Below are 53,089 nucleotides of genomic sequence, written 5' to 3' on the forward strand. Positions count from 1 at the left end.
GCTAGTCTTAGCAAAAACCCAAGGGCTGCTAAAGTCTTCGTGCCAAATTCAAAATTGCGTCTGTTGGTGACTTTCAATTAAACGCTTTTCAATTTGCTTAAGGCTGACGCGCGTAACCGGGTCTAAAAAATTACCTTCCGCTTTTGCCTCGGAGGCCAAAGCAAGTTTCTCAGACTCACCTTTAGAGTTAGTCACCCAAGTCGCCGTTAAAGCAGCGGTTCCCAAAAAAGTCGCGGTCAAAGGAAACTTTCACCAAAAAGTTTTCTGTCTCAACTTAATTCAGTTTCAAACTTTTTTCATCATACTTTTTTTAATAAAAACATTGTACTACAATTTATTAAAAAAAATACTAAATATCCGAAAAACTGCCGAGTCTTTCTGAACAAAAAAACTGCTAATCACTAATTAGCATAAGAAGATTAAGTTGGTTAGAAAGAAGGATGTCCGTTTCTATTTACGGAGCGAAAGTTGTTTGATAGTTGACTGGTAAAGATTTAAATCGGTCCTTTTCAAGTAAGCAAGCATTTTTTTGCGTTGTTCAATCTTAGCTAAAAAACCGCGTTTAGAGTGAATGTCTTTCGGATTAGTTTTGAAATGCTCTTTTAAAGATTCGATTTGACTAGTTAAAAGCGCAATTTGAACAGCGGGCGCACCGGTGTTATCAGCACGCTGACCAAACTTTTTAACTAAGTCTGCTTTTGCTACTTTCGTGACCATAAAATTTTTACCTCGCAAACTTTCTTATGAGCAAAATTATACAGAACCGGATTTATTTTCTTAAATATTCCTCAATTTTCTCACGCGCTTGAACAAAGTCTGATTTTTTAACAACTTGATCGTTTTCGTTATTAAAAAACCTTAGACTAGCCAAAATTTCCGCTCTGCAAGTTTGCCTGCCTAACTCAAACTGGTAATCGGGCACAACCAGCTGACAATCTTGGTCCGTGATTCGACAAAACCCTCAGTAACGAATCGCATTAATAAAAACTCAAACCGCGTAAATTCCCGGCAAAGGTTTAACGATGGGCGGATAGTCAAAACGTCCTTTTTGATCAACTTGAACTTGAAAAGTGAACGGAAAAAGTGCCCGCTCATTAACTAAAGCGACTTCACCCAGGGTAATTAACTGTTTAAGTTCCCGCGTTGAAAGTTTGACCGACTGACTTTTGAGATGTTTGATAACTAACGTGGATGGGAATCACTTCTTTAAGTCTTCAACACTAGCTTGACGATTTTGACCAAAACGAAACTTTTCGCCCACAACTAACGTCTGGGCGTTTGTCAAATGAACGATTTGCTTAACAAAACTAACTCCGTCTAAATCTTTAACTTGGGCAAAATCAACTAGGTAAGCAAATTTAAATCCGAGCGCAGCTAATTGCTGCAATCGAACCGCTAACTGGTTATAAGACCGGTCGTGACTCTTGCTGGGAATTTGACTAGGATCGCTAAAAAGCAAGACGCCGAGCGGTTTTTTTAACTTGCGAGCTTTTTCAAAAAGAAGGGCGTGTCCGCGGTGCAAAGACTCAAAAGCACCCAACACTAAAACCGTTTGGTTTGGCTTGACTTGGCCGGGGTAGCGGTAAACGTCCATGGTTAAACTTGTTTGATGGTCACTCAAGGTGGTATGGTGCGCAAGAAGGGAGTTGAACCCTTACTCCGTTAGGAACTAGTGCCTAAAACTAGCGTGTCTGCCAATTCCACCACTTGCGCTTGGTGCGCCCTAAAAGATTCGAACTTTTAACCAAAAGCTTAAAAGACTTCTGCTCTACCATTGAGCTAAGGGCGCTGGTGCTGGTTATAGGACTTGAACCTACAACCTACGGTTTACAAGACCGTTGCTCTCCCAATTGAGCTAAACCAGCCAATGGTGCAAGATGAGGGGCTCGAACCCCCGACCCTCTCCTTGTAAGGGAGATGCTCTCCCAGCTGAGCTAATCTTGCGTATTGGTGACCCATGCGGGAGTCGAACCCGCTCGTGTATGGATGAAAACCATATGTGTTAACCGTTTCACCAATGGGCCTTGGCGCCGAATACAAGATTTGAACTTGTGACCAACTGGTTAACAGCCAGCTGCTCTACCACTGAGCTAATTCGGCCAGCGTAAGAATGCCCACCCATTATACAAAAATTTAATTCGGCTAACCGATATTTACGTCCTCTTCAACGTAAGAATAATGCTTGGCTGTGCTGTTGCGACGACCCCACAACAAAATCGTGGAAGAAACGCCTAACTGACCAATGAACATGATGAGAATCATTGAAGACTTAGTTGAGGCTGACAGTCCGCTCGTTAAGCCGGTGGAGAGTCCAGTTGTTCCAAAAGCCGAGGAAACTTCAAACAAGAGTTCTAGGAAGGTAAATTTATCGTCGCGACGGGCTAGCACGCTGCCCGCGTCAATGGGCGTGTATTTTTGGTCGTTAAGTAGACCGCCGTAATCGTTAAACGAGGTGTTGCCGATCGCGTTAACTAAAAAAACCAGGGCAATTGAAGTCGCAAAAACTACGTAAGCACGCTCGACTGTTTGACCCGGAATTACCCGTCGGAAAACACGCACTTGCTCACGACCGCGAATTCGGTTTCAAATCCCCATGATAATAATTGCCAAGGTGGTAGTTCGAATCCCTCCAGCCGTTGAAGAAGGAGCCGATCCGATGAACATGAGAATGATGTAGACAAACAAAGAGTAGCGTGACAAATCGTACATACTAATTGTCGAAAAACCGGCGTTTCGGGTTGACATTGTGTTAAAAATCAGCGCCATTACCCGGTCTCCCGCGTTACCAAAGACAGCGTCGGAAGACTTTCAAAACGAACGCTCGTTTTTAATTGTCATCTCAAAAACAACTACAAGAGCGATACCGACCAGTGCAACGATTACGTAAGTCACCATCGATAACTTACTGAAAAGCGACCAGCGGAAAGGTTGCTTAGTAAATTTTGATTTGAAGTAGAGGTAACAGTCGTAAATGACTGGGTAGCCGATTCCGCCAATGATAAAAAGCAACATGAACATTAACTGCAAACCAAACTGGAAGTAGTAAGGCGCTAAAGACTGGGGCCCCACGATGTCAAAGCCGGAGTTATTGAGCGCAGAAATGGTGTGAAAAACGCCAAAACGAAATGCATCCGACCAACTACCATAGGGTGAAATTCCGAGCTTACCCTCGTTGCTTAACCCCGGTTTAGAGGGGTCCATGTCAACGGGAACAAAGTAGAAGTAAAGCGTTAAAATGAACGAGAAAACGAGAATGAAACAGAAAAGAATCGTCACCGAAATTTTGATAATTCGCGGCGAACCACCGACTTTGTTGCTACCCCGCTCGGTGGAAAGTGTCATGTTAGTGTTATAAGAAATTGGACGTCTGAGCAAAATGTTAAAGAAGTAAACTTTGAGCGAGAAAAGCCCGATTCCGCCCGTCAAAATCAAGACGGCAATTACCGCTTGACCAAAGTAACTCCAAGTGCTGTAAGTAGGGACTGTCACTAAACCTGTGTCCGAGAAAGCCGAAGCAGCCACAAAAAGCGCGTCTAAGAAAGTCACCTCCACTTTCTCTTGCTGGGAAATTGGCATGTAAAGAATCAATGCGCCGATCAACGTAGTTAAAAGGTAAAAAATTAGAATGTGTTTAAAAACCGACAAAGTTCGAAAGCGGTAAATGCGGCGCGCAATCCGGTCTTTGAACGTAATTGGTTGACCCTTTTGATCGGGGATTTTTTTCATAACCAAAATTATACTTCAAGACTTACGCAGTATAATTATGGGAGTTTTCCCGGGAGGTAGCAATGAGCAAAAATGTCAACGATATTTGTGTAATTGGCATCGGCCGGTTTGGTCTAACGGTCGTCAAGCAACTAATTGAACTGCGCAAATACGTTTTAGCGATTGACCGCAACAAAGAAAATCTCAAAGAAGTTTCTCGTAACACCAACACGGTTGTGGTTGACGGAACTGACATTGAAGGTCTCAGAGCGGTCGGAATTAACCTTTTTGAAACGGTCATCGTCGCCACGAGCGACAACATTGAAATCGTCGCTTCCTTAATTGAATTGGGAGCCAAAAACATCATTGCTAAAGCAAAAAGCGCGACCCACGAACGGGTGCTCAAACACATTGGCGTTGACATTATTATTCGTCCCGAGTACGAAGCAGGGATTCGAGCCGCTTTAATCGCAACTAGCACCAACTTCATTAAGTACTCTAAGTCACTCCAAGAAATTGGCGACGGTTACGCGATTGGTTCAACTGCGCTCAGAAACCGCGACTGAATTAACCGTCCGCTCAAAAACCTTAAGTTCAACAAACTAGGCGTTTCGGTCGTGTCAATCAAACGCGGTCCTAAAGTCCACTTGCCCTCGGGTAATGTGACACTAGGGGCTGATGACCTAATTACGGTGGTTGGCAAAATTTCTAACATCGTTAACGCCTTTGGCGAACTTAACGCCGAGCATGACCCGAGTCCGAGCGCAGCTTTACCAAGCAGTCGTATTCCGGACGTCAAAATTAAAGTTTAACCACTTAGCGAGTGACGATGATCGCGCCGAAATTACCAGTTTCAAACTTTCATTCGTAACCCTCTTTTTCTAAGTAATCAATCACAACTTGGCGCACAATTTGTCCTTGTCCGACTATTAACTTAATTTGTTGGTAGTGCTGGTTGTTATCTAATTCAAGCAGCGCCAAAGTAATTTTGCTAGCGGCTTGGTTAACATCTAGTCCGTGAAAATCGTAAGTTTTTAAAATCATGGGTTTACCTCGTTAAGTTTGTTTAGGTCCAATAAAATTACTCAAATTTAATCGCTCGTTCGCGGTCGGTGTGAAAGTAGGACGAACCGATTTTCTTACGCAGTTTGAAAATAATTTGGTCAACCACTCGGGTCGTGTCGCCACCCCGGACATATTTTCAAACTTGGTTAAAAATTTCGCTTTTACTAACGTGTTGACGCCGGCGTTCTAAAAGAAGTTTTAAAACTAAAAACTCTTTGCGAGTTAAAGAGATTTCGTTGCCGTTGAGGGAAACATAACTGTCAATAAAATCGGCGATAATACCCCGGTAAATAACAGTTGTGGGTTTGGAGTAAATTTCCCAGTAACGCCGCAGCAAAGCGATCGTTTTCCACTTGACTTGCTCAAAACCATGGCTAAGGTGAATAATGTCATCGGCCAGCAGTTTAAACACCTGGGTGTCTTGGTGGTCGGGAGCATCTTTAAGAACTACGTAACTAAAAGACTGGTTGACCTTTTTAAAAGCGTCTTTGTAGTTTAATTCAAACCCGCTGATAGCTCCGCCATCTAAAAACAAAAAATCAACGTGCTGGTTTAAGTAAGAGGCTAGTTGATCCGGGCGATCCACCGTGTGATCCACGTTGAAATACTTTTCCCAAGCGTTGGCAACTTGGTGCCAATCTTTAGTTAGTTCGCTCCGAATTAATGAAACGATTTTAAGTTTGGAAAGACTAGCGCTTGACATCGCTTACCCATTATAAGCAACTTGCTCCTCTTTATCAACTAAATTGGCCGCCTGAGCCAAAGCAACCGAGAAGAAACTAGTCACGCCGCGCTTTTGCATAGTGGCTCCAAAAAGTTTGTCCACTTTAGCCATCGTGCCAACTCGGTGAGTAACGACGATAAACTGGGTCTTATCTTTGAGTTCTTGGAGATAATCGGCAAAACGGAGCACGTTAGCTTCGTCTAGGGCTGCTTCAACTTCGTCTAAAATGCAGAGCGGTAGCGGCTGAGCTTTTAAAATCGCAAACAGAAGCGAAATGGCGATCAACGCTTTTTCTCCGCCGGAAAATAAATTCAAGTTGCGAATTGTTTTGCCTGGCGGTTGGGCGATCACTTCAATGCCTGTCTCAAGCAAATTACTCGGATCGCTGTACTTAACTTGGGCGTGCCCGCCGCCGAACATAATTTTAAAAATTCCGTCCATTTCGCGGTTGACGGCGCTGACTGTTTCATCAAGGCGAGTAATAATCACTTGATCCATCTGGCTAATCGCATTCATGATTAACTCTTGGGCCGAACTGAGCTCTTCCTCGTTTTGCTTAATTTTTTCAAACCGGCCGTTAATTTCTTCGTAATCAGCGATCGCATCTAAGTTAACTGGGCCAAGTTCTTTCAGTTGACCTTTGATTTCTTTGACGATTTCACGCGCTTTTTCGGGCTCAATCGTCAATTTTTCAACTTCTAAAGCGGCTTCAAAAGTCATTTCGTATTCCTCGGCTAAACGTTGGCGAGCGTTTTCCAAAATGAACTCGGCTTGGTTTTTGGCATTAAGTTGTTGACTGGACTTATCCAGCAGTTCGCGCAACTCGCGTTCCAGGTCGTTTTTAGTGGTAGTTAAGCGACCTAGTTCGTGGTTTAAAGCAATTGCGGTTTCGCGCTTAGCCTTGATAAGCGCTAGCAAAGAAGCGCGCTGAGACTCAAGTTGAATTAGGTCTTCTTCAATTTGACCGCTTCCCTCTTTGGCGACAAACTGCCGACTAGTCAATGTTTCGTACTGGGTTTTGAGTAAGTTGTACTGCGACTGTTGGATCGAAATTTTTTCGCCTAATTTAGCCAGTTCTAAGTGGTTAGAAGCAATTAAACTTTGTTCCTCCTGCTGACGGTCTTGCAAAAGACTAATTTCGCTTCTTAACTTGTTAATGTCTTTTTCAAGCGAAGGCACTTGACTCTCAAAGTGGTCAATTTGTTGGTCTAGACCTAACAGGTTTAAAGAGCGCTCTTGGTGACCGCCGGTCATCGATCCGCCCGGGCGAATGATGTTACCATCAAGCGTTACAATCGGGTAAGTTTGGAAAAGGCGGTAAAGCTCGCTGGCACTTTCGATCGTGTCAGCCACCAAAATGTGACCGAGTAAATACTCAACTAAATTAGCGTACTTGGGGTCAGCCTGGACGAGCGAACTTCCCAGCGCCACAAAACCAGCTTGTTGACTAGCGATTTGCTGGTGTTCGGATCGAATGCTCTTAGGTTTAATCACTTTGAGCGGCACAAACGAAGCTCGACCCGCTCGGTTTTCCTTGAGAAAATTAATCGCTTTAATTGCGTCTTGCGAATCGTCCACAACTAGGTGTTGGAGTGCGTTTTGCAAAACTGTTTCAATCGCAGTGCGGTGTTCGGGTAAAACATCGATCAAGTCGCAAACCATTCCGTGAAGTCCGCTAAAAATTTGACGGTTTTGAAGAATTGTTTTAACCCCTTTAAAAAGGTTAGACTTGTGATCGCGCTGGTCTTTTAAAATCGCCACTTTTGACTTTAAAGTTAAAAGTTCGGTTTGATTTTGGTCAACTTGCACTTGGTTGGCGTAAACATCGGCTTGAATTTCGCGAATAATTCGGCGACGATCTTCAACCGTTTCCCGGTGTTTAGCTTCCAAACGCTGGAAATTTTGGATCGTCTGAGCGATTTGGTTAAGTTCTTCGTCCAGGGCGCTAATTTGTTCTTCCCGGGGCGCCTCAATTTGGCCGCCGATCATTAGTTGCCGACGTTGACTAGCGAGCGAATCGCGAACTGTCACTTTCTCAAGTTTTTCTAGAAGAGCTTGGTTTTCGGTTTCAAGCGCATGAATTTCGTTGTCTAGTTCCAACTTACGTTGGGTTTTGTAACTTAAGTCTTCTTCGCTCACTTGCAGACGAGTTTGTAAGTCAGAGCGACTTGTTTCAACGCCGCTTAAGTGGGCATTCAGCTCAATTAACTTACTTTGGTAAAAAGCGATGTCCTGGGCTAAAAGAGCAATTTCAACGGACTTTAACTCTTGGCGTTTAGCAAGGTAAAGACGAGCTTTTTCCGCTTGGCGTTTGAGGGGCCTTAGTTGCCGCTCTAACTCCTGAGCTACCGCGCGAACTTTGTCGAGCGCTTCGGTGGTTTTCTCCAGTTTACGTAAAGCTTCTAATTTGCGGGCTTTGTACTTAGCAATTCCAGCCGCTTGCTCAAAGAAAAGTCGCCTTTTCTCGTTGCTAGCTTGGGCAATATCTTGAACCGTTCCCTGGGAAATAATCGCCAAGGAAGATTTAGCCATCCCTGATTCAAGCGCTATTTCGCGAATGTCGCGTAAACGAGCGCTTTCTCCGTTAATAAAATACTCGCTCGTTTGTCCCCGCTTGAGCGAACGGGTAATCGTAAACTGCTCGTGGGGAATTGAGACACGTTTTTCGCGGTTATCAAAAGTGAGCGAAACGTAAGCTTTGTCAAGCGCGGGCACAGTTTTGGAACCGGAAAAAATCACATCCTCCATTGAATCGCCGCGCAGCGATTTAGCCGACATTTCGCCGAGCACCCATTTGATCGCGTCATTAATGTTGGATTTACCCGACCCGTTGGGTCCGACCACTCCGACCACTCCGCCGTCAAAAGTCAAAACAACTTTATCGGCAAACGACTTAAAACCTTGCGTTTCAACTTTGATTAATCGCACGTTAGTCCTCTGTTTCCCGGCTTAAACGTTCCAGCGCTTGGCGAGCAGCTTCGACTTCGGACTGTTGCCGAGTTTTGCCTTTGCCGCGACCGAGCACTTTGCCATCACATACAATTCTAGTGTAAAAAACTGCTTTTCGTGCCGTGGTAGCGTAATGTCAATCCCGAGCTTGTTGGCGTTGCAAAAGTTCCTGGAGCAAAGTTTTAGGGTTTTTTAATTCTTGACCTTGGAGTTCAGCAATTTGAGTGCTCAAGACCCGGTCAAGAAAGTGGTTGCTAGGCCGACTACCCTTGTCTAAGTAAAGCGCGCCGATGAAAGCTTCAAAAACATCGGAAAGAATTTTTTCGTTTTGTTGAAGGTCTTGGGCCTTAGGAGCAAAGCGAATTTGGGTTTGAAAATTAAGTTTCCGAGCTAAGGCGCCTAAGTTAGTCCAGCTGACTACCGAAGCTTTTAAAATGGACATTTTGCCTTCGCTGAGCGGCGGAGTGAGACGGAAAACGCGTCGCGCCACGTAAAGACTGATGATGGCATCGCCTAAAAATTCCAGTCGTTGGTAGTTTTGGGTTTGACCTTTTTTGTTAGTAAATGAAGGATGGGTAAAAGCTTGCTCGTAAAAAAGCATTTCCCGCGGTTTAATCCCTAACTTGCCTAAGAAATCGCGTAAATTCATTAAGCCAGCACTTTCTTAAATTTAGTTAGGTAATTCTCTTCTAGCGCACGGGCTAAACGGTTGAGCGCGCTTAAATAAGCTTGTTTATCGGAATTGCCATGAGTTTTAACCGCTAGGCCGTTAATACCAATCACCCAAGCCGATCCCACGTTGCGGTAATCAAACTTTTGCTCCACCTTTTTAAAAGCCTTCTTAACTAGCAGCCCTCCGATCTTGTAACTAAGACGAGTGCGCATTTCGTTTTTCAAAACCTTTTTAAAAGCGAGCGCGGTTCCTTCCATCGCTTTTAAAACTAAGTTGCCTCCGTAGCCATCGCAAACAACAACGTCCACGTCTCCGTTTAAAATGTCGCGCGGCTCAACGAATCCTACGTAGTTAAGACGGGGCATTTTTCGAAGACTCTGGTGCACCGCCTGGTGAAGTTCGGTGCCCTTAGTTGCCTCTGTCCCGATGTTTAGCACCGCTACCCGCGGGTCTGCAATTCCTAAAATGCTTTGGGCAAAAACGGTCCCCATTTTAGCTCACTGCTCAAGCATTTCGCTCGTCGCGACGCTGTTAGCGCCCACGTCCAACATAACAAAAAACTGATCCGGGTTAACAGTCGGAATAATCGGCATAAAAGCGGGTCTTTTGACGCCCGGGATTCTTTTGAGGGTGAGCGTTAAAGAACTGAGGTACACGCCCGAGTTGCCGGGTGAAATTACTCCGTCCGCTTGTCCGTTTTTAACCAAATCAATCGCTTGTTGCATGGAAGTTTTTTGCCGGCGCACTTGGCGAACGTTAGCCTCAGAACTAACGCTAAGCGGCGCATCAACGATTTTAATCCGTTCGTTATCTTTAACGTACTTATCAATGTGTTTGCGGTCGCCTATTAGGTAAAAGTAGTAGTCTAAGTTGTTTTTAACAAACTCAACGACGGCTTCCACAGCTGGTCTAACGCCGTGGTCGTTGCCCATCACATCAAAAGCTATTTTGCGCATTTTTCTCCTTGCTTACTCAAAAGAAATTAAAAAGTCGTAAATGCGTTGGCCGCCCTTTTTAATTTCCACCACTGCGTTGTACTTGCTTTCCACGTAAACAGACACTTCCTGGGCGTCGGCTTCAGTGGCATCAGCTCCGTACCAGATGGTAATAATTTCCGTGTCATCGCTGACTAGTTTGTCAACTACCCGGCAAGCCGCTTCCACTTTGGACTTAACCGACGCGACAACTTTGCGCTCGGCGATCGCTAGGTACTGACCTTTTTTAATCGTGACTTTGTTAAGTTTACTGTCTTTAATCGCGATGCTAACTTGACCAGTTAAAACTTCTTCCACGCCCTCAAGCATTAACTCCTGGTTTTCCTCTAATGTGTTAGTTTTGTCAAAGTTAATCATGGCGGTAATGCCTTCCATTTGCGTTTTGGTCGGAATGATGATAATTTTTTTGTCGCGAATCGTTTGAATAACTTGTTGAGCAACCAAAATAATGTTGGAATTGTTAGGCAAAATAATGATGTTTTGGGCTTTGATTTGGTCAATTGCAGCCAGAAAATCACGGGTGCTGGGATTGTTAGTTTGACCGCCCTCAATCACGTGAGCGCCCAAATTTTTCATCTCGGCAATGATGCCGTGCCCATCGTTACAAGAAATAACTTCAATCGCTTGATGAGCCGGCAATTCTTCCTGGGCTAGTTGACTGGGCGCGTGGCTCTTTTGACCTTGGGATAAGTTAGCTTGGAGCGTCATGTTTTCGGACTTAAGTCTTAAAAATTCACCTCAGCGCTGAGCGTAGTTAAAAACGTTGCCCGGCGTAGGAGTGTGAACGTGTACTTTAACGATTTCTTCGTCGTGAACCACCACGATCGAATCGCCTAGTTTACCTAGTCCGTTTTCAAAAGCCCGTTTGTCAAAGTTTTCGGGTTTTTCCAGTTCAATGACGCACTCGGTGCAGTAACCAAACTCGCCTTCGTAAACTTGGTTAGCCCCGTGTAAAAATTCGTTGCTCGTAGTTGCTTGGTCCCAATTTTTACTTTGTAGCGCGACCGGTTTACCTTCCAAAGCGCGCAAAATACCAGTCAAGATTAAAACCAGTCCTTCGCCGCCCGAATCAGTTACGCCAACTTCTTTTAAAATCGCTAAGAGGTTGGGAGTTAAGTCACAAGCACGGCGCGCTTCTTGGACTGCGCTCTGGAAAATTTGAACGAAATTGTGCGAGTGGGTGACAGTTTTTTCCAGGTGTTCGGCCACCATTCGAATAATTGTCAACATCGTTCCTTCAACCGGTTTCATGACCGATTTGTAAGCGTGTTTTTGCGCTTGGATAAAAGCTTCAACGATTTGGAAATTCGTAGCGCTTTCCACTCCGTCTAGAGCCACGGAGATCCCCTTAAAAATTTGCGAAAGAATTACGCCTGAGTTGCCGCGGGCGCCGAGCAAAGCACCCCGAGCAAAACGTTTAGTTAATTCACCGATTGATTTAAAGTCTTGGTTTTCAATTTCGCCAAGACCCGATTTAATTGTCCCAGCCATGTTAGAACCCGTATCGCCGTCGGGCACGGGAAAAACGTTTAACGCATCAATTTTGTCGCGGGAATTAATTAGAGCGCTTGCTCCGGAAATGAGCGCTTTTTTAAACTGGGCGGCGCTAAGTTGACTCATTAACTAACCCCTCGGATGTAAATATCAATTTTGTCACAGTTAATTTTGTTAGTCTTAAAAAGACTAACAAGTTGGCCGACAAGTTCTTTGCAAATCGTTTTAACACGGGTGTTACGCATCACAATGATGGCTAATTCAAAGTGGTTCTGGTCAACAATTTTGCGAAAGGCAAACCCCTTAGTGTAACTGCGGAGCGGTAAATCAATTTCCCGGGCGGCAAAATCTAAGTTAGCAAAAGTTGCTATGCCAGGGACACTCGTAATTACTTTGTAAATATCAAGGTTAAGTTTAGTCATTATAACTGTGCAACAAGCAAATTATACCCAATCTTGGCAACTCATTTGGTATAATAACCTCACCTTTAAAACCGGCTCAGACTGGTTAAGAACCACTAGATAAGGACGCGAGAATGGCAAGAAAAGACGCAATTACCGGCAAAGGAGCAATGTCAGGCAACTTACGTTCGCACGCGATGAACGCTTCGCGACGTAAGTTTGAACTCAACCTCCAAAAAGTTACCGTTGTGGAAGACGGGCGAAAAAAGACTTTGCGCGTCAGTGCCAAAACTGCGAAAACTTTGAAAAAACAAGGACGCGTCGCTTAATTTTTTACGTCTAAAAACTTAGTAATCGCTTGGTAATCTGGTGCAACTTTTAAATCTTGGTTAACGCTTAAAGCGACCACTCGCTGGTCAGCATCAATTAGCATTAGTCCTCTTAAGAGCATCGATCCGTCCGCTGTTAATAGCCCAGTTTGGCTGGCAAAATCACGCATTTTCGCGTCCGAAAGCAAAGTTAAGTTTTTAACTTGGTGAACTTGCAGTCACTCCTTGCCCACGCTAATTGGATCAAGCGAAATCGCCACGAACTTTTCGGCAGGATAACGGTTAACTAACTCGCTAATTTTTAAAGTTTGTAAGTCGCAAACTTTGGTATTTAACTTCGGAAAAAACGAAACGACTAAGCGCTGGTTAATTTGGCGCGAATCAAAAACTCCCTCGGGAACTTTTTCGGCTTTAAAACTAAAGTGGTTGCCGACTTTTAAATTTGTCTTAGTCATGGAACTAATCTCCTTCTCAAAACTTTCACTGTTTGCTTTGATTATACTTTTTGACCCGCATAACTAGTTAACTTGCTAGCTGCGGCCCGGTCAAGCAACACGGTTACATCCGGGTGTCTTTGCAAAACTGAGGCCGGTACTTTTGGACTGACTGGTCCTTCCAAACTAGCTTTAATTGCGCTCGCTTTGTTAGACCCAGTCGCGACTAACAAAATTTTTCGCGCTCGCAAAATCGTGCTAATTCCCATGCTGATCGCTTGACGCGGCACATCGGCACGGGTCGGGAAATACCGCGCGTTAGCTTTGATAGTTGAGGCTGCTAAATCAACCACGCGGGTTTTGCTTTCAAAAGAACTGCCCGGCTCGTTAAAACCAATGTGAGCGTTTTGGCCAATTCCGAGCAGTTGATAATCTAGCCCCTTTTCGAGCGCCTTTTCGTAAGTGGCGCTGTTTTTAACCGGATCGCCGGTTGGATCTGGCAAATGCGTTTTGTTAGGACTTAAGTTAACGTGTTCAAACAAATTTTCGCGCATGTAATGGTGGTACGAAAAAGCGTGCTCGGGACTGAGACCCAAGTACTCGTCCAAGTTAAACGTTTCAACCTGGGACCAATCGGTTTTGTGCAGTTCGTGCAGTTTAACTAACCGCGCGTAAATGCCTAGCGGAGTTTGACCCGTGGCTAAACCAAGCCGGGCCCTTGGGTTGTGGCGGATAAACTGATCCAGCAAATTAGCGCCGTAATGATCGACTGCGCTCGCAGTCGGTAAAACAATTACTTCCATAGAGCCTCCCTCTTGCTCTGATCTAGCGCCCAAAAAGCGGCTCCGAGCATTCCGGCGTCGTTTTCGGTTTGAGCCAGCAGTATTTGGGTAGACCGGTTAATAAAATCAAGCTGGTTTTGCTTAACCAAATTAGCTAAAAGCGCTCGGAACGGTTCACCGAGCGCCGAAGCGCCGCCGCCGATAATAATTGCCTCGGGATTGAGCGCGGTTTCCATGGTGGCAATGTGATGGGCCAGCGGTGTTAAAGACGCGCTAAGAACCGCGTCAACTTGAGGGTTTTGACCGACTAACTTTTTAATTTCCCGTAAGCTGCCCAGCAAGTTCGCGGTGCGCAAAGCCCGTTCCATTCCCTGGGCTGAGGAAACTGGTTCAATGCAGTGCTTAAGACCGCAAGTGCAATCAACCTGGTTTTGAAAATTACCGCCGTGACCCAGTTCGCCCGCGTAACCTTGGTGACCGTAAACTAGTTGGCCGTTAATGACGATACCGCCGCCAATTCCCGTCCCAATCGTGTAAAAAATGATCGAATCGTAGTTAGCTCCAGCTCCACGTCAAAATTCGCCTAACGTAGCCGCGTTAGCATCGTTTAAAACGTAAACTTTGCCTGAGTAAGGAGCGGCTGCGCGGAAATGTTTGACTACGTCGTAGTTTTTTAGACGCAAGTTGCCCGACCAAGTTACGATCGCTTTTTGGTGGTCAATAAACCCGGGAATTGAGATGCCGACTAAATCCACTTTTTTCCAGAGCTGACGGGGCAGTTTTTGAACAAGTGGCTTAAAAAGGTTGGCGCAATCGGTTTTAACTTCGTAACGCTCAGTAATTTGACCATTCTCTACCAGACCAACTTTGGTGTAAGTTCCGCCCACATCAATCCCTAAGACGCGCATAGTTTGCCTCGCTTGTAAACCGCCTGAATGCTAAGGTCACGTTTTAAAACGACTAAATCCGCGTAGTAGCCGACAGCGATTTGGCCAACCTTGGCAATTTTGTGCGCCTGAGCGCTGGAATAAGAACTCATTGCGACTGCATCTTGCCAAGAGTAACCTAACTGGATTAAGTTAACAAAACTATCGTGGAGACTAATTGCTGACCCGGCAATCGTATCGCTACCAGCTAAAGTAATCCGGTTAGCCTGCTTTTGAATGGCAAGGTGACCAGAAAGACTTGGTCCGTCGGTTAGACCAGCGGGACGAATGGCGTCAGAAACTAACATAATCCGGCTAGGCCGCTTGGCTAAAATGCTTAAACGAAGCGTAATCGGATCCACGTGCTGAAGGTCGGCAATTACTTCGGCGTACACATTGGGATTAACTAACGCGGCGCTAACTAAACCAGGTTGACGGTTAACCACGCCCGACATGGCGTTTCAAAGGTGAGTCACTTGGTTAACACCAAGATCAAAAGCTTTTTGAGCTAACTCGGCCTCGGCATTAGAATGGCCAAGAGCGGGCAAAATGTCGCTTTTTAAAAGCGTTTTCACCACCGCATTTAAATCGCCGACCACTTCGGGAGCAAAAGTAATTTTACGAACCATGCCGCGACTTATTTTGTCTAACTCAGCAATTTTTTCAACCGTTGGTTTGAGTAAATACTGGGGATTGTGGGCCCCCTTCTTAAGCGGACTAATGAAGGGTCCTTCCCAGTGAATTCCAAGGCAAGAAGACGATTTTTGGGCGTAAGACCGAATTCGCTTGACAATTTCAACTAGTTCATCCCAAGGTTGGCTAATCACGCTTGCTAGTCAACTAGTCGTGCCGCGCGAAATTAAACTCTTGTCAATTTCAGCTAGAGCTTTGGTTGAATCGCTCACGTCATAACCACCTCAACCGTGAACGTGGGTATCAACAAAACCGGGCACAACCACGAACTGACCTTGGCCTGGTCGGGGAATGATTTCGCTAATTAAACCTTCACGCAAAACTAAGTCGGCGTTTTCAATTTGAGCATCGTGGTTGACGATACAAACGTTAGTCAGACGGGTGATGAGCAGCCTCCCAACTTGGCAAACGAGCTGCCATTCAACGAACTCGTTTTTGAACTACGTTAATAAAAGTATTAATTAGAGTGATTTGGTCGTGAATCCGAATCACGTAAGTAGTTGAGTGACCCGCCAAACCAAACTGAAGGCCATAAGTCTCAAAACTTAAGCGGGTCAGTTGGCGGTAAGAAAAACTGAGGTGAGTTTGGGCGCTTGCGATGATAAAGCGGCGGCTCGTAATTAAAAGTTCACCTTTGAGCAAAATGACTAGACGGCCTGCTTTTTTGACTTGGTAAAGCTCGCCGCTTAAAAAGCGCGCTGCGGCGAACTCTTTTTTGTAAAAGGGGAAGTTGACATCCAAAACTTTAATGTGGCGGAAAGTTGAAAAAACCCGTTCCTCAATTAAGTTTAAGTTGTGCTGCTCAAGTTCGTTAAGACTTAATCCGAGCTTGCGGATTAAACGTTTTAGTTGAGTTAGAAACGTTTCGCTGTTTTGGTTTTGGCGTTTGATTCACTGCTTGAGCACTTGGTGGAGATACAAATTAACTAACCGCGGTGATTCGCGACGGAAAATTCTCCAAAGCTCAAACCGACTTAAAACTTCGATCGTTCGCCAGTTAACTCTTTGACCGTACTCAATCGTTCAAAGTCTTTGACTCACTTGACCGAGTTGTTGTTCTACCATGGTTACTCGCTGACGTTTTTACCTAAGTTGTGAAAAACTTGCTCACCTTCGTAACGAGCCGCCGGACCCAACATCTCTTCAATCGCTAAAAGGCGGTTATATTTAGCTACCCGGTCCGTTCGGGAGAGTGAACCAGTCTTAATTTGACCGGTGTTAAGCGCCACGGCTAAGTCGGCAATGGTGGTGTCCTCGGTTTCGCCCGAGCGATGCGAGATGACCGCGCTCATGTTAGCTTTGTGGGCAATCTCAATCGCTTGGATCGTTTCGGTTACCGTTCCGATTTGGTTAAGTTTAATCAAAATGGAGTTAATCGCGCGGTTGCGAACAGCCTTTTTCAAAATGTGAGGGTTGGTAACAGTTAAGTCATCGCCCACAATTTGAATCAGTTGACCAAGTTCGCTGGTAAAGTGTTCAAACCCGGCTCAATCGTTTTCCGCCAAGCCGTCTTCGATTGAAATGATCGGAAATTTTGCGACTAGTCTTTTCCAATAGTTAACCATTTCGCCCGAAGTGAAGCGGGTTTTTGTGCCTGACAGTCGCTTTTTTTCAAAACCAGGTTGGCGGTTGCGAATTGCTTCCTCAATTTTTTTAAACCGGTAGTGGTGGCCGTCGTAAAATTCCGAGGCGGCCGCGTCAAGAGCGATCGCGATCGCTTTGGGTCCGCGGCGACTTGGCTTGTAACCGGCCTCGCGAATGGCGCGAACTAAAAACTCAAGCGCTTGCTCGTGCGAGTCCAGGTTGGGCGCAAAACCGCCTTCATCACCAACCAGTGTTCCGTAGCCTTCTTGTTTAAGCAGTTTGGCCAAAAAGTGAAAAACTTGGTTAGCCATTTGCATCGCTTCACGAAACGTCTTTGCTCCGATGGGCATAATCATAAATTCTTGGATATCAAGCGTATTAGAGGCGTGTGCTCCGCCGTTAATCACGTTAAGCATCGGCACGGGCAAAAGGCTGGCGTTAACTCCGCCCACATACTGGTAAAGTGGCAAACCCCGTTCGTCAGCGCTCGCTTTTAAATTAGCTAAAGATGCGCCCAAAAGAGCGTTTGCGCCCAGTTTAGATTTGTTAACGCTGCCGTCTAAACCGATCAGCGTTTCGTCAATGAGAATTTGGTGAGAAGATTCCAGCCCGATTAAACGCGGCGCAATGACGCGGTTCACATTTTCAACCGCCACGCCAACTCCTTTACCTCCGAACCACTGTTTGCTTAAGCGACGACCTTGGGCCGTTTTGACCATCGCATCTCTTAACTCAACTGCCTCCAGCTGACCCGTCGAAGCTCCCGAGGGAACCATCGCCGAACCATAACCACCAGCCTCAGTTCAAATTTCAACTTGCAAAGTCGGGTTACCTCGTGAATCGAGCACTTCGCGAGCGTGGACTTGCTTAATTGCCGACATTTTCGCTCTCCTTGCCTTAAAAAGTTAAGTTCATTATAGCATTTGTCAAGTTGACGATCCGGCGTCGGAAACAAACTAAAAGAGTCTAGCATGGGCTAGACTCTCAAAGTTTAAAACGAGTTAAGTGTCAATTTGACGGGAAACAAATTTTTGACCCTCTTCGGTTTGAAGAGCCACGTCAACTTGAGCTTCGGCCAGTTTGTCACGGCGGTTAAGAATCAGCACAAACGGCGTGTAAATGATCATGGCCACTAATAGGTTGATAAGCGCCAGTAAAACGGCTCAGAGCGAACCACCCGTGGCAATAAAGGCGCCAGCTCCGATTGGCATAGTTCAAGGAATGAGAACTTTGACCGGAGCAACTAGTTTGAGCACTCCGATTCCAACCCACGTTGTCACAACCAAAATTGGCATGGTGATGAAAAGCGGAATGATCAGGTACATGTTCAAAACAAGCGGGTAGCCAAAAGTCACTGGCTCGTTAATTTGAAAAATACCCGGTGCAACCGAAAGACGGGAAATTTGGTGTTGCGAAGAGTTTTTGCGTCCGAAGATTAACGTTGCTAGAATTAGCGCTAACGTTGCTCCCGATCCGCCGATAAAAATGAAGGCGTCAAAAGTTCCTTGCACAAAAACGTGCTGCTGAATTCCGCTCACATTTTGGGCGTAGAGAAGTAGTCAAATCGGATTGAAAACCCCGTTGGCAATGTTGGCTCCGTGGAGACCAAAAAATCAGAAAAACGAGATGATGAAAACGTAAAGAATCGCTAAACCAAGCGCTGCCCCAGCTCGGGAAGCAATTTCTAAAAACGGCGCCACAACTATCGCGTAAATAAACGAAGTTAAAGTCACGTCCCCTGTCAGTGGTTTAGTACCTAGAGACGTGCTATAGTCCCCTTTTTCAAAAACTTCAATCGCGTGACCCATTTGGTCGCCCTGCGGATCAACGGCGGTAAAGCCTTGGAAGGGGTGATCGGCGATCAACTCACTAAAGGTGGCTTGATCCGGCGCAGAGATCAACTGGTTCCAAAGCGCCTGGTCTACGTTAGTAAAGTGTTCCGGACCTAGTCCTAACCCCACTAAGGTGTCAAACTGACTTTTAGTTAAAACTAGATCGCTTTTAAACTTAACTTGCAAAGAAGCGCCTTCTTTGAGCTCAACTCCTGTGAAGTAAAAAGGCACCCAAACAATTAAGTTAATGGTGGCCGCTAAAACAATTGTCAAGATGACCGGAAACAGTTTAGCAAAGGCGCGCGAAATAGCTGGCGGTACGCCCTGGGGCATTTTGATTGATAACCGGTCGTTCTTGGAAAGAAAACAGAAAAACTCGGCGCAAATCATGCTGATAATAATCGCGGTTAGCAGTCCGCGGGCACCGAGTCAATACATTCCGCTTTCCCAGGAGCCGCTAATCATCATGGAAGTAACGCTTAAAAAGCAAGCTAGCGTGGTCAAACCACAAATGGTTGGCGTGCTGTTGTTTTTAGCTTGCGCTAAAAAGTAACCAACTCCAAAAGCAATGTAAAGCGACATGACATTAATCGTGCCAACTTGCACATAGAGCATTCAGTAACTCATGACAGTCAAAAACTTGTAGTAAATACCTTGTTGACTAATCGTAAAGTTTTGGAAGTGAAGTCACCAACCCGAAACTGCTCCTTGTCCGCCAGCTGGTGAAAAAATGACCGAGCGTCATAAAACGGCCATCGCTCCGGCGATAATTACGGGCGTAAAAATCGCAAAAGCATCGCGAATCGTAGCGAGGTGGCGCTGGTTACCTAAACGGGCCATGGAAGGTAAAAAGCGGTCTTGAAATCAACTTTTTTTCATGTTTAAACGGTTTTAAGCGGTGTTCATGATGAACACGGCAACGATTACAAGCGCGATTAAACCTACACCAATCACAAGTTTGTAAAGGTAGAAAAAAGTAAAACCGGTCGGCTCCTCCCTTCAGCTAGCGAGACGCCCATTAAAATGTGTAACGATTGCAACCAATATTTGGATACCAATCAAGGCAAAACCGCTGATCCAAATCGTTCAACCCAAAACGTGGTAGTTCAGTCCTGGTTCTAGACTGTAAGCGGCCCCGGCCAAAAAGGCTAAAACCAGACCCAAGATGAATAAACTCGTTACTAATCCACTCGTCTTTTGCAAAAACCGAGGAATTAATGGCATCTTATCCTTTCTCAAATTCAACTTAAAATTTGCGTAGTTTGATCACAACTACACCACCATTATAAACGAACCGATTTTGACATTTTTAAACTGAGTTTGTTTTCTAGAACAAACTTCTATGGTCCGTTTAACTAGATGGCGACAGACGGTTAAAAGTGCCTAATCTGTCTGAAAAGGTTTGATTTGGAAACAGCCAACTTAAGACAAAGCGCTTTCCTATGCAAAGCATGCACAACTTGGCTAGTCTATAATTAGTTTGATTTACAATGGAATTTGCCACTAATTTTTTTCTAGTTATTTCGGGTTTAGCAGTCGCGATTTGACTAATGTTTTGAACGATGATTCGTTGGAAAAGACGCATCTACAACCAAAACCAAACTTGGTATTCCCCGGTTTGGTGAACTTTGTTAAGTTTGAGTCTGGCTAGCTTTCTAATTGCGGTAACTTTGTTTTACCTACGTTAGAATCGTCTTGACAAACGCGGTTAAGATACTTAATCATAGCGCGGGTTTGGTTGCGGTGTTCACGTCTAAAACGAAACTGTCCCAGTTTGCCATTTAAACCGGTCACCGTGTGCTCGTTTTTGATTGTGTGAATAAAAGTTACTTTGGTGTAGTCGGGGCTAATCGCTTTAAAACGTCAGTAGTGGCTGTGAAACTTGGGACCTTTTTGAAAAACTAACTCAAATTTTTGCGGAGCGCGGTACTGTTCCACGAAAGCGATGTTACCTTGGCGAGTAATAATTTTTTTTCCTTGGTAAAGTTGGCCGCGGTGAGTGGTATTTTTTAAAACGGCGGCCAAGACGGCTTTGAAAACTTTCTCGCACACGCCAGCTACGATACCAGAGTGGCTTTTGCTAACTAAACGCTTAAACTCATCGTAAGTTGAGACGTAAATTTTTTTGTTGAACTCGATTTTAAACTGTTGGTAATTTGCGGACATGGCAAATTCATTATAGACCGAAATAATTACTTTGCAGGGGTGATCAGACGGTAAAGATCGACCATCTCTTGAGCGAGCAAAATCACGGTTTGGCTCGCCAAAAGTTGGTCTTCGGCGTGAATAAACAAGACGCGGTACTCTAGTTTTTGCCCGTTGGCCTCGGCTTTAATCACGTCAAAATGCCACCTGCTAGCGTCGGCAGAAGATTTATGTGCTTGGTCCAGTTTAGTTTTAGCTAAGTCAAAATCGCCTTTTTTAGCCGCTCCGATCGCCTCCATCGCCAAACTTTTGGCTAGTCCGGCGTCGGTAATTATTCCCAAAGCGACTTTTTCCCAGTCAACCTCGTGTTTTTTATCAGTTTTCACTGCTTTGTTAGACATCAAAACCTCCTTCCTTAATAATTTTTTGGTACCAAAAAGCCGACTGTTTCAGTCGCCGGGTTTGGGTCGGTAAATCAATCTCGATTAAACCGTAACGGTTTTTGTAAGCGTTTAACCACGATCAGCAGTCAAAAATCGACCAGAGCGTGAAACCAAAGCAGGGCGCGCCTTGTGCCAGCGCTTTCTGAATCCAAACTAAGTGAGACTTTAAAAAGTCAATCCGGTAAAAGTCCGCGATCTTGCCCGACTTGTCCCGAAAAAGGTTTTCGTTAGCGACGCCCATTCCGTTTTCAGAAATGTAAAAGGGCAGGCCGGGAAATTCCCGACTAATTCGCATCATTACCCGGTAAATTCCCCGGGGATAAATTTCTCAGCCGCGCGACCTATTGTACCGGGCGCTCGGTTTTTTCCACGTTTCAAACAAAGTTGACAAACCGCTTTTGGACTTGGCTCTAACGGGCTCCCGGACGCGAGTTGGAAAGTAGTAGTTAACCCCCAAGTAATCGCACTTAACTTGAGCGATCGTCTGGAGGTTTTGGGAGGTCAGTTCTAGACGAGCGCCCAACTTGGCAAAAAGTTTTCGGATCGGCTGACCGATTTTGCCCGCTACCATGCCTTCTAACATTCACCGGTTGTGAAGCGTTTCGTAAGCGCGGGCTGCTTTTCGGTCGCCTGCGTGGTCTCTCCGGCGCGGATAAACGGGTGATAAATTGAGCACTACGCCAATCTTAGCGTGGCGCGGACGGGACTTAAAGAGACTAACGGTTTGGGCGTGAAGCAAAATTAAACCGTTGCCGACGTTAAAAGCGAGCTGGTAATTTTCGGCCAAAGGTCAGTGACATTTTTGACCCATGTAACCGCAAATCGTTTCCACGATTGGTTCACAAAAAGTCGCGAAAGCCTCGGTTTTGGCGTCGTACTCGCGAAAAATTAAACTGGCGTAATTTAAAAAAGCTGCTCTAACCTCCGGATTAGATCAACCGCCAACTTGAACGGCTCAAGCAGGTAAATCAAAGTGCGATAAAGTCATCAGAGCTTTAATTTTGTGCTCTGCCAACTCGTCCAGCACATCGTGGTAAAACTTGACAGCGGACTGGGAAGGTTTTTGGCCGTCGGGAAAAAGACGCGCTCACGAGAAACTGAGTCTGACTGCCTTGATTCCGATTTGAGCTCACAAAGCAATGTCTTGGACGTAGCGCCTAGCAAAGTCGGAAGTAATTTCCGGACCAACCTTTTCAAAAAAATGGTTTGGATCGCTCTGGAAATGTAAATCCCACTTAGTTAATCCTTTGCCAGTTTGGCCACGACCTTCGCACTGCTCAGCACTCGTAGCAGCACCCCAGAGAAAATGGTTCGGAAATTTAATTTTTGGCATAGATTTTAAACTTACGTCCTCCGACAATCGCTTGGAGCTGATATAAATCGTCAACGATTACTCGACCGACTAAGTTCCGAATTTTTGAACGCCGGTCATCAATCGGGCGGAGCAAAATGTGGACTTCCCCTTTGTAGCGACCAATGTTGTCGTTGAGAACCACTACATCGCCGGGCTGGAGCATTTTGCCAGTTCTAGCCGGCTTAATCGACTCGCTCTTATAAAGCACGCGGGTTAAAGTCGAGCGGATAAAGTAACTAGAGTAGTCGGGACGGTTAAGATGGTAAGCACCAAAAGAGTGGGCGTAACTTTTAAACTCGGGCTGGGCTAACTTAGCCGGCAATTTACGAGCTAAAACGATTTCCTTCTCTAGGTCGCTGACTTTGCTCACCCACTCAATTTCCACGTTAACCACTTTTTGGGCGCTCAACTTGTTTCAATTTTGCACGAGCTGACCCAGCATCTTAAATTCCTGGCTCGTTAAACCTTGCTGGGAAACAATAATTTGGTCGCTTAAACCGATTGATAAAAGGTGCGCAACTTGCTGAACAAGTGGTCAATCGCGGTGTTCTTCTAAAGTGGGCATGCCTTGGTTAACTCCCCAAGGACCAATCGCCCGACGCGACGGCTCCTGAGTGACAAAAGCCGCGACAGGAACGCCGAGTTGTTTAATTCGCGCACTGAGCTCAATAAAACGCTCGTACTTTAAACCAGTGTAACGGAGCGGATAAAAATTGTGGCAAGCGATCAAATTGCTTGGTTTACCACCGCTAGCTAAAATTTTTTCCAGTGTTTGTACGCCGGCCGAAGCGTTTATTTCCACTTTAAAATTAAGACGGTTTTGGCTGATTTTAGCTTCCACTTCTCCGCCAAAATCTTGGTCCATTCGCACACCACTAGCGCCGAGTTGACGGAAAAAATTGATTTCATCAGGCGGTAAATTCAGTGTCTTGTAAACGTGCTCGTCAACGTCAATGATCGGAACTAAACCCAAGTTTTGGGCAGCACCAAGTAAGTTGGTTAACATTTTCAGACGCTCGGGATCATCGGATGTTTCAAGCAAGTTAACAAAAACGCGTTTAAAACCGGCCTGGGCAGCTTTTTTTAAGTAAGCAAGCGTTGGTTTTTCGCCAGCTTTTTCCGGGTAAATCGCAATGCCTAACTCAGCCATTTTAACTACTTAGTTAGCAAAGTCCGCACCTGGTTCACTAAAGCCTCTCCGTTAGCAGTTGCGTACACCATCGGTTCAATTACGGCAACCGGTTTATCGGGTGCCATTCGCTGAAATTGATCGAGCATAAAGCGAATTTGTGGTCCGAGTAAAACTACGTCAAAATCGGCTAATTTTTCGCGGGCCTGGTCTGAACTAAGCGCCAAGGCGTGACCTTCAATCTTGGCCTCTTTCAAGTAGTCGTTGACAGCTTTCTCAAGCAGCGAAGTTGACATTCCGGCTGAACATGCAAGTAATATTCTCATAACTTCTCTTTCGTGACCAGTTCTAGTTTGGTTCATTAAATTATAAGCGCAAAACTAATTGATTAAAAACTGGGGCATCTTTTCCAAATTTAAAAAATCCGCCCGAGAGGACGGATTTACTGAACTTGGTTTTGGTTTTTGACCAGCTCAACTAATTGCTGGAACGTGGCTGGGTGATGAATGGCCAGTTCGGATAGCATTTTCCGGTTTAAGCCAATCTCTGCTTGCTTAAGACCGTTAATGAACCGTGAATAAGTTAGTCCTTCGGCACGCACAGCGGCGTTAATGCGAGCGATCCAAAGTTTGCGAAAATCGCGCTTAACCCGTTTGCGGTCGCGAAAGGCGTACGTTCACGACTTGACAACTTGTTGTTTAGCGACTTTAAAACCGATCGACTTATGCCCGAAGTAACCTTGGGCTTCCTTGAGTCATTTTTTACGACGACGTCGGGTGACTGTTCCACCTTTAACACGCATATCGTCCTCCTAAATTAATTGCTTAAAACGTTTCACATCCGAAGGATCCATCAAGTGGGGTTGACGTGATTGACGTTTTTGCTTAGTGGTTTTGTTTTGGGCTAAGTGGGATCGAAAAGCTCCCCCACGTTTTACTTTTTGGTTAGCCGTGACTTTAATTCTTTTTTGGAGCGCTTTTTTGGTTTTCATTTTCGGCATTGGGCGACTCCTCCTTCTTGCTTTTTGAGACTTTAGTGGCGACAAGGTACATGTCCAGAAAACGACCGTTTGCTAAAGCTGGTGGTTTTTGAATTTGGGCAACGTCGGCCACCTTTTGAAAAAACTGGTCCAGTTTGGCGTGACCAAGCTCTTGACGCACGATTTCGCGGCCGCGGAATTTGAGCGACACTTTGACGCGGTCACCGGCCAATAAAAACTGGCGGGCTTTTTTTGCTTTAACGTCTAAATCGTGTTCACCAATCATCACCGTCAAACGAACTTCGCGGTTATTGGTGAAAGATTGCTTAGCCTTGACTTCCTTGCGTTTTTTGCTGCGGTTGTACTTATAACGACCGTAATCAAGCAGTTTAGCGACTGGTTGGTCGGGATTGGCCGAAATAATTACTAGATCCAACCGTTTTTCGGACGCAAGCTCTAAAGCTTGGTAACGTTCAAGTACTCCTAGCTTAGTTCCGTCAGCGTCAATCACGAACATTTTCTTAAAGGGAATGTCGCGGTTGACAAGGTGTTCTTTCTTAGGTGGTTTTTTGCGACTTGGATGCACAGACACTTTCTCGTCTCAAACTAGAGACATTGAATGGTAAAAGAGCTATACCAGAGCATCAAATTAAATTTTACTTTGATGTTGGAGCATGGACCCCTGGATTAACCAGCAGGTGAGATAAAAATCTGCTTTCTGCAACATGTGAAGTTGCAAAGGTAATTTTATCACGTTTTAAGTCGCTAAATGTACAATGTGGTTATGTCCAAAATCATCGAAGTTAATTTAGAAATTCCCCGTCATTCAAACATTAAATACGAATACGATCGTAAAAGCGGTCAAATTGTGGTTGACCGAATTTTACGCGAACCGTTTGTTTACCCGACTAACTACGGTTACGTTGACAAAACGCTTGACTGGGACGGCGACGAATTAGACGTTTTAATTTACTCGCCCGAACAATTTTTACCTGGCGCAGTTTTGCGTGCACGAATTGTCGGTGCCATGCGCATGGTTGACGATGGCGAAATTGACACCAAACTAATCGCTATTCACGCTGACGACTACCGATTAGGCCACATTCAAAAACTAGACGATTTACCGAGCGAGTTTTTGAACGAAATCGAAATCTTTTTCTCAACTTACAAAAACTGAAAACGCCCTAACATCACGAGCGTTGAAGGGTTTGAAAACGAAATTTGGGCGCTGGGCGAACTGGCGGCTTGTCAAAAACTTTTCAAAGACTACGGCGACTTGCCTAAATCAGAGTTTATTGCTCAAATGCGGAAAAAACACCCAACCAAGTATCCCAAAGAAAAAACCGCTTAATTACTTGGTTTGGGAACTTTTACGGGCAGAAAACCACCGCTTTTTGGCTTGGCTAGGGTCGTTTTCGGCGTGTTTACACTCCGGGTAGCGTGAGCAACCAAAAAATCTTTCCCGGGTACGGCGGTTAGTTTTCACTACTAGCGGAGATCCGCACTTCGGACAATCTTTGCCAGCTAGGACGGGTAAAAGCTCGGTAATTGCGAGCTCGCTAGTCGCGTTAGTCAAATCATCGCTAAAGTGGGACCAAAAACTATCAAGCAGTTTTTTGCGATCCATCTTACCGTCAGCGATCATGTCTAATTCTTTCTCAACTTCGGCAGTGTAGCTCTCGTTCATAATGCGCGGGAAGCCGTGAATAAGTTTGTCGTAGACCACTTTAGCAAATTCAGTCGGACGAAGGGCGCGGTTTTCGACACTCACGTAATGGCGGTCTTTGAGAATCGTCACGGTCGAAGAAAAAGTTGATGGGCGACCCACCCCGATGTTATCCAAAGCTTCAATCAGCGTTCCGTCTTTGTAACGGCCTGGACCCTTAGTTTCGTGCTCTTTTTTCTGATAATCGCGCACTTCAAAAGTTTGACCAATTGTTCAAGTCGGTGCCACTTGGTCAGACTTTTCGGGTTTAACAACTAAGTAGCCAACAAAAGTGACTTTGCTAGTCGAATGACGAAATTTGTGTTTAAAAACTGGGTCAACTAGTTCATAGCGGGTAATTTGGCGCTCGGGTGGCCGCATTAACGTTTGCAAGGTGTGCTCGTAAATCAGTTGGTAAAGTTTGCTTTCGGAACTGCTTAGTTCAAAACGACTCGTCGCCTGTTCAGGAGTTAAACGAATGTCTGTCGGTCTAATCGCTTCGTGGGCATCTTGGTTACCCGAAAAGCCTTTGACTCCGGAGGCAACTAGTTGAGCGCCGTACTTTTGCGTAATGTAAAGTTTGGCGTTTTCCACGAAATAGTTAGCCATGCGAGTTGAGTCTGTGCGAGGGTAAGTAATTAAACCGCCGTCACCATAACCTTCGTAAAGTCGCTGGGCACTGCGCTGAGCGACTTTGGAAGACATGCCCAATTGCGCATCTGCTCTTTTGTAAAGAGTGGCTTGCTTAAGCGGCGTTAATTGCACATCTTTTTTAACCCGCTCAATTTTGTCAACTACCTCAACTTGTCCGCTCAGCGTTTGCATCAAAGTTTCAATCATTTCGGGTTTCACGGAAAAAACATCGCCTGTTACAGCTGGTTCAGGCGACAAATAGTTAACCGTCTCGCCAACTTTGAGAGCAGCCTGCAAAGTGAAATACTTAATTGGTACAAAACGATCAATTTCTTGCTCGCGCTCAACGACTAGTTTAAGAGCAATCGATTGAACCCGACCGGCCGAAGGAGCCAGTGGAAAACGGCTGATTTTTTGCCGCATCAAACGGGAAAGTTTGTAACCGATTACGCGATCTAAAATGCGACGAGCGGTTTGCGAATCCACCAGAGGTTCGTCAATTTTACCCGGGTGTTTAATTGCTTGCAGCACAGCTTGTTTGGTAATCTCGTTGAAACGAATGCGGTAGTAACGGTCGGAAATTTTCAAAAACTCAACTAAGTGGCTAGCGATTGCTTCGCCTTCGCGGTCCGGGTCAGTTGCCAAATAAATGCGCTCAGGTTTGAGTTTTTTAATTTCACTAACTAAAATTTGAAAATACTTCCTTTTTTCCGGGTCAATTTTATAACGCGGAGTTCAAGTCTCCATTTCCACGCCAAAATTGTTTTCGCCCGAGGAAGGCAATTTCAAAAAATGGCCAACTGTCGCGACCACTTCGTAACCGTCGCCCAAGTATTTTTTGATTGACTTAACTTTGTGGGGCGACTCAACGATGACAAGGTTTTTCTGCATACAAACTTAAAAATAGCATAAAAACTAACTTTTCAAATCTTGAAATAACTTTTGACTAGCGTTAGTTTTAGTGCTTAAAAACCGCCGATCTAGTTAATCAAACCAGGTTTAATTGGGCTAACTGATGCGCGAACAGAAATTAAATTGGCGGTTTTGAATGCCAACTTATTTTAAAAGTTTGAGAACAAATTTTTCTAGGGCGAGGTGCTTATCAACTTGACCTTGCTTAATCGCTAAATCAACCGCGGCAAGCTCTAAAATTAATTCTTTAATTTTAGAAGGGCCAACCTCAGTTAAGAGCTGCTGACCTTGCTTAACTTTCCAAAGCGGTATTTGAGTCGATTCGCTAATTTCATAATCTGACTGGCCAAGGTTTTTGTGGTAACTAATTTCCAGCGCCAAGGAAAGCAATTGGTTAATTTGGTGTAGCATAAAAGCCGGATCATCACCCAGTTTTTGGCGGTTCCGATAAGCGGTTATGATTTGCTCGTTGTCCTGCTCTAAAATAGCTCTAGAAAAATCAAATAAACCGCCTTGGTTTTGGCGGGCGATTTGTTCAACGACCATTTCGCGACTGATTTGGGTACTTGTTAAAAGTAGTTTGTCAATCTCACTGACAATAGTCCAAAGGTCAAGCGGCAAACGAAGCGTTAACTCGTGAGTTGCGCTTGGACTAATTTTTGCTCCGCGCTCGCTCACTATTTGGTTAATTGTTCTTACCACGTTACGATCGGTTAATTTAGGCACTGCCACTACACGAGCTCTTTGTAAAAGGAAGTTGACCAGGTTATTCCGGTGGTTAAGTTTAGCTGCTTCCAAAGCGAAAATAATTTGGTGACTCCAGTTGCTAGCGACTAGAATTTGGAAAAACTTTTGCCCGAGCGTTTCATCAACTAAAGCCGGATGGTTACGGACAATGATTAATTTGGGTGAGCCAAACATTTCGACTGTCACTAGCGCGTTTTGAATTTCTTCGACCGAATTTGTCTCGTCAAAGGTGACACACGTGCCGACAAACTTTGCTCGTGCTTGGGCAAGCATCTGGTGGATCCAGTAAGACTCGTTCCCGTGGATAAATTGCATGGTTCACTAATTATAAGGTAAGCGTAAAGAAGCGTTTCGACACTTCAAACTAACTCGGTTGGGCAAGGGTCAAGCTGGATTCAAAACTTAATTTGCCCGGCCATTAGCAATAACTGATCAAGGGGATCAAACAGGACCTGTAAATTAACGCCTCAGGGGTAAAGCGCTAAGGTGAGAAGGTAAGTTAAGAGCGTAAAGGGGCTGAGTCAGTAAGTAAGAAGCGGAGCGGTTAAATTAAAACCGCCGCCGATTTTCGCAACCAGCATTAAAGTTGCCACGTAAGGTCCGAGCGCGAAAAAAATTACTTTGCTAAACCGGTGCTTAAAAGTCTTCTCCAATCCGTGAGCCAAACTTAAACTGGCCGCGTAAGCGAGCAAAAAACCCCAGCGGTAAACTAACCAGGGCCGGGCAACAAGCATCAATAAACTAGCTAACGTAACAAGACTTACTTTAGAAATTTTGACCGCTTTGAACCGGCTGCTGATTAAGTAAAAGGCGAGCAAAATGCTGGCCCGCAAAAACGAATCGTGGTAGCTAAGTCAGTAGCCGTAAAAAAACAAACTTCCCCAAGCGAGTCACCCGGCTCAAAATGGATTTAAAGTGGTCAACTTAAGTAAAAAGGTCAAAACTTGTCAAAGCAGACCTATGTGAAGGCCAGACACAACAAAGAGGTGGCTTAAATTGAGTCGAGTTAACTGGCGGTAAAAATCACCGTTTAAATATACGTTTTGACCAGTCAAAAAAAGCGCTCCGTACCGACTGGTTAAATCTGACCGGGTCGCTAAGTTTTTACTCAACTCGCAGAGCGGCGAAGAGCAACTCCTCACTAATTCAAGTCGCGGATACTTGATTCAGTGCAAAACGTTAAGTCCGCGCAAATAGGCACCTAAGTTAAAAGATTGACCGTCTAACTCCGGTGGTTGGACAGGCAAAACTAAACCGCGCACTCAAATTTGATCGCCAACTCAAAAAATTCCCCGGTCAGCGAGAAAAATTTGGCGTCCTTGTCAACTAACAATCGGTCCAATTTTACTGACGTGGACAATCTCTAGATGTGCATCAATTTTGCCAACAAAAGGCGCGGGTCGCTGTCACCAAAAACTAATTAGCAAAGCCAGTCCGAGTGCTAAAGCAAAAGCCAAAAAGCGGCGTTTTAAAATGACTCATACCGAGAAAGTTAACGTTCCCAAAGTTGTTTCAACTTGCCAAGGATTAGTTAACCAAACATACCAAAGTACGCTAGTTAGACTAGCGCTAGTTAAGTCGTAGCGACTCGGCGTTTTAAACCACGCGCAAAGAGCAGTCATAAGTGATTACTCGCTCGGGTTTAATTAAAACCCACGCGCCTTTCCGGCGCTCGTAGATCCGCTGGTAAGTAAGCTGGTGTTGGTGGCCAAAACGAGCCACGATTTGCCACGCTGACTGACCGGGATTAAAACTTAACTGACTCTGGTAATGGTGTGGACTACTCAAACTCACCAAAATTCAAGTACGTGCGTTAGACGTGCTCTCCCAAACAAAGCCTGCGCTCATAAGAGTTAGCCACGGCGCACTCTTGAGCCCAAAAAGCAAAAATTTAGTTCACACCTAGAGGTGGCTAAAAATTTATTTTTTACGCAAATTTTCTAAAATGGCATCAATTTTGATGCCTCGTTCCAAGGAAGTGTCAAACTTAAAAACTAACTGCGGGACAAGACGGGGGTTAACTTCCCGAGCTAACCTTGAACGTAAAAAGGGCACTGCTTTTTGCAAGGCTTGCTCGGTTTTAATCTTTTGAGACAAAGTTGTGTAGTGAAGTTCTAAGTGACTAGCGTCGCCCGAGAGCTTAGCACCAGTTAAAGTTATTTTTCTCAAAAGAGGGCCTTTGGTCTGCTCGTGTAAAATGCGCGCCAAAGCTTGGAAATAAAGACTTTCTTTGCGTTTATGGTTAACACTTAGTGGCATTTTAATTCTCAACTTCAACTTGCTCGTAAGCTTGGATTATGTCCCCAACTTTAATGTCGTTGTAGTTGACTAAGTGAGCTCCGCATTCAAAACCTTTTTCCACTTTACGAACTGCGTCTTGACCGCGTTGGAGCGAATCAAGTTCGGTGGTAGCGACAATTTTACCTTCGCGAAGCAGTCGAACTTTGCTCTGAGATTTAATCAAACCATCAATCACTTTGCAGCCAGCGATGTTGCCGATTTTGGAAGAGTAGATCACTTTTAGGATTTGCGCTTCACCGGTAACTTTCTCGGTAAACTTTGGCGCCATCATCCCTTTCAAAATCGTTTGAACATCCTCCACAATTTGGTAAATAACCGTGTGGGGTCGAATTTCGACTTTCTCTTGGGCTGCGATTTGTTTAATGTCGTTGGAAGGGCGGATGTTAAAGGAAAAAATCGTCGCTTGCGAAGCTTGAGCGAGCAAAATATCCGACTTGCTAATTTGACCAACAGACGAGCGAACCACGTTAACTTTGACTTCTTCGTTTTCAATTTTGCTAAGCGTTTGTTTAATTGCTTGGGCTGAGCCTTGCACGTCAGACTTGATAATCACGTTTAAAACTTTTACGCCTTCCTTGACTTGGAGCGGAATTCTTTCCTTTAACTCCTGGGCGCGGTCTTCTTGCCGTTTTTGTTCGGCTAAGTTTTTAGCAAACTTCTCGTCTTTAAAAGCGAAAAAGCGGTCACCAGCCCGGGGCGAATAGTTCAGTCCGGTAATTAACACTGGCGCGCCAGGCAGGGCCACCTTGAGCGGTTCACCGTTTGGATCAAGCATCATTCGAATGCGCCCGTAGTTAAAACCAGCGACAACAAAGTCGCCTTTGTGGAGCGAACCATTTTGCACGATTAAAGTCGCAATGGTGCCGCGTCCTTTGTCAACTTTAGATTCGATAACTGTCCCAAGCGCAAACCGATCAGGGTTAGCTTTTAACTCCAACATTTCGGCTTGCAAACTAATCGCTTTAAAAAGTTCTTCAATTCCGTCGCCAGTTAATCCTGAACCGTAAACAAACTGAACATCACCACCCCAATCCTCGGCCGTAATGTGTTCTTTCGATAGTTCGCGTTTAACTTTTTCCAGGTCAACGCCGGGTTTGTCAATTTTATTGACAAAGACGATAATAGCCACTTTAGCAGCGCGAGCGTGGTCAATCGCTTCCCTAGTTTGGGGCATCACTCCGTCATCAGCCGCAACGACTAAAACCACAATGTCAGTTACTTTCGCTCCCCGGGCACGCATGGCCGTGAAAGCCTCGTGACCAGGCGTATCAATAAAAGTAATTTTTTGACCTTGGTAATCAACTTGGTAAGCACCGATGTGTTGGGTGATGCCGCCCGCTTCGCTGGCGGTAACTTGGGTGTGACGAATTTTATCAAGCAAAGTAGTTTTCCCGTGGTCAACGTGGCCCATGATGACAACGATTGGTGGTCGCGGTTTGAGGTCCTTGGGATCGTCTTTAATTTCCAGAACTTCCATGAAGTTAGAGGCTGTAACTTGCTCTTGCTTACTAAAATCGTAGCCGTACTCTAAGCACAGTTCAGCAATTTGCTCTTCGGTCAACATGTGGTTAATGTTGTAAAGTTTGCCGAGTTTGAAGTAGTGATTAATGATTTGGTTGGGCGATTTGCCGATTTTGGCCGCAAATTCACCAATTGTGAGCGGGCTGGTAAAAGTAAAAACGCCGTCTTTAAGTTCAATATCGACGGTTTTGAACTGGGTTCGAATTTCTTCGACATTTGACCTACGTTTGTCCTTTTTCACTTTCCCCTCCTTTTAAAATGGTGAGCAGTTCCTGGTAAACAGCCGCTGAAACGTTTTGACGAAACGCTTTGTGGAGCAGTTTTTTTTGCCAAATTTTGGTTGGATCGCCAGCATTCTTAGCAAAGTAGACCCCTCGACCAGGTAAATACGAGTTGACTAAAATGCTTTGGTCGGGCAAACGAACTACCCTTATTAAAGCATTTTTTGGGAGGATTTGGTAGGTCAAGTAGCAGCGGCGAAAAATCTCTTTATTGGTCTTTGTCATGGTCCTTGGACGGGTTAAAACCGAAGTCCTGGTCAAACTCAGCTTCCATTTTTTTGAGTTCTTCGTCCGTGAAGTTGGTTTCTAAATCGGCTGAGAAATTGCGCACTGGCTGCTCTTCTTCATCGCTTTGCTCGGTTATGTCCTCTTGGAAAGACCGAATTTGGTCGTCAATCTCCGTAAAGTCAATTCGTGGGGAGCGATGATTTGAACGCCGGTAATCAAACGATTCGCTCGGTAAACGACCAGTGCGACTAACGCGGTGTAAATCATTTTCGCTCAGCGTACCATTTCAAACAAAGGAAATGTTTTGCTCGCGTGCCTGCTCAAGCGACAAAATGTCTATGTTAACTTTGGTCAGTTCAACCGCTAAACGCACGTTGGCACCTTGCCGACCGATCGCCAAAGTTTGGTGAACTTGGGGAGTAATGGCAATTTTTGTGTTAGGCACATTTCGTCCGTACTGGTCAACTTTGTTTTGCACAGCGATAATTTTGGCTGGTTCAAGTGCGTGAGCCACGAACTTGTCAATGTCGCTTGAGTAGTTGATAATGTCAATTTTTTCGCCCTCTAGTTTGCTAACGATGGCGCTAATGCGCGTTCCTTCGGGTCCGATAACCGCTCCGACGGGGTCAACGTTAGGGTCAGACGAGCGAACCGCCACTTTGGAGCGTTCGCCGGGAATACGAGCTAAAGCGACAATTTCAACTACTCCGTCAGCAATTTCGGGCACCTCAGATTGCAAAATTTGGCGAACCATTTCTTTTGACCCGTTAGAAACTACGATTTGTGATTCGCGCGCTTCGCGCTTAACTTCTTCCACGAAAACTTTAATTCTCTCGCCGATTGAAAGAGGGATTTTTAAGTTGCGAAGCGAAGTAGGCATGTAAGCGTTAGTGCCTTCGGAAAGACTGAGAACTGCGTCGCCTTTACGACTAATTGAGACCACCGTGGCGTCCACGGTTTGTCCGACTAAATCTTTGTGGCGGTCAAAGATGTTTTGCTTTTTACGCTCGCGGAAAGTTTGGGTTAGCAGTTGTTTAATTTGATTAGCAAACTGTTGAAAACTAACTTGAAGGGAGATTTCCTGTCCGACTTTAATGTTCTTATCAATTTTAAGCGCCTCGGTTAATCCAATTTCGATCGCTTGGTTACGCGGATCAAAATCTTCGTCCTCAACTACTAAAACGCTGTGGTTGAGCAGTTGAAAAAGGTTTTTTTCCGGATCAATGTTTAACTCTAAACGGGCATCGGGGTCATAACGAGTGTGAAAAGTGCGAATAATCGTCTCCCGAATAATTGTGAAAATTTCGTCTTTTTCAATCAAGTTATTTTTAGAAATTAAATCAATCGCAGCAAAAAACTGCTCCTGATCAAAAACTGATTTATTTTTACGGATCATAAACTCTCCTTTAATTACTTGCGCTCGCCGAAAACACATCCAAAATGTAAGAACTTGCACCGGCATCGATTTCGTCAAGGTAATCGGAAATTTGGCGGGACAAACTCTTAATTTGACTAAGACTAGTCAAACTGGTACTTACTCGCAAATAAAGTTGCTGGCCTTCTTTTTCCCAGTCAGCACTGGTAATTTGAGCAAAACGTCCTCGTAGTCGCTTCTCAACTGATAGCATTATTATCTCCCCCAAACAAGATGAGTTGCCGGAGGGCAACTCAATAATATTCAGTTGACGCCGAAATTATAACACTATTTGAAAAAATCAAACGCTATTTGGTTAGTTTCGTAAAGTTGATTTAAAACGTCTAACTCGGCTAGTTTATTGAGCGTTGTACGGTTAATTAAAGTTCGCTCATAAAGGTCTTCGTGGGAAGTAAACCAGCGTTTTTGACGCTCTTCTACGATTGAATTAGCCGCGTTAATCCCAAGTCCGTCTATCGCCACAAACGGCGCGATCAAAGCCCGGCTGGCTTGGTCAATGACTCAAGTGGTCGCCTCTGAACGTTTTAGGTCAACATTTAAAAACTTGATTTTGCGCGCGTAAGCTTCGTTAGCAATTTCCAAAATCGGAATTAGTGCCTGCTCTTTGTTGCTTAGCTCGGCTGCACCGCGTTTGTAGCGACCTTTAATTAAATCTTGAAGACGTTCTTCAACTAACTGTTTTCCGCCGATTAAAGTTGTCAGTTCGGTCACGTCGGCTCGGGTGGAAAAGTAAGTGGCGTAGTAAGCGAGCGGATGGTAGAGTTTAAACCAAGCGATTCGCCACGCCATGATTACGTAAGCTGTAGCGTGGGCCTTGGGAAAAATGTACTTAATCTTTTTGAGTGAATCAATGTACCAAGCCGGCACCTTGTGCTTAGTCAACAGTTTTTCCTGGTGCTCGCTAATTGAGTGACCTTTGCGCACTTGTTCCATGATGGTGAAAGCGGTGGACTCGTCAATTTGCTGAGCAATTAAGTAGTTCATAATGTCGTCCCGGCAAGAAACAAGGTCGTGAAGTTTGAGTCCCTGGTTTTTAATTAATTGTTCGGCGTTATTAGTTCAAACATCGGTTCCGTGCGAAAGTCCTGAAATTGAAATTAAGTCGCCAAAACTTTTGACTTGCACGCTTTTCAGCATCGAACGAACAAACTTAGTTCCAAACTCAGGAATTCCTAGCGCGCCAGTTGTTTCGCCGTTAATTTGTTCCGGACTAACTCCTAATTCTTGGGGTGAAGAAAATAAGTTTAAAACCCGCGGGTCAGACATCGGAATTGTGCTTGCTAAAACGCCAGTCAACTTTTCTAAATTCCGGATCGCCGTCGGATCATCGTGACCAAGTAAATCTAGCTTAACCACGTTGTCATGAATGGCGTGAAAATCAAAGTGGGTCGTCAGTCAAGCCGCCCCGGCATCGTTAGCCGGGTAGTTAACCGGGGTGAAATCTTCAACCACGTGGTCTTGGGGGATGACAATAATTCCGCCCGGGTGTTGCCCGGTTGTGCGTTTAGTACCGGCCACGCGCTGAACTAAAAAACGACGGAACATTTCTGAAATATCGTGTTTTTTTTCTTCTTCCCAGTTTTTGACAAAACCAAAAGCGGTTCGTTCGGCCACAGTCGAAATGGTGCCGGCGCGAAAACAATGCTTAGCGCCAAAAAGTTGCCGCACTTGGTCGTGAACAGCGCCCTGGTATTCGCCCGAAAAGTTAAGGTCAATGTCTGGAACTTTATCGCCGCTAAAACCTAAAAAAGTTTCAAAAGGAATGTTTTGGCCTTCGCGCGCCATTGGATGAGCGCAAGTCGGGCAATTTTTAGGCGGTAAGTCGTAACCAGAGTTAAGGTTAGTATCGTTAACAAACTCGCTAGTTTGGCAAGTTTTGCAAAGGTAGTGAGGGATTAAGGGGTTAACTTCGGTAATTTTAGCTAAAGTGGCCACTAGCGAAGAGCCAACCGAACCGCGCGAACCAACTAAGTAACCGTCTTTAAGCGATTGATTGACAAGCAAGTGGGAGATTCAGTAAATGACTGAGTAGCCGTACTTTTGAATCGGTTCAAACTCTTTTTTCAAACGATCGGCGACAATTTTAGGCAAATTCTGTCCGTAAATTTGGCGGGCATTGTGGTCAACTAGTTGGAGCAATTTTTCGTGCGCCTGGTCTAATGCGGGCGGATAAAGGCGGTCTTTAATGACAACTATTTTGTCAATTTGATCGGCAATTTTTTGACTGTTAAGCACGACGATTTGTTCAATTAAACGGCTATCCTCTAAGAAAGCAAACGCTTTTTTCATTTGCCGAGTAGTGCGGAAATAGAGCTCGGGAATCGGAGCGTCGTTTTTAAGGTAGCGGTAAAGCGGGTGTCGTTCGCCGCCGAGTCCTTTGGAATAGATGTAAACTTGGTAAAAAACTTGGTCTTGGGGACGAAGGTAACGTACATCTCCGCTCGCAACAACTAGTTTGTTTTGCTGGCGCGCCTCGTCTACGAGCATTTTTAACATCTGTTCAAGTTGTTCCCGCGATAAGTCATCGCCGATTAGATGGGCAAAGTTTTCCGGTGGTTGACACTCAATGTAGTCGTAACGGCTAATTTCGCGGCGGATTTCTTCGGTCGTATCGCGCAACATTTTGTTAACTAGGTGGGAATGAAGACCGCCCGAGCCGACTAGTAAGTTTGGTAAATTGGTTAAGTCGCTCCAAAAAAGTTTCGGTGTTTTTCAATACTGTTTAGTGTGCGAAAGCGAAATCAACTCGAACAAATCACGCAGTCCGCGCTGGTTTTTGACTAAAAGCGTCACTTCGTAAGCAAATGCTTTTTCCCACAGACTTTGGTGACGGTAGTCAGCTAAATCTTTGAGAGTGATAATTTTTTGACTCTCTAAAATCCGAAGTGCTACAAGTCAAGCATTAGCTAAAACGTTCGCGTCGTAATCGGCGCGGTGAGCTGCGCCGCGGTTGTAAGCAATTCCTAAACGTCGAACAAAATTTTCTAAGCGGTACTTTTTGCTTTTAGGATCTACGATTCGCGCTACTATTAACGTGTCAATGATGGGATTAGTCAAAGGTGGCAAGCCAAAATGGGCGACTTTTTCGGCCAAAAAAGCCCAGTCAAAGTTAGCGTTGTGAGCAACTAAAACGGCTTTGCCAAGGTAGTCAATAATTTGTTTAAGACCTTCAACTTGGGAACAGGCTCTGCTCACGTGCTCGTCAGTAATGCCAGTTAAACGAGTAATTTGAGCATTAATTGACCGACTGGGTTTAATGAAAAATTGCTTGTGGTCGGTGATTTTTCCGTCGACAATCTTAACTGCTCCAAATTCAATGATTTCGTCTAAAATGGGCGAAAGACCAGTTGTTTCCAAGTCAAAAACTACGTACTCTAAAGCGGTAAGTTTGTGGTCTGAGGCGCCGTTTTTGACCGTCCCGGGATCTTCGTCAATCACTTGGAAAGTTGCTCCGTATATAGCTTTGAGTGGGGTGTTTTTGCTGGCGTTATAAAAATCGGGAAAAGCTTGGACTGAGTTTAAGTCGGTAATCGCCACGGCCAAATGCTGGTTTTGTAAAGCGTGTTCTACGATTTGCTTGGGACTTAAAATTCCATCCATGGTTGACATTTGAGTTCGAAGCGAAAGTTCAACTCGGCGGTTGGGAGCATCGTCTAAATCGCTTTCCAGCGGCGATTTAACGGGCGTGATTTTATTAGCCATGATGACCATGATCCGTTTATAGTTGTCAAATTGGTAAGCCCCTTGCACGCTAACTCAACGGTTAAGTCAAGTTTGTTTTTGAAAAGTTTGCCGTTCTTGGTCGGTTCGAAGAAATTTTTTGACCATGATTGCTTCCTGGTAATCGCTAACGCCAATTTCGACAACGCTAAGGTTAGTTTTGGCGCTGTGCCGGAAATTAACTTCAAAGATCTGGCCTTGAATTTCAACTTGCGATTGGGGTGCATCTTTTAAGTCGCTAATTTGGCAAGCGTAATACCCCCGTCTTGAACGATTAGTTGGTGCCAGAGAGGCGCTGGGTTGGCGCTGGTAATCTTTCCAAGCTTGGCTGACTAATTTGAGATGGTCGCGTTTTTCTTGACTCAGCAAATCTCCCTGGGGTTCGTGGTAAGTTAGTTTAAACGTCAAATTCTCAAAACCAAACCGGCGAAGTTGATCGGTAATTTTGTTTTGGAGCAAAACGCAGTCCTGGTAAATTTTTTCGCTGACCAAATTCAAATAAAGTTCCTGGTCATTCAGTTTCATTGATTCGTGGTAAATCAGCACGGCCAACTTAGGTTGGCTAAGCAAATCACCCACGATTCAACGTAAATATTGTTTGAGCGTTAAAAGGTCGTACTGGCAAGTTTTGACGCGAAAATTTAACTCGGTCGAGTGGGGAAAGTTGTGACTTAAGCAGTCGTAAAAACTGATTAGTTCGTCAAGCGGAACAATCGTATTAGTTTGAAGAGAGATTTTAAAAACTTTTTGCTCCGAAAGTCGGGCACCTAAAACCCGCGCGTTTTCAAAGCTAGGCGAAGGTTGAAAGTAAATTTTTTGGGCGAGTTTAGAAAAAGCTGGGTCCATATTGTCCTAGGTTAGCATGAAAATAACGATCACGAAAAAAAGCGTGACGGAAATGGCGTCAATGCGGTCAAATATACCGCCGTGCATTGGTAAAAGATTGGAAAAATCTTTTAGTTTGAGCGAGCGTTTGAGCGCCGAAAAAAACAAGTCGCCGAGCTGGGCAATGACGGGAACAATCAGAGCCATCATAATTGAAAACCAAACTTGGTGCTCAGAGGCAACTGGTCAAATGTGGCAAAAATAGCCGACTATCCCGGTAAAAAGACTAGCCACGACTCACGAACAGACCGCTCCAGCCCAAGTTTTTTGCGGCGAAATGGTCGGGGCTAATTTTTTACCTCCAAACCATTTTTGCCCAAACCAAGTTCCTCCTAAATACCCGAAGGTATCGCTCACAACTGCGATCGAGACTACAAAGACCAATTTGTCTCAAGCGTAAATGTTAAGCACTCAAGCGCCCTTAATAATCAAGAGCACCATGTAACTAATCCCGAGTAAAAAAAGCGATAAAACCGGAAGCGTTTTAAGTTGGAGTTGTCTTTGAGCGCACAGTCAAAAAACTAGCAGCGCGAAAATGGGCACTAACCAAGTTTGTCAGGAAAAGCTGATTTTGAGATTGTCAAGTAAATTTGAGTAGTTTGACCCTAATCTTAACGTGTGCTCAAATTCCCAGTAGGGCAATAGCACGCCGGGCAACACAAGCGAAAGGGCAAAAACAATCGCCACCCAAGACTTTCTGATGAAGGCAAAAGTTAACTCGTAAACTCCCAAGACGCCCAGTAAAACGTAAGCGATTAGGCCGATCAAACGACCCGGGTAATTTCCGTAATAAGTGAGTGCAAAAACCGGGATTACCAAGGCTAAAATTAACAGCGCAAAAACTGTTCTTTTAACTAGGTTGGTGTTTAAAAATCGCACTCTCGCATTATAAATTTAAACTAGTTAAATCGTCACGAGTTCTTGCTCTTTTTGCTCGGTGAGTGCTCCGATGGTTTGGATAGACTGGTCAATCAACTTTTGAACTTGCTCTAAGTTGTACTTAACTTCGTCTTCGCTGACATTTTCGTCACTTTTAATCAACTTATTAAATTTTTGACGAACCGCTCGCACTCCTATCCGGGCCTTTTCGGTGTATTCGTCAACTTGCTTGACTAGTTCCTTGCGGCGTTCAGCGGTTAAAGGCGGGATTAAAATCCGAATTTGGTGACCTTCGTTATTGGCGTTAAAACCAAGGCGAGCTGAGTTAATCGCGCTGACCATCTCCTTAATAATTGCTTGGTCAAAAGGTTTAATCAAAATTTGCTGCGTTTCGGGCATGGTTATCGCGGCTAATTGCGTCAGTGGCAAACGCTCGCCGTAATAAAGAACTCGCACCTGGTCAAATAACTTGGGGTTAGCTTTACCGGCGCTAATTTTAGCGATGCTCATTTCGTAGTGTTCTAAAACTTTTTTGATTTCGCTTTCCGCGCTTTGTAATAATGCTTGTATATCCATCACATCTCCTTACTCAACAATTAGCGTGCTAACCATTTTGCCCTCGGTTACTTTAATTAACGAATCGGGTTGGGTGATGTCAAAAACAATCACTTTAATGTGGTTATCGCGTGCCATAGCCGCCGCAGTAGCATCCATCACTTTCAAACCTTTGTTAATTATTTCTGCGTAAGTTATCGTTTCAAAACGTCGCGCGTCTTGGTTAACTTTCGGATCCGAGTCATAAACTCCGTCCACGCCATTTTTGCCCATCAAGATTGTGTCAGCTTGCAGTTCGCTCGCAACTAGTGCCGCTGCGGTGTCAGTTGTAAAAAACGGTCGACCAGTACCGCCGACAAAAATTAGTACTTCGCCACTTTTGAGCGCGTTAACAGCTTTCTCGTTAATGTAGTTCTCAGCCACCCGGGCGTCAACAGCGATCGAAGACTGGATGCGAGTAGGTACTTTGGCCTGCTGAAAAGCCGACTGAAGCGCTAAACCGTTCATGACTGTCGCCAGCATTCCGATGTAATCCGCTCGGTTGCGAGGAATGCCGTGTTTTTCAGCCGCGGCTCCGCGTCAGAAGTTACCTCCACCAACTACGATCCCAACCTCAATTTTACGGTCAATAATCTTTTTAATTTGACCCACGATCTTTTCAACAATGTCGTTATCAATCGCCAAATCTTTGCTTTTGTTAGCTAAACTTTCCCCGGATAACTTAATGATAATTCTGCGCATAACTTTTTAGAAATTATACTCCAGCATGACCACGTTTAGGCGGTTTAATCTAGTCCGCCTTTACCCGGTCCAAATTTGAATTAGTCCATTTTAGGTAAAATTAACTAATCAATTAATCAATTTCCAAGGGAGGGAAATATGACCAAAAAATGGTGAAATGGAGCGATTATTGCCGGAGTAGGTGCTTTTGCACCCATGAGCGCTCTTGGTTGTGGTGCTAATGAAGAAGCGGAAATTAACGACAAAAAAGACCCGCAGGGTTCATCCACTAACCTTTATGTTTTAGGCGATAGTCTGAGCGATGCCGGAGTTTTTGTTGAGGCTGGAACAGCGATCATTAAAAACCTAAAAAGTGCAATTAAAGAGAGTAAGGAAAAAGGTGAAGAAATTGGGATGATTGCCGAAATGTTTGAAACTTTTGTCCAAGTTGACCAAATTAAACTGCCGTCGATTTACTACCAAGAAAAATACTTTTCAACTGGACCGACTGCGGCAGCTCTGTTAGCCCAGAAACTAAAACTTAACGGTGACCCGGCTTACCGAATTGAAAACGCACTGTTTGGTTCAATTGAGAAAAAAGGGGCTAACTACGCCTTTGCAGGTTCGCAAATTAGTCCCCACCTTAGTTCTATAGCGGAAAACTTTTTCGGATCGGTTAGCCTAGAAAAGCAAGCTGACGCTCTTTTCAAACAACACGAGTTGCTTAACCAAGACATTGTCTACATCAACATCGGAAGTAATGACTTTTTAGACATGGTCAAATCTTGAGAAGAAGGACACAGTTTTTTGAGTCCCGAAAAAGTAGATATGGTTGCTGGAGCCAAGCAAATGCTTGAACGGTTTGGCAAAGTCTTAGAATCTTTGATTGCTAAGGGCGCGAAAAGAATTCTTGTTTCTAACATCGTTGAACTGGCTATCGCTCCGCGTTTTTCTCGAATTGCGGAAGATGTTCAAACTAAGTTAAAAGCGGGGGTGCAAACATTCAACCAAGGTTTAAGCGAAAAAATCACCCAACTAAGCAACAGTCAGAGCGGCGTTGTGATTAAACTTCACGATTTACACAGCGATTTTTTCCAACTGCGCGACCAATTTTTGGCCCGCGGTGATCAGTACAAATTTACTAACGCGACTGATTTTCAAATTATGAATTTGCTTTCTAAAGATGGCGACAAGTTCGATTATGTCAACGGAGCTAACGCCGAAAACTTAGCCAATTACTTCTTCCTAGACGAGTTGCACCCTACCGGGTGAGCTCACGAACAAATCGCGGAAAAACTTTACAAAATTGCCCAAGAATTTTAAAATTTAACCGCGTAATTTCGCTGCTACGCTGGATAGTTTTTGCCGTGCCTTCTTAAGCGTATCGCTGACTGCTTGGCGAGTAGTAGCCAAAACATCGGCTACCTCTTGCAAAGTTAAATCTTCTAAGTAGTAAAGATGAAAAGTCTGCTTTTGAGCTTGGGTTAAAAAGTGCTCGTAACGATCGTAATAAACCAGTCACTTTTCCCGTTCATTAAGCGGATTTTTTTTCATTGACTAGTCCCTGGGTCAGCCCATAAATAAAAGCATCTAAATCAAACTCTTGTAAATCATCAATCTTTTCGCCTAATCCAACGTATTTAACCGCTAACTGAAGCTGATCTTTAATTGTTAAAACAATGCCACCTTTTGATGTTCCGTCCAGTTTTGTCAACACAATCCCGGTTAAAGGTGTGACATCTTGAAAGTGTTTTGCTTGCGATAAACCGTTTTGGCCAGTTGTTGCATCAAGCACTAGCAAAGATTCGTGCGGAGCCGCAGGAATTTGCTTACTAATCACTTGGTTAATTTTTTTAAGTTCGTTCATGAGGTTGACTTTGTTTTGGAGACGTCCGGCCGTGTCAATGATTAAAACATCATAGTCTTGGGTTTGCAAAACTTCTAGACCTTGGTAAACGACCGAGGCTGGATCGGCCGGAAAGTGTTGAGGTTTAACGATTTTAACTCCCACGCGCTGAGCCCAAGTCTGAAGTTGTTCGACGGCTCCCGCCCGGAAAGTGTCAGCAGCGGCTAAAACCACCTTGTAATCCGATTGCTTAAGTTGGTGAGCCAACTTAGCGATCGTGGTAGTTTTGCCCGAACCATTAACTCCTACGATGAGTATCACGTTTTTACGACCAGGCTCTACGTTTAGCAAAGTGTCAACGATTGACTGGTTAGCGTAGGTGGTAAAAATTTTGTCGGCCACAATTTCGCCAATCAAATTCGGATCCTGGACATTTTCGAATTTAACTTCCTGTTTGATTTGACTGACAATTTCATTAACTAACGGCAAAGAAATGTCAGACATAATTAGCAAATCTTCCAGTTCTTCAAAAAATTCCTCGTCAATTTGGTTGTGGCGAGTTTGAAGTTCGCGAATGCTGCGCGCAAAAGAGTTACCCGACTTGTTTAAACCGGTTAAGTACTTGTTAACGCGCTGTTTTTGACGAGCTGCTTTGGCCTCTTGCTTGCTAATTTTTTTTGCAAATTTAGCTTTTTTAGCGGCCAGTTTTTTATCCAACTTACTCTTATCGTCTAAACTTGCGACAGACGAAAGTTTATCATCGCTAGTTTTAAGGTTAAAAAGGCGAGCTTTTAATTTTTGAAAAAACTTCATAGACCTACATTATATTTTAAGTTGTTCGCGGATCAGTTCCCAATTAGCGTAAATGATCGCACCAATTTTTTGAAAAATAATTTCTAACCAAAAAAGCCCGTTTCAATGCTCAAAACGTAAAGCTCGGTAAGTTCGTGGTTTGCGGTAAGCGCTTTGAATAACCAACTCTTTCTTGAATTCAAAACTAACGGGGTGGCGATGAGTAAAGACGACTACTTGAACTTTTTTGCTTCTTAAAATCGTTAAATTTTCGGTTAACTGGTCTTTGCTAATCGATTCATCAAAAATTATTCAGAGAGTTTTTTCATCTAACCGGGCTAATGATTTCAATTCGCCGATCTCACGAATCACCTTGGTGTTAAAACCTAACTTAGTTAGTTGGCGGGCAAAATCTTGGCAGGGATGGTAGTGGACAAAAGTTTGGAAAACGATTTGGTTTGCTTGACGAATTATTTCAATTAACTGCTCAAGATTCTTGCTTTGGGTTTTTGCAAGGTCAAACGCGCGGTAGAGGTTGAAAAGAATTTGCTGGTAAGCGCGGGCGGCAATGTGGCTGACGTGCTGGTCTAGACATTTTGCTTTAGTTAGCGCGCTAACTAAGGCGGGGTAAGAGGGTCAACCTAGCAAGTTAGCTAAACCAGTTAGTGCTAGCTCAGAAACGCTAAGTTCCGCCGTTATTTTTTGACTTTCTAACTGCCCAGGTTGATTTTGGTGGTCAACCAAAAACTGAGTCAATTTTTGAAAAGGGTGCTGGCGATCAAGGCTAATTAGTTTCAGCCGGGCCAAAGTGTCAGTTGGATCCATAAAATTGAATATCGTTTTCAATTATGGCCAACTGGCACAGTTAAGAACATCAAACGAACAAAATCGCGAAAATAAAGGCTTAACTTACTAAACTAACCACGGATACGAGCAATTGCATCAATCTCAACTAAGCCGTCCTTGGGTAAGCGCGACACTTCCACGCAAACTCGCGCGGGTTTGTGAGTCGCGAAAAACCGCTCGTAAACTTGGTTAATGGCGGCAAAATCGTCCATGTTTTTGACAAAAATTGTGCATTTCGCAACGTCGGTTTTGTCTAACCCAACCGAAAATAAAACATGCCCTAAGTTTTCAAGCGCCCACAAAGTTTGCTCTTCAACTCCTAAACCAAACCGGTGGGTTTGTGGGTCAATGCCCAGTTGCCCGGAAAGAAAAACTAGTTTGTCAACTTGGATTGCTTGGCTATAAGGCCCGAGCGCAACCGGCGCTTTTTCGGTGTTAATAAATTTCATGTTACTCCTTATTCGAACTCGTCCACGATTTGACCGTGCGCGGCTAAAACTGTGGTCAAAAACTTGGCTGCACGAGTCGGACTGAATAAAACTGACACCCCAATTTTATCAACGTAATGAGGGTGATTGTGGTAAAACACCTTGATAATTTGGGCTTCAATTTGACCGGCTTTTTCAATTAAATTAGTCAAACTATTTTTTAAGTCTGACCGCTTTAAAACGGCTTTAATGCTACTTTGATCGCTCAGATCGATTTTAGGTTCATTTTCAAAGTGAGAAAATTCCACGTTGGAACCGCTTATGATTAAAACCACGTTTTGACCTAGGCGAGAAAACTTGACTTTATGAGTTAGCAAAGCTGCCACGCAAACCGCGGCCGAACCTTCCACGATCACGCCGCAATGCTTGGCCATGAAAATCATCGCGGCTAAAATTTCGGCTTCGGTCACTTGAGCAGCCTGGTCAAGGTGAGATTCAATAATTTGCCAAGTTTTTCAACTGAGCGTTTTGACAGCGATGCCTTCGGCCAGCGAAGGTAAAGGTCTAACACTGACGGGCTTGCCGACTTGAAGTGCTTGGTTTAGCGAGTTCACGTTTTCGGCTTCAACTCCCACGATTTTTGTGCGCGGACTCACTTGTTTTAAGTAAGATGCGATACCGCTCGCAAGACCGCCACCACCAACGGGTATCAGACAGTAGTCAATTTGTAATAACTCCTGAGCAATTTCTAAACCGATCGTAGCTTGGCCTTGAATAACTTTTAAATCGTCAAAAGGATGGATTAGTGTGAGTTGGTCTTGAGCGGCAATTTCCTGCGCCTTAGCGAGAGCATCATCAAAAAATTCGCCATGTAACATCACTTTTGCTCCGTAATTACGAGTGGCGTTAACTTTGTTAATTGGTGTTAAAACGGGCATCACGACCGTCGCTTTAATGCCTAATTTTTGAGCTGACCAAGCTACACCTTGGGCGTGGTTGCCCGCGCTAGCAGCGATTATTCCCCGCTGAATTTCTGACTCAGACAAATTAAAGATCTTATTAAGCGCTCCACGTATCTTAAAACTACCGGTGGCTTGAAAATTTTCCATTTTAAGGTAAATGTTTTGGCCGGTTAAATTAGAAAGCGTTGCGTTATAAACAAGCGGAGTCGGAATAATTTGGTGGCTTAATTTTTGGGCTGTCTCTTCAACTTGAGACTGTAAAAGATCTACTGGCGTGGGCATAATCGGATGATAGGCTCATTCTAACACAGTCGGTTTAACTAAAATGAAAAACCTAATTGAGTGTCTTTGAAATTGGCGCAAAAGAAAAGATCCCCCAAAGGGAGATCGGTTACGGCATATAGCCTTGTTTTAGGGATGTATATCCTTATGTATCCTTGCGAGTCAACTGTACAATTAACTCACAACGTTATTATATAGCAAATTTAAATTTCAATCTCACAAATTTTTTGGAAAGAATTTTCCAATAAAAAACTGTCGTAATTTCGTTCACCCTTGAGGAAATCGTTCAGTTGTTTGGGGCTAATCACAGTTTTAGTTTCTAGCTCTAACCAAGAAATTAACTTTTCTTGGTCTTCCACGACGAAAATTTTGTTGTGTTTTTGGTTGTCGATTCAAAGCGATTCTAAGGTGTTATACTGAACGACTTGCCCTTTCAAACTAGTTAAAACGTAAAGAAGATCTAAGTTGGTGTAAATCGTCTTGGCGGGTTCAAAACCGGCGATAACCACCTGGGTCCGCTTGGCGATGAATTGATCAAACATCGCTAAAATGTGGGGAATGTGTTCCGGCTCCACGTATTGGTCCGAAAGACTAATCACCGTTTTTAGTAACTTGTCGTAATCAAGGTCATAATCAAAAAGTTCAATGCCCAACTTTGCGTTAACTTTTTGAATAAAACTGACTACAAACGGCTCGTTAAGTAGCTTTTCCCGGTAATCAGGTTGCTCTTGATTCATCAGTTCGTAAAGCGGATTTTCCTTCTTAAAGTTGAACAGATCGCAGTACTTGGTAAAGGGAGTCAAAATTACCGCGCTGGGGTTGGAAGTTTGGATTTGCTTCAAAATTTCCAAGTTGCGCGTTGTATACAAAAACTTTAACCCGTCCAGTTCTAAATTATTCCCAAAGATCTTCATCGATTCTCACGTACCTTTCTGAGTTGTTAACTAGTTCGTTTAAATAGCGATCGCCGCGCAAAATTTTCATGTCGTAAAACTGCCGGTCGCTAACGAGCATGCATCTGACGTTGCCGTGGCTAGGGATTGATTTAGCGAGCGCTTTTTCTTCGTAAGAGTACTTAGTGATCGCGTTAATCGTTTTGTAGTAAAGCGAATATTGAAGCATCACGTAACCGCGCTTAATAATTCATTTGTGAAACTTAGTGTACTCTTTGACACGATCAGGCGAATCCATGTTTAAGTCGTACATGAGAATTATTTTCATGTATCTACCCAAGTTCAACCCTTTCCACGAATTACTAAGTCCATGCACTTATCAATCGCATTGTTAATGTACTCACTTTTTCCCAGCAAAGTAATTTTGTCGGTTAATGACTCAATTAATTTTTGACGAATTTCCACGCTAAAAATGGGGGCGTCACGGTTTTGGTAAACCACGCGGTCAATGATGGGCCTGAAAGGTTCCATCAAATCCGAAGCCAAAGCGTAAAAATTACTAAATGACTTGTGGTAAATTGAAATTCTCGGATCTAAACCTTTTTTAACGATGGATTTAATTACTAAACCTCGCAAAACTGCGTAACCGTAATTAAGCATTGAGTTAATGGTTGGATTTTGCTTAGCATCGTAGTCACGCGTGAAATCTTGACCAAATAATAGCGCCCAGTAAACTTTGGCGGCGTGACCTTCCCGGTTGGTAACGTCATAAGGTTTAACTTGCTCGATTGTTTTTAAGAAAAATTCGTCATCGATTGACTCAAGTTTATATTCGGTGAGTAAATGGTACTGGTTATTGATTTTGTTACGAATCACTTCCTGCCATAGTTTGCCTTTGTAAACGCTCGTCCAAGCGATTTGATTTTCCAAAACTTTCAGTGACATGTGGTTGCCGTTGACAGAGAAAACATAACTGGCTGGTTCTCGTCGACTGTTGAAAGTGATGATTAATCCGTTAGCTTGGGTAATCGCGTTAATTAACTGGACACTCAAGGTTAATTTATAGTTATCAAGCAAAAGAACATCAATGTCGTTGATGTTGATGATAATCTTTTTGGACTCACGCTTAATTAAAATGTTGTTAAGGTAAAGCTTTAAATGGTCGTCAGTGTTAACTTGAACTACTTTTCAACCCATAAGATCTTTCTGGTTTATTTTTCATTTTCGGTTTCTTGTTAATTATAAACATTCCGTCGTTTTGCGCGCTGGGATAATTTACCCAGGACTTGAAAAATCAAAGCAATTATTTAAAACGTGTTCAAAACCTTTTGACAAATGGGTAGAATACATTTCTTTTTTGGTGTTTGATCTGATTTTAGCTGTAAAACTGACAGAACAAAAAAAACAAAACCTTGCGAACAGTCGGCAAGGTTTTGAATTTAACTATCATGGCCAAAGCAAACAAATCGCTTTATTTACTTTCCAATTTCTTAAGTAGGCTGCTTACCCAAGAATTCTTTGACGAGCAAGTCAATGAATTCTCCTCACCTTAATTTGGTTTGTGATTTATCTGACATGAGTTTGTAAGCCTTTTCAAGATGCTCTTTGTTAACGCTGGCAGAAATTCTCTTTTTGTTGTTTTTATCCATACTCACCTCCTTTTTTCAAATATTTTCTTTAATCTAATCATACGCAGTAGCGGTTAATTAAGACCAGAATGATGGAGGGCTAGGCATTTTTGCGACTAACGTTTGTAATCCGACCATTGCTTTCTCGTAATCCTTGATTGCAATGATTGACCCCGAGATCACAAATTCGGGGTTTTCGGCAATGCCTGACAATTGATTCAAGTAATTTTTTGCTAACGAGAGATGATTTTTGTATTCAGTCAGTGCTAGTGTGCTCTCCTCCCCCAGTTTTTGGTAATGATCAAGACTGGCTCTCAAATTATTTATTTTGCTTAGTCTCACTTTGGGTTTGCTTTCCAATTTAGCAATTTTCTGATTGATTCTATTAATCTTATTTTGATGCGAAGCATTTTTGATTTCTAAAGTGGTGGCCTTTTTCTCAAAATAAGGCAGATTACGTCAATGAAATTCTCTTATTTTGTCTTTTATTCTGTACTTCATTATTAGTTCGTGCCATATGCGTAAATAAAAGTTTAGCGCTTCCTTTGTAAGCTTAGCTTTTTGCTTATTGGCAAAACCTAACATCTTTTTACCTAGAGTAGTTACCGCTTCTTGCTTATTTTTAGCGTGAAAACGTGTGCGAAAATTACCGAAGATGTTTTCTTCTACGAAAACAGAATAATTTGCCCCAACTCTTCTAACCTCAATGTCAATTAAATCTTCTAACAAAGCTTGGTCAATCTCTTTTTCACTTGAGATTCCGAGTTCAACCAACTTTTTTTCAACCGATCTAGCCATGGCGTGGCGAGTGGCATTTGCTATTGCGGAAGAGACTGCAGCCGTGACAGCAACGGTGATAGATCATATAATTGCTCTTTTGAGAATTTGTTCAATAGTATTAACATTATAGGAGAGGAGGTGTAAAAATGAAAATCATTGAAAGCAAACACAGAAGCTCTAACGATCAACGTTCTAATGTCCACAATCCTAACAGCAAAGATCATAAAGACAATAGAGACAACAGATCTAATCAGAAAAATCCCAATTGGAACAAGTAGTTAGGTTCATGAAATCATAGTTCTTGAACTATTTTATCTGCCAAATCTAAAAGGTCTTATTTGAACTTGAAAATAGCATTTTCTAAGATAAGAATGTAGTCAACAAAAACTAATGTGTGCGATTATCTGTGAAAGTGAAATCGTACACGATTCCTATATAGCTAAAAAACACTCGGGACTACGCGCTATAAAAGCGCTAATCTCTGAGTGTTTTTTATTTGTGGAGAATTTTGCGGTTTGATCTTTCTCTACTGTTTCCTAAAGATTATACTGCCCCAAAATCTGATACTACGTCTCCGCAAGCGAATACAGGTTTAAGGATACATAAGGATTATACTGCCCCAAAATTCGCAATATGTTTATACTTTCTAGACCAAGGTTTAAGGATACATAAGGATTATACTGCCCCAAAATCATCGTAACTAACTTCTAGACTATCTGATTGTTTAAGGATACATAAGGATTATACTGCCCCAAAATTATCGTCGTTCGTTAACGTAAAATAGAGGCGTTTAAGGATACATAAGGATTATACTGCCCCAAAATGAAGTAGAAATAACAGAAATTAAGCCAGCAGTTTAAGGATACATAAGGATTATACTGCCCCAAAATCAAATTGCCCTTTTTTGTTGAATTAACTTAGTTTAAGGATACATAAGGATTATACTGCCCCAAAATTAAAATTGATTTCGCTTCAAAAAATCCTTTGTTTAAGGATACATAAGGATTATACTGCCCCAAAATAACTCTTGAATAATGGAAATAATTTTTAAGTTTAAGGATACATAAGGATTATACTGCCCCAAAATAAATCACTTCATCTTGGCTAATAATAACTTGTTTAAGGATACATAAGGATTATACTGCCCCAAAATACCCTCGGTACCAGTTGCCAAGTCAGCTGGGTTTAAGGATACATAAGGATTATACTGCCCCAAAATTAAAACATTTAATTTTAGGAATTAGTTGTCGTTTAAGGATACATAAGGATTATACTGCCCCAAAATTGCCAATCGTGATCGCTGCGTTTTTGACTTGTTTAAGGATACATAAGGATTATACTGCCCCAAAATCGATTCGGTTACAAGTTTTGACGCTCTCGGGTTTAAGGATACATAAGGATTATACTGCCCCAAAATGTATTTACCTCTTAAAAAGGGACATTGCTAGTTTAAGGATACATAAGGATTATACTGCCCCAAAATAAAGATGATTTTGAGTTTTACAAGGCTATAGTTTAAGGATACATAAGGATTATACTGCCCCAAAATGGTAGTTTGACCACGACATCGGTTTATCCGTTTAAGGATACATAAGGATTATACTGCCCCAAAATCCCACTTGTTGATAATTAACGTTGGTGTTAGTTTAAGGATACATAAGGATTATACTGCCCCAAAATATTGACCTTTTGGATCATTAAATTTCAAATGTTTAAGGATACATAAGGATTATACTGCCCCAAAATCACCTCAGCGCTCATTCACTCGTTAATGCCGTTTAAGGATACATAAGGATTATACTGCCCCAAAATCAAACCATAAGATTGAAAATGCAAATCTCTGTTTAAGGATACATAAGGATTATACTGCCCCAAAATACATAAGAAACTTTATATTTAGGTTGATAAGTTTAAGGATACATAAGGATTATACTGCCCCAAAATATTGACTGCAAGAATTTTACGTAAAAGGTCGTTTAAGGATACATAAGGATTATACTGCCCCAAAATTGACAGCATAAATAAAATAATGATTATCAGGTTTAAGGATACATAAGGATTATACTGCCCCAAAATTTACCTAATAAGACTTGCTTATTTATTTTGGTTTAAGGATACATAAGGATTATACTGCCCCAAAATCCTTTTTCGGCAGACCCTTTTCATCTGCCTGTTTAAGGATACATAAGGATTATACTGCCCCAAAATAATCGTCATGACTACTACTATTACCAATTGGTTTAAGGATACATAAGGATTATACTGCCCCAAAATTTGGTGGTTCTTCACAAAATCATTTTTCTAGTTTAAGGATACATAAGGATTATACTGCCCCAAAATTCTTGACTGCTTTTTTAATGTAGACGTGATGTTTAAGGATACATAAGGATTATACTGCCCCAAAATAATACTTCAACTTGGGTTTACATACCATTTGTTTAAGGATACATAAGGATTATACTGCCCCAAAATTGTATAGATTGAGGCATGCTATGACATTACGTTTAAGGATACATAAGGATTATACTGCCCCAAAATTTACCTTAGTAAATTAAGAAGCAAAAACCAGTTTAAGGATACATAAGGATTATACTGCCCCAAAATGTTACGTTACTTAAGCAACGATTGAATAATGTTTAAGGATACATAAGGATTATACTGCCCCAAAATGCACGATCGCTATGCCAGGATTGCCGGTTTGTTTAAGGATACATAAGGATTATACTGCCCCAAAATGATTTTTTAAAATGACTTGACGATCTAAATGTTTAAGGATACATAAGGATTATACTGCCCCAAAATGTAGCACAAATGCCCCAATTTTTGACGAGAGTTTAAGGATACATAAGGATTATACTGCCCCAAAATGTGAATAAATCTTTTCATTCTTGAATATAAGTTTAAGGATACATAAGGATTATACTGCCCCAAAATCGTTCGGGGGTTATTAAAACCGATTTTATTGTTTAAGGATACATAAGGATTATACTGCCCCAAAATTGTTTTGCTTCTTCTATTTTCTTTTTCTTCGTTTAAGGATACATAAGGATTATACTGCCCCAAAATACTTTTCACATTCTAATTTCCAGTCTTTCAGTTTAAGGATACATAAGGATTATACTGCCCCAAAATTCATGGGCGTTGATTGTTCAACCCAAATGGGTTTAAGGATACATAAGGATTATACTGCCCCAAAATACTATCGCTTAATCATTCACTAACCCCTTCGTTTAAGGATACATAAGGATTATACTGCCCCAAAATGACATTGCTAAGCAGCGTTTAAACGACCGCGTTTAAGGATACATAAGGATTATACTGCCCCAAAATTCATCGGAGTTTTGGATCTTCCGCGATGATGTTTAAGGATACATAAGGATTATACTGCCCCAAAATTTAAACATCGAGGTCAATAAACAAAAATTAGTTTAAGGATACATAAGGATTATACTGCCCCAAAATACGACGACTATG

General features: G+C 43.4%; 54 protein-coding genes, 6 tRNA genes and 1 CRISPR repeat array. Of the genes, 4 read left to right on the forward strand and 56 right to left on the reverse strand.

From position 1 onward, the window contains the following. The 10 genes from CSE00_RS03015 to CSE00_RS00820 form a co-directional block, all read right to left on the reverse strand. The coding region (locus CSE00_RS03015; protein WP_161565522.1) for a hypothetical protein at positions 1-300 on the reverse strand (300 nt) is incomplete at its 3' end. Positions 301-450: 150 nt separating this feature from the next. Then, positions 451-717, reverse strand: a complete 267-nt coding sequence (rpsO, locus tag CSE00_RS00780) for a 30S ribosomal protein S15 (RefSeq protein ID WP_127942697.1) — start codon at positions 715-717, stop codon at positions 451-453. A gap of 52 nt (positions 718-769) precedes the next feature. Continuing rightward, on the reverse strand, positions 770-1,621 hold the full coding sequence (locus CSE00_RS00785; protein ID WP_127942698.1) for an FAD synthase: 852 nt from the start codon (positions 1,619-1,621) through the stop codon (positions 770-772). 7 nt (positions 1,622-1,628) lie between these two features. Further along, positions 1,629-1,713, reverse strand: a tRNA-Leu gene (locus CSE00_RS00790). Between the two features lies 1 nt (position 1,714). Next, positions 1,715-1,789 (reverse strand) — tRNA-Lys (locus CSE00_RS00795). After that, a tRNA-Thr gene (locus tag CSE00_RS00800) sits at positions 1,790-1,865 on the reverse strand. Positions 1,866-1,868: 3 nt separating this feature from the next. Further along, positions 1,869-1,944, reverse strand: a tRNA-Val gene (locus tag CSE00_RS00805). Between the two features lie 4 nt (positions 1,945-1,948). Further along, positions 1,949-2,024 (reverse strand) — tRNA-Glu (locus CSE00_RS00810). A 1-nt stretch (position 2,025) separates the two neighbouring features. After that, positions 2,026-2,100, reverse strand: a tRNA-Asn gene (locus CSE00_RS00815). A gap of 42 nt (positions 2,101-2,142) precedes the next feature. Then, positions 2,143-3,726, reverse strand: coding sequence for a potassium transporter TrkG (locus CSE00_RS00820; RefSeq protein ID WP_127942699.1), 1,584 nt, complete (start codon positions 3,724-3,726; stop codon positions 2,143-2,145). A gap of 62 nt (positions 3,727-3,788) precedes the next feature. Between CSE00_RS00820 and CSE00_RS00825 the strand changes: the two genes are divergently transcribed. Further along, positions 3,789-4,517, forward strand: a complete 729-nt coding sequence (locus CSE00_RS00825) for a TrkA family potassium uptake protein (RefSeq protein ID WP_127942700.1) — start codon at positions 3,789-3,791, stop codon at positions 4,515-4,517. 4 nt (positions 4,518-4,521) lie between these two features. Here CSE00_RS00825 and CSE00_RS00830 read toward each other — a convergent pair whose 3' ends face one another. The 7 genes from CSE00_RS00830 to CSE00_RS00860 are packed head-to-tail and all read right to left on the reverse strand — an operon-like array spanning position 4,522 to position 12,027. Beyond that, positions 4,522-4,749 (reverse strand): hypothetical protein, encoded by a 228-nt coding sequence (locus CSE00_RS00830; RefSeq protein WP_127942701.1) that lies wholly within the window; start codon positions 4,747-4,749, stop codon positions 4,522-4,524. Positions 4,750-4,786: 37 nt separating this feature from the next. Continuing rightward, entirely contained in the window at positions 4,787-5,473 is a 687-nt protein-coding gene (locus tag CSE00_RS00835; RefSeq protein WP_127942702.1) for a winged helix-turn-helix domain-containing protein, read from the reverse strand. A 3-nt stretch (positions 5,474-5,476) separates the two neighbouring features. Continuing rightward, positions 5,477-8,422 carry an AAA family ATPase gene (locus CSE00_RS00840; protein WP_127942703.1) on the reverse strand — a complete coding sequence of 982 codons (2,946 nt, stop codon included), beginning with the start codon at positions 8,420-8,422 and terminating at the stop codon, positions 5,477-5,479. Position 8,423: 1 nt separating this feature from the next. Next, positions 8,424-9,092, reverse strand: coding sequence for a ribonuclease III (gene rnc / locus CSE00_RS00845; protein ID WP_127942704.1), 669 nt, complete (start codon positions 9,090-9,092; stop codon positions 8,424-8,426). Further along, positions 9,092-10,072: a phosphate acyltransferase PlsX gene (gene plsX / locus CSE00_RS00850; RefSeq protein WP_127942705.1), complete on the reverse strand. Its 981-nt coding sequence runs from the start codon at positions 10,070-10,072 to the stop codon at positions 9,092-9,094. Before plsX ends, rnc begins: the two co-directional genes overlap by 1 nt. A 12-nt stretch (positions 10,073-10,084) precedes the next feature. Continuing rightward, on the reverse strand, positions 10,085-11,731 hold the full coding sequence (locus CSE00_RS00855) for a DAK2 domain-containing protein (protein WP_127942706.1): 1,647 nt from the start codon (positions 11,729-11,731) through the stop codon (positions 10,085-10,087). Next, positions 11,731-12,027, reverse strand: a complete 297-nt coding sequence (locus CSE00_RS00860) for a hypothetical protein (RefSeq protein ID WP_127942707.1) — start codon at positions 12,025-12,027, stop codon at positions 11,731-11,733. Before CSE00_RS00860 ends, CSE00_RS00855 begins: the two co-directional genes overlap by 1 nt. A gap of 113 nt (positions 12,028-12,140) precedes the next feature. Here CSE00_RS00860 and rpmB point away from each other — a divergent pair, with 113 nt between their 5' ends. Next, positions 12,141-12,335, forward strand: a complete 195-nt coding sequence (gene rpmB / locus CSE00_RS00865; protein WP_127942708.1) for a 50S ribosomal protein L28 — start codon at positions 12,141-12,143, stop codon at positions 12,333-12,335. On the opposite strand, the gene CSE00_RS00870 is transcribed toward rpmB, so the two are convergent. From CSE00_RS00870 to infC, 16 genes are all read right to left on the reverse strand, one after another. Then, positions 12,332-12,790, reverse strand: a complete 459-nt coding sequence (locus tag CSE00_RS00870; protein ID WP_127942709.1) for a redoxin domain-containing protein — start codon at positions 12,788-12,790, stop codon at positions 12,332-12,334. The two genes, rpmB and CSE00_RS00870, sit on opposite strands and share 4 nt — an antisense overlap. A gap of 41 nt (positions 12,791-12,831) precedes the next feature. Next, a complete protein-coding gene (gene nagB / locus CSE00_RS00875; protein ID WP_127942710.1) occupies positions 12,832-13,572 on the reverse strand; it encodes a glucosamine-6-phosphate deaminase in 741 nt (246 codons plus the stop codon). Beyond that, positions 13,563-14,459: an ROK family protein gene (locus tag CSE00_RS00880; RefSeq protein WP_127942711.1), complete on the reverse strand. Its 897-nt coding sequence runs from the start codon at positions 14,457-14,459 to the stop codon at positions 13,563-13,565. The genes nagB and CSE00_RS00880 overlap by 10 nt, the downstream gene beginning before the upstream one ends. Next, positions 14,447-15,490 (reverse strand): N-acetylglucosamine-6-phosphate deacetylase, encoded by a 1,044-nt coding sequence (gene nagA / locus CSE00_RS00885; RefSeq protein ID WP_127942712.1) that lies wholly within the window; start codon positions 15,488-15,490, stop codon positions 14,447-14,449. The genes CSE00_RS00880 and nagA overlap by 13 nt, the downstream gene beginning before the upstream one ends. 49 nt (positions 15,491-15,539) lie before the next feature. Then, the gene (locus tag CSE00_RS00890) at positions 15,540-16,235 is read right to left on the reverse strand and encodes a hypothetical protein (RefSeq protein ID WP_127942713.1); all 696 of its coding nucleotides are present in this window, start codon (positions 16,233-16,235) and stop codon (positions 15,540-15,542) included. A 2-nt stretch (positions 16,236-16,237) separates the two neighbouring features. Further along, positions 16,238-17,635 (reverse strand): phosphopyruvate hydratase, encoded by a 1,398-nt coding sequence (gene eno / locus CSE00_RS00895; protein WP_127942714.1) that lies wholly within the window; start codon positions 17,633-17,635, stop codon positions 16,238-16,240. Positions 17,636-17,755: 120 nt separating this feature from the next. Continuing rightward, positions 17,756-19,465, reverse strand: a complete 1,710-nt coding sequence (locus CSE00_RS00900) for a PTS transporter subunit EIIC (RefSeq protein WP_127942715.1) — start codon at positions 19,463-19,465, stop codon at positions 17,756-17,758. 12 nt (positions 19,466-19,477) lie between these two features. Continuing rightward, on the reverse strand, positions 19,478-19,810 hold the full coding sequence (locus tag CSE00_RS00905) for a hypothetical protein (protein WP_127942716.1): 333 nt from the start codon (positions 19,808-19,810) through the stop codon (positions 19,478-19,480). 423 nt (positions 19,811-20,233) lie between these two features. Next, on the reverse strand, positions 20,234-20,752 hold the full coding sequence (locus CSE00_RS00910; RefSeq protein WP_127942717.1) for an SRPBCC family protein: 519 nt from the start codon (positions 20,750-20,752) through the stop codon (positions 20,234-20,236). A 26-nt stretch (positions 20,753-20,778) separates the two neighbouring features. Continuing rightward, positions 20,779-21,132, reverse strand: coding sequence for a PTS lactose/cellobiose transporter subunit IIA (locus CSE00_RS00915; protein ID WP_127942718.1), 354 nt, complete (start codon positions 21,130-21,132; stop codon positions 20,779-20,781). Beyond that, complete coding sequence (locus CSE00_RS00920; RefSeq protein WP_127942719.1) at positions 21,125-22,507, reverse strand: glycoside hydrolase family 1 protein; 1,383 nt, start codon at positions 22,505-22,507, stop codon at positions 21,125-21,127. The genes CSE00_RS00915 and CSE00_RS00920 overlap by 8 nt, the downstream gene beginning before the upstream one ends. Further along, complete coding sequence (locus tag CSE00_RS00925) at positions 22,494-23,678, reverse strand: MupG family TIM beta-alpha barrel fold protein (protein ID WP_127942720.1); 1,185 nt, start codon at positions 23,676-23,678, stop codon at positions 22,494-22,496. The genes CSE00_RS00920 and CSE00_RS00925 overlap by 14 nt, the downstream gene beginning before the upstream one ends. 5 nt (positions 23,679-23,683) lie before the next feature. Continuing rightward, positions 23,684-24,019, reverse strand: a complete 336-nt coding sequence (locus tag CSE00_RS00930; protein ID WP_127942721.1) for a PTS sugar transporter subunit IIB — start codon at positions 24,017-24,019, stop codon at positions 23,684-23,686. A gap of 80 nt (positions 24,020-24,099) precedes the next feature. Continuing rightward, the gene (rplT, locus tag CSE00_RS00935) at positions 24,100-24,459 is read right to left on the reverse strand and encodes a 50S ribosomal protein L20 (protein ID WP_127942722.1); all 360 of its coding nucleotides are present in this window, start codon (positions 24,457-24,459) and stop codon (positions 24,100-24,102) included. A 9-nt stretch (positions 24,460-24,468) separates the two neighbouring features. Then, positions 24,469-24,657: a 50S ribosomal protein L35 gene (gene rpmI, locus CSE00_RS00940; RefSeq protein ID WP_127942723.1), complete on the reverse strand. Its 189-nt coding sequence runs from the start codon at positions 24,655-24,657 to the stop codon at positions 24,469-24,471. Further along, positions 24,614-25,252: a translation initiation factor IF-3 gene (infC, locus tag CSE00_RS00945; protein WP_127942724.1), complete on the reverse strand. Its 639-nt coding sequence runs from the start codon at positions 25,250-25,252 to the stop codon at positions 24,614-24,616. Before infC ends, rpmI begins: the two co-directional genes overlap by 44 nt. Positions 25,253-25,420: 168 nt before the next feature. On the opposite strand from infC, the gene CSE00_RS00950 reads away from it, so the two are divergent. After that, entirely contained in the window at positions 25,421-25,987 is a 567-nt protein-coding gene (locus tag CSE00_RS00950; RefSeq protein WP_127942725.1) for an inorganic diphosphatase, read from the forward strand. Here the strand turns inward: CSE00_RS00950 and topA are convergent, their stop codons facing one another. The 13 genes from topA to pyrH all read right to left on the reverse strand — a co-directional run bounded on the left by topA (position 25,988) and on the right by pyrH (position 41,179). After that, positions 25,988-27,865 (reverse strand): type I DNA topoisomerase, encoded by a 1,878-nt coding sequence (topA, locus tag CSE00_RS00955; protein WP_127942726.1) that lies wholly within the window; start codon positions 27,863-27,865, stop codon positions 25,988-25,990. It abuts the gene before it with no gap. 165 nt (positions 27,866-28,030) lie between these two features. Next, positions 28,031-28,906, reverse strand: a complete 876-nt coding sequence (holA, locus tag CSE00_RS00960) for a DNA polymerase III subunit delta (protein ID WP_161565523.1) — start codon at positions 28,904-28,906, stop codon at positions 28,031-28,033. Continuing rightward, entirely contained in the window at positions 28,819-30,255 is a 1,437-nt protein-coding gene (locus CSE00_RS00965; protein WP_127942728.1) for a ComEC/Rec2 family competence protein, read from the reverse strand. Before CSE00_RS00965 ends, holA begins: the two co-directional genes overlap by 88 nt. Beyond that, the gene (locus CSE00_RS00970) at positions 30,230-30,481 is read right to left on the reverse strand and encodes a hypothetical protein (protein ID WP_127942729.1); all 252 of its coding nucleotides are present in this window, start codon (positions 30,479-30,481) and stop codon (positions 30,230-30,232) included. Before CSE00_RS00970 ends, CSE00_RS00965 begins: the two co-directional genes overlap by 26 nt. A gap of 72 nt (positions 30,482-30,553) precedes the next feature. Beyond that, complete coding sequence (gene rbfA, locus CSE00_RS00975; protein ID WP_128008594.1) at positions 30,554-30,892, reverse strand: 30S ribosome-binding factor RbfA; 339 nt, start codon at positions 30,890-30,892, stop codon at positions 30,554-30,556. Between the two features lies 1 nt (position 30,893). Further along, entirely contained in the window at positions 30,894-32,696 is a 1,803-nt protein-coding gene (gene infB / locus CSE00_RS00980; protein WP_127942731.1) for a translation initiation factor IF-2, read from the reverse strand. Next, positions 32,677-32,961: a YlxR family protein gene (locus CSE00_RS00985; RefSeq protein ID WP_127942732.1), complete on the reverse strand. Its 285-nt coding sequence runs from the start codon at positions 32,959-32,961 to the stop codon at positions 32,677-32,679. Before CSE00_RS00985 ends, infB begins: the two co-directional genes overlap by 20 nt. Then, complete coding sequence (nusA, locus tag CSE00_RS00990; RefSeq protein WP_161565524.1) at positions 32,945-34,360, reverse strand: transcription termination factor NusA; 1,416 nt, start codon at positions 34,358-34,360, stop codon at positions 32,945-32,947. Before nusA ends, CSE00_RS00985 begins: the two co-directional genes overlap by 17 nt. A 10-nt stretch (positions 34,361-34,370) precedes the next feature. Next, entirely contained in the window at positions 34,371-34,592 is a 222-nt protein-coding gene (locus CSE00_RS00995) for a hypothetical protein (protein ID WP_127942734.1), read from the reverse strand. A 74-nt stretch (positions 34,593-34,666) separates the two neighbouring features. After that, a complete protein-coding gene (locus CSE00_RS01000) occupies positions 34,667-38,965 on the reverse strand; it encodes a PolC-type DNA polymerase III (RefSeq protein WP_127942735.1) in 4,299 nt (1,432 codons plus the stop codon). A 6-nt stretch (positions 38,966-38,971) separates the two neighbouring features. Further along, positions 38,972-39,883: a phosphatidate cytidylyltransferase gene (locus CSE00_RS01005; RefSeq protein WP_127942736.1), complete on the reverse strand. Its 912-nt coding sequence runs from the start codon at positions 39,881-39,883 to the stop codon at positions 38,972-38,974. Positions 39,884-39,907: 24 nt separating this feature from the next. Further along, on the reverse strand, positions 39,908-40,459 hold the full coding sequence (gene frr / locus CSE00_RS01010) for a ribosome recycling factor (protein ID WP_127942737.1): 552 nt from the start codon (positions 40,457-40,459) through the stop codon (positions 39,908-39,910). A 9-nt stretch (positions 40,460-40,468) separates the two neighbouring features. Continuing rightward, the gene (gene pyrH / locus CSE00_RS01015) at positions 40,469-41,179 is read right to left on the reverse strand and encodes a UMP kinase (RefSeq protein ID WP_127942738.1); all 711 of its coding nucleotides are present in this window, start codon (positions 41,177-41,179) and stop codon (positions 40,469-40,471) included. A 138-nt stretch (positions 41,180-41,317) separates the two neighbouring features. On the opposite strand from pyrH, the gene CSE00_RS01020 reads away from it, so the two are divergent. After that, positions 41,318-42,481, forward strand: a complete 1,164-nt coding sequence (locus tag CSE00_RS01020) for an SGNH/GDSL hydrolase family protein (protein WP_127942739.1) — start codon at positions 41,318-41,320, stop codon at positions 42,479-42,481. 3 nt (positions 42,482-42,484) lie between these two features. Here the strand turns inward: CSE00_RS01020 and CSE00_RS01025 are convergent, their stop codons facing one another. The 10 genes from CSE00_RS01025 to CSE00_RS01065 all read right to left on the reverse strand — a co-directional run bounded on the left by CSE00_RS01025 (position 42,485) and on the right by CSE00_RS01065 (position 49,633). Beyond that, a complete protein-coding gene (locus CSE00_RS01025) occupies positions 42,485-42,712 on the reverse strand; it encodes a sigma factor-like helix-turn-helix DNA-binding protein (RefSeq protein ID WP_127942740.1) in 228 nt (75 codons plus the stop codon). Next, positions 42,693-43,817, reverse strand: a complete 1,125-nt coding sequence (gene ftsY / locus CSE00_RS01030) for a signal recognition particle-docking protein FtsY (RefSeq protein ID WP_127942741.1) — start codon at positions 43,815-43,817, stop codon at positions 42,693-42,695. The genes CSE00_RS01025 and ftsY overlap by 20 nt, the downstream gene beginning before the upstream one ends. Positions 43,818-43,826: 9 nt before the next feature. After that, positions 43,827-44,642: an SIS domain-containing protein gene (locus CSE00_RS01035; protein ID WP_161565525.1), complete on the reverse strand. Its 816-nt coding sequence runs from the start codon at positions 44,640-44,642 to the stop codon at positions 43,827-43,829. Positions 44,643-44,713: 71 nt separating this feature from the next. Next, a complete protein-coding gene (locus CSE00_RS01040; protein ID WP_127942743.1) occupies positions 44,714-45,091 on the reverse strand; it encodes a RidA family protein in 378 nt (125 codons plus the stop codon). Between the two features lie 8 nt (positions 45,092-45,099). Then, entirely contained in the window at positions 45,100-46,314 is a 1,215-nt protein-coding gene (locus CSE00_RS01045; protein WP_127942744.1) for a pyridoxal-phosphate dependent enzyme, read from the reverse strand. 203 nt (positions 46,315-46,517) lie between these two features. Beyond that, a complete protein-coding gene (locus CSE00_RS01050; protein WP_148669036.1) occupies positions 46,518-47,156 on the reverse strand; it encodes a hypothetical protein in 639 nt (212 codons plus the stop codon). Positions 47,157-47,208: 52 nt separating this feature from the next. Then, on the reverse strand, positions 47,209-47,535 hold the full coding sequence (gene cas2 / locus CSE00_RS01055; protein WP_127942746.1) for a CRISPR-associated endonuclease Cas2: 327 nt from the start codon (positions 47,533-47,535) through the stop codon (positions 47,209-47,211). Next, positions 47,526-48,404, reverse strand: a complete 879-nt coding sequence (gene cas1 / locus CSE00_RS01060; protein ID WP_127942747.1) for a type II CRISPR-associated endonuclease Cas1 — start codon at positions 48,402-48,404, stop codon at positions 47,526-47,528. The genes cas2 and cas1 overlap by 10 nt, the downstream gene beginning before the upstream one ends. Positions 48,405-48,697: 293 nt before the next feature. Further along, positions 48,698-48,856, reverse strand: a complete 159-nt coding sequence (locus CSE00_RS03020) for a hypothetical protein (protein WP_161565526.1) — start codon at positions 48,854-48,856, stop codon at positions 48,698-48,700. A gap of 57 nt (positions 48,857-48,913) precedes the next feature. Continuing rightward, on the reverse strand, positions 48,914-49,633 hold the full coding sequence (locus CSE00_RS01065) for a hypothetical protein (protein ID WP_127942748.1): 720 nt from the start codon (positions 49,631-49,633) through the stop codon (positions 48,914-48,916). A 506-nt stretch (positions 49,634-50,139) separates the two neighbouring features. Then, positions 50,140-53,077: a CRISPR direct-repeat array (repeat unit 36 nt; unit sequence GTTTAAGGATACATAAGGATTATACTGCCCCAAAAT). The last annotated feature ends 12 nt before the right edge of the window (positions 53,078-53,089 follow it).

The sequence above is a fragment of the Mycoplasma sp. ATU-Cv-703 genome, from assembly GCA_004011965.1.
Lineage (GTDB): Bacteria > Bacillota_I > Bacilli_A > Mycoplasmatales > Metamycoplasmataceae > RYZV01.